This window comes from uncultured Hymenobacter sp. (assembly GCF_964242765.1).
Taxonomy (GTDB): Bacteria; Bacteroidota; Bacteroidia; order Cytophagales; family Hymenobacteraceae; genus Hymenobacter.
In genome coordinates, this window is sequence record NZ_CAXTBM010000046.1 from 1 (window position 1) to 51091 (window position 51091).

At 54.1% G+C, this 51091-nt stretch carries 38 protein-coding genes; 13 read left to right on the forward strand and 25 right to left on the reverse strand.

Annotated features, from left to right (window positions below):
* From ACFE7X_RS17680 to ACFE7X_RS17695, 4 genes are all read right to left on the reverse strand, one after another.
* A partial coding sequence (locus tag ACFE7X_RS17680; protein ID WP_375437014.1) for a DUF4136 domain-containing protein occupies window positions 1-556 on the reverse strand: 556 nt, incomplete at its 3' end.
* A gap of 358 nt (window positions 557-914) precedes the next feature.
* The gene (locus ACFE7X_RS17685) at window positions 915-1373 is read right to left on the reverse strand and encodes a GNAT family N-acetyltransferase (RefSeq protein WP_375437015.1); all 459 of its coding nucleotides are present in this window, start codon (window positions 1371-1373) and stop codon (window positions 915-917) included.
* Between the two features lie 27 nt (window positions 1374-1400).
* Window positions 1401-3281 (reverse strand): ABC transporter ATP-binding protein, encoded by a 1881-nt coding sequence (locus ACFE7X_RS17690; RefSeq protein WP_375437016.1) that lies wholly within the window; start codon window positions 3279-3281, stop codon window positions 1401-1403.
* 283 nt (window positions 3282-3564) lie between these two features.
* Complete coding sequence (locus ACFE7X_RS17695) at window positions 3565-3825, reverse strand: hypothetical protein (RefSeq protein WP_375437017.1); 261 nt, start codon at window positions 3823-3825, stop codon at window positions 3565-3567.
* Window positions 3826-4464: 639 nt separating this feature from the next.
* Here ACFE7X_RS17695 and ACFE7X_RS17700 point away from each other — a divergent pair.
* Window positions 4465-5985, forward strand: coding sequence for a hypothetical protein (locus ACFE7X_RS17700; RefSeq protein ID WP_375437018.1), 1521 nt, complete (start codon window positions 4465-4467; stop codon window positions 5983-5985).
* A gap of 103 nt (window positions 5986-6088) precedes the next feature.
* Here the strand turns inward: ACFE7X_RS17700 and ACFE7X_RS17705 are convergent, their stop codons facing one another.
* Both ACFE7X_RS17705 and cmoA read right to left on the reverse strand, forming a co-directional pair.
* Window positions 6089-6814 carry a methyltransferase family protein gene (locus ACFE7X_RS17705; RefSeq protein WP_375437019.1) on the reverse strand — a complete coding sequence of 242 codons (726 nt, stop codon included), beginning with the start codon at window positions 6812-6814 and terminating at the stop codon, window positions 6089-6091.
* Complete coding sequence (cmoA, locus tag ACFE7X_RS17710) at window positions 6815-7561, reverse strand: carboxy-S-adenosyl-L-methionine synthase CmoA (protein ID WP_375437020.1); 747 nt, start codon at window positions 7559-7561, stop codon at window positions 6815-6817.
* Between the two features lie 1143 nt (window positions 7562-8704).
* Here cmoA and ACFE7X_RS17715 point away from each other — a divergent pair.
* The gene (locus tag ACFE7X_RS17715; RefSeq protein ID WP_375437021.1) at window positions 8705-9799 is read left to right on the forward strand and encodes an acyltransferase family protein; all 1095 of its coding nucleotides are present in this window, start codon (window positions 8705-8707) and stop codon (window positions 9797-9799) included.
* 387 nt (window positions 9800-10186) lie between these two features.
* Here the strand turns inward: ACFE7X_RS17715 and ACFE7X_RS17720 are convergent, their stop codons facing one another.
* Window positions 10187-11857 (reverse strand): catalase, encoded by a 1671-nt coding sequence (locus ACFE7X_RS17720; protein ID WP_375437022.1) that lies wholly within the window; start codon window positions 11855-11857, stop codon window positions 10187-10189.
* Window positions 11858-12042: 185 nt separating this feature from the next.
* Between ACFE7X_RS17720 and ACFE7X_RS17725 the strand changes: the two genes are divergently transcribed.
* The 6 genes from ACFE7X_RS17725 (at window position 12043) to ACFE7X_RS17750 (ending at window position 25330) form a co-directional block, all read left to right on the forward strand.
* A complete protein-coding gene (locus ACFE7X_RS17725; protein WP_375437023.1) occupies window positions 12043-13242 on the forward strand; it encodes an MFS transporter in 1200 nt (399 codons plus the stop codon).
* A gap of 213 nt (window positions 13243-13455) precedes the next feature.
* A complete protein-coding gene (locus tag ACFE7X_RS17730; protein ID WP_375437024.1) occupies window positions 13456-15399 on the forward strand; it encodes a DUF3857 domain-containing protein in 1944 nt (647 codons plus the stop codon).
* Window positions 15400-15606: 207 nt separating this feature from the next.
* Complete coding sequence (locus tag ACFE7X_RS17735) at window positions 15607-17658, forward strand: DUF3857 domain-containing protein (protein ID WP_375437025.1); 2052 nt, start codon at window positions 15607-15609, stop codon at window positions 17656-17658.
* On the forward strand, window positions 17655-19619 hold the full coding sequence (locus ACFE7X_RS17740; RefSeq protein WP_375437026.1) for a DUF3857 domain-containing protein: 1965 nt from the start codon (window positions 17655-17657) through the stop codon (window positions 19617-19619). The genes ACFE7X_RS17735 and ACFE7X_RS17740 overlap by 4 nt, the downstream gene beginning before the upstream one ends.
* 436 nt (window positions 19620-20055) lie before the next feature.
* The gene (locus tag ACFE7X_RS17745) at window positions 20056-21138 is read left to right on the forward strand and encodes an SDR family oxidoreductase (RefSeq protein ID WP_375437027.1); all 1083 of its coding nucleotides are present in this window, start codon (window positions 20056-20058) and stop codon (window positions 21136-21138) included.
* A gap of 619 nt (window positions 21139-21757) precedes the next feature.
* Window positions 21758-25330, forward strand: coding sequence for a reprolysin-like metallopeptidase (locus tag ACFE7X_RS17750; RefSeq protein ID WP_375437028.1), 3573 nt, complete (start codon window positions 21758-21760; stop codon window positions 25328-25330).
* Between the two features lie 401 nt (window positions 25331-25731).
* Here the strand turns inward: ACFE7X_RS17750 and ACFE7X_RS17755 are convergent, their stop codons facing one another.
* The 7 genes from ACFE7X_RS17755 to ACFE7X_RS17785 all read right to left on the reverse strand — a co-directional run bounded on the left by ACFE7X_RS17755 (window position 25732) and on the right by ACFE7X_RS17785 (window position 35568).
* Window positions 25732-27468, reverse strand: coding sequence for a T9SS type A sorting domain-containing protein (locus ACFE7X_RS17755; RefSeq protein ID WP_375437029.1), 1737 nt, complete (start codon window positions 27466-27468; stop codon window positions 25732-25734).
* A gap of 379 nt (window positions 27469-27847) precedes the next feature.
* Window positions 27848-29992 (reverse strand): helix-hairpin-helix domain-containing protein, encoded by a 2145-nt coding sequence (locus tag ACFE7X_RS17760; protein ID WP_375437030.1) that lies wholly within the window; start codon window positions 29990-29992, stop codon window positions 27848-27850.
* Window positions 29992-30840 (reverse strand): hypothetical protein, encoded by an 849-nt coding sequence (locus tag ACFE7X_RS17765; RefSeq protein ID WP_375437031.1) that lies wholly within the window; start codon window positions 30838-30840, stop codon window positions 29992-29994. The genes ACFE7X_RS17760 and ACFE7X_RS17765 overlap by 1 nt, the downstream gene beginning before the upstream one ends.
* Before the next feature lie 184 nt (window positions 30841-31024).
* Entirely contained in the window at window positions 31025-33745 is a 2721-nt protein-coding gene (locus ACFE7X_RS17770) for an FG-GAP-like repeat-containing protein (protein ID WP_375437032.1), read from the reverse strand.
* 200 nt (window positions 33746-33945) lie between these two features.
* Complete coding sequence (locus ACFE7X_RS17775; protein ID WP_375437033.1) at window positions 33946-34416, reverse strand: S46 family peptidase; 471 nt, start codon at window positions 34414-34416, stop codon at window positions 33946-33948.
* The gene (locus ACFE7X_RS17780; protein ID WP_375437034.1) at window positions 34352-35227 is read right to left on the reverse strand and encodes a S46 family peptidase; all 876 of its coding nucleotides are present in this window, start codon (window positions 35225-35227) and stop codon (window positions 34352-34354) included. Before ACFE7X_RS17780 ends, ACFE7X_RS17775 begins: the two co-directional genes overlap by 65 nt.
* Window positions 35224-35568: a S46 family peptidase gene (locus tag ACFE7X_RS17785; RefSeq protein ID WP_375437035.1), complete on the reverse strand. Its 345-nt coding sequence runs from the start codon at window positions 35566-35568 to the stop codon at window positions 35224-35226. The genes ACFE7X_RS17780 and ACFE7X_RS17785 overlap by 4 nt, the downstream gene beginning before the upstream one ends.
* 245 nt (window positions 35569-35813) lie before the next feature.
* On the opposite strand from ACFE7X_RS17785, the gene yidD reads away from it, so the two are divergent.
* Window positions 35814-36035, forward strand: a complete 222-nt coding sequence (gene yidD / locus ACFE7X_RS17790; protein ID WP_375437036.1) for a membrane protein insertion efficiency factor YidD — start codon at window positions 35814-35816, stop codon at window positions 36033-36035.
* 295 nt (window positions 36036-36330) lie between these two features.
* Window positions 36331-37233 carry a hypothetical protein gene (locus ACFE7X_RS17795; RefSeq protein WP_375437037.1) on the forward strand — a complete coding sequence of 301 codons (903 nt, stop codon included), beginning with the start codon at window positions 36331-36333 and terminating at the stop codon, window positions 37231-37233.
* A gap of 109 nt (window positions 37234-37342) precedes the next feature.
* Here the strand turns inward: ACFE7X_RS17795 and lgt are convergent, their stop codons facing one another.
* The 7 genes from lgt to ACFE7X_RS17830 form a co-directional block, all read right to left on the reverse strand.
* A complete protein-coding gene (lgt, locus tag ACFE7X_RS17800) occupies window positions 37343-38347 on the reverse strand; it encodes a prolipoprotein diacylglyceryl transferase (RefSeq protein ID WP_375437038.1) in 1005 nt (334 codons plus the stop codon).
* Between the two features lie 117 nt (window positions 38348-38464).
* Window positions 38465-38770: a hypothetical protein gene (locus ACFE7X_RS17805; RefSeq protein ID WP_375437039.1), complete on the reverse strand. Its 306-nt coding sequence runs from the start codon at window positions 38768-38770 to the stop codon at window positions 38465-38467.
* Entirely contained in the window at window positions 38763-39395 is a 633-nt protein-coding gene (locus tag ACFE7X_RS17810) for an RNA polymerase sigma factor (protein WP_375437040.1), read from the reverse strand. Before ACFE7X_RS17810 ends, ACFE7X_RS17805 begins: the two co-directional genes overlap by 8 nt.
* Before the next feature lie 211 nt (window positions 39396-39606).
* A complete protein-coding gene (gene nadE / locus ACFE7X_RS17815) occupies window positions 39607-41547 on the reverse strand; it encodes an NAD(+) synthase (RefSeq protein WP_375437041.1) in 1941 nt (646 codons plus the stop codon).
* Window positions 41548-41676: 129 nt separating this feature from the next.
* Entirely contained in the window at window positions 41677-42414 is a 738-nt protein-coding gene (gene rnc / locus ACFE7X_RS17820; protein ID WP_375437042.1) for a ribonuclease III, read from the reverse strand.
* A complete protein-coding gene (gene fabF, locus ACFE7X_RS17825; RefSeq protein ID WP_375437043.1) occupies window positions 42414-43664 on the reverse strand; it encodes a beta-ketoacyl-ACP synthase II in 1251 nt (416 codons plus the stop codon). The genes rnc and fabF overlap by 1 nt, the downstream gene beginning before the upstream one ends.
* Before the next feature lie 175 nt (window positions 43665-43839).
* The gene (locus ACFE7X_RS17830) at window positions 43840-44076 is read right to left on the reverse strand and encodes an acyl carrier protein (protein ID WP_019948606.1); all 237 of its coding nucleotides are present in this window, start codon (window positions 44074-44076) and stop codon (window positions 43840-43842) included.
* Between the two features lie 161 nt (window positions 44077-44237).
* On the opposite strand from ACFE7X_RS17830, the gene ACFE7X_RS17835 reads away from it, so the two are divergent.
* Together ACFE7X_RS17835 and pyk are read left to right on the forward strand one after the other, a co-directional pair.
* Window positions 44238-44666: an IPExxxVDY family protein gene (locus ACFE7X_RS17835; protein ID WP_375437044.1), complete on the forward strand. Its 429-nt coding sequence runs from the start codon at window positions 44238-44240 to the stop codon at window positions 44664-44666.
* A gap of 110 nt (window positions 44667-44776) precedes the next feature.
* Window positions 44777-46216, forward strand: coding sequence for a pyruvate kinase (gene pyk, locus ACFE7X_RS17840; RefSeq protein WP_375437045.1), 1440 nt, complete (start codon window positions 44777-44779; stop codon window positions 46214-46216).
* A gap of 98 nt (window positions 46217-46314) precedes the next feature.
* On the opposite strand, the gene ACFE7X_RS17845 is transcribed toward pyk, so the two are convergent.
* Entirely contained in the window at window positions 46315-47835 is a 1521-nt protein-coding gene (locus ACFE7X_RS17845; protein WP_375437046.1) for a T9SS type A sorting domain-containing protein, read from the reverse strand.
* Between the two features lie 132 nt (window positions 47836-47967).
* On the reverse strand, window positions 47968-48225 hold the full coding sequence (gene rpsT / locus ACFE7X_RS17850; protein WP_245122196.1) for a 30S ribosomal protein S20: 258 nt from the start codon (window positions 48223-48225) through the stop codon (window positions 47968-47970).
* A 313-nt stretch (window positions 48226-48538) separates the two neighbouring features.
* On the opposite strand from rpsT, the gene ACFE7X_RS17855 reads away from it, so the two are divergent.
* Window positions 48539-49522: a YheT family hydrolase gene (locus ACFE7X_RS17855; protein WP_375437047.1), complete on the forward strand. Its 984-nt coding sequence runs from the start codon at window positions 48539-48541 to the stop codon at window positions 49520-49522.
* Between the two features lie 2 nt (window positions 49523-49524).
* On the opposite strand, the gene rsmG is transcribed toward ACFE7X_RS17855, so the two are convergent.
* Both rsmG and ACFE7X_RS17865 read right to left on the reverse strand, forming a co-directional pair.
* Window positions 49525-50145, reverse strand: a complete 621-nt coding sequence (gene rsmG / locus ACFE7X_RS17860; protein WP_375437048.1) for a 16S rRNA (guanine(527)-N(7))-methyltransferase RsmG — start codon at window positions 50143-50145, stop codon at window positions 49525-49527.
* 235 nt (window positions 50146-50380) lie between these two features.
* Complete coding sequence (locus ACFE7X_RS17865; protein WP_375437049.1) at window positions 50381-50998, reverse strand: RNA polymerase sigma factor; 618 nt, start codon at window positions 50996-50998, stop codon at window positions 50381-50383.
* Window positions 50999-51091: the final 93 nt, after the last annotated feature.

Sequence of the window (51091 nt, forward strand, 5' to 3'; positions counted from 1 at the left end):
CCCGATACTGGTCGAAAATCGAGCGGACCGAGCGGCGCAGCACCACTTCGCCCTGCACTCCGGTAGGCACGGTTACGCCGGAGGCGTAGCCATTCCAAACGGCACGATTGGTTTTGTTGTCAATCAGGGTGATAAGGAGAGTACCTTCGGCCAGAAGCATCCGCACGGGCTGGTAGCCTGTACGCTGCTCGGCGGGCGTTTCATCGTCCTCTATTTTTTCCTCGTTTACCCACCGCGAAATGTCTTCCTGTGCGTAACCACGGAAGCGCATGTCGCCTTCATAAACCCGAAAATTCACCAACAAATCGGGTCGGCGCTTGCTGGGCCGGTAGCCTTGCACCTTCATACGGGTTCGGATGGCGTCGCGGAGTACCTCACCGAGTTTACTGGTATCAGCGGCCAGCCCTTCGCCGGTCACGAACTCATAGGTGCGGTAGCGACGAAAAGCGCCAGCATAGCTGTAATCGGATTCGACGCGGGCTTCGCGGGCAGCAAAGCAGCCAGACAAGGCCAGGGCTAGGCTTGAGCCCACCAAAAGAGTAGAAAACAATTTCATAACTGAGCAGACATGAGGGGAATCACAGGCTTCAAGTTACGAAACTATTTAAAGGTTAGATGCTGATGGTCAGCCTTAAAACCGCAAATTTTCTTGTGCGTCAGCGATCCTTGCTCTCCCTCCTCATGATCCCACCTCTTTTCTCCATCGTTAGGTCCAATATCGAAAGTGGCATGGTGACACTCGCTGGTTTGAATTTTAAAACAATTCCAGCGCAAAAACAGGCTAGAATTGGGGTTACGCAATTGCCTGCAAGCCGAGTTAGCAGCAGCATGTTAAGGTTCTATTCCATAACATAAACTTTTCAAAAGTCCATCTGCTTCGGCTGCGCTCAGCATGATGGGCTTTAAACTACTACCTATGCAGCAAGCTCTTTTTCCAGGACAATAACTAGCCCACGCGCACTCTGCACGGTGCCAACAATATCGAAGCCAGCACGCAGATTCAGGAGCAACATAGCGCGCCAGTGGTTGTAGGTTTGCGTTCGGATGCGGTTGTACCCCTGTTGCTGACACCAAGCATGCTGCTGACGCAGCAATTCTCGGGCAATGCCTTGGCCCCGAAAGCCTGGGTGCACACCGCCTAACCAACTGTAGTAGTGCGCTGGTTTCCGTTCATAGCCGAGCTTGCAGCCGATAACCTGCCCGTCGGCTAGGGCCAACCACAACTGCAACGGACTGCGCTGCTGCTGATACGCAAGATCGGCTGCTAATTCAACCGAGGAGTTTTCCAAGGCCGCTGCCAGCAGGTCTACCACGATTTTGCATAGTGGATCAGCAGCAAGTAGCTCAGTTCGGAACAGATATTCGATTTCCATAGAATCGAAGATAAAGCTTCTGTCCTTCTACCGGTACCCGGCTGCTTGCAACTGAAAGAGCTCCGCATAGCGCCCTCCACGAGCTAGCAGTTCCTCGTGGCTCCCAATTTCAACGGACTTGCCGTGCTCGATTACCAGAATTCGGTCGGCCATGCGGACGGTGCTGAAGCGGTGCGAGATGAGTACGGCCGTTTTGCCGCGGGTGAGGTCGTTGAAACGTTGAAATACTTCGTATTCGGCGCGGGCGTCGAGGGCGGCGGTGGGTTCGTCGAGGATGAGCAGTTGGGCATCGCGCATGTAGGCACGGCCAAGCGCAATCTTCTGCCATTCGCCGCCACTCAGGTCCACGCCACCATTGAAGCGGCGGCCAATCATTTGGTCGTAGCCGAGGGGCAACTTGGCAATGACGGAGTCGGCGAGGCTTTGGGCGGCAGCTTGCTCGATACGGGGGCGGTTTTCTTTTTCCTCGATGCGGCCTACCGCCAGGTTCTGGCCAGCAGGCAACTGGAACCGCACGAAGTCCTGGAAAATCACTCCGATTTCCTGGCGCAACTCGGCGGGGTCGTACTCGCGCAGGTCGTGACCGTCGAGTAGGATGCGGCCCTCGGTGGGGTCGTAGAGGCGCGAAAGCAATTTCACGAGCGTAGTTTTCCCCGCTCCGTTTTCGCCCACCAGCGCCAGTTTTTCGCCGGCCCTTAAGTGGAAGTTGAGGTCACGCAATGCCCATTTTTCAGCGTTTCGATACTTGAAACCTACATTCTCAAATACAAATCCCTCGCGAATTGGCTGCGGGAAAGGCCGCACAAACTGCGTGGCGTCCGGGCGGATGATGCGCGGCTTGAGGTGAAAGAAGTCGAAGAAATCTTGCAGGTAGAGGGCGCCGTCGGCTACGCTGCTGAAGCGGCTCAAAATGCCTTCCAGCAAGCCGCGCATCCGTCCGAACGAACCCGCCAGAAAGGTAAGCTGACCAATGGAAATCTGCCCGCGTACGGCCTGGCTGATAATATAGACATAGGCCGCGTAATAGCCAGCCGCACCTACCGCCGCGAAAAATGCACCCCAACTAGCCCGCTTGATAACGAGGTCTTTGTTTTTTTGGTAGAATTCGTCGGAGAGTTGCTTGAACCGCTCGATCAGAAACTGCGAAAGGCCGAAAATTTTCACCTCCTTGGCCGTTTCGTCGGAAGCGCCGGTTTGGCGCAGGTAGTCTAATTCGCGCCGCTCGGGGGTCCAGCCGTGCACTAACGAATAGCTGCGCTCGTTGAAGTGCGACTCGCCCAGAAAGGCTGGAATAACGGCAATCAGCAAGAGCAGCAGCAGCCAGGGATTGAAGGCCACCAAGCCAAAAGCCAGGAACACCATGGTGATGGCATCTTGCGCCTGGCTGAGCACCTGAGCCATGAGCACCGTGCGCGAGAGGGTCTGGCGGCGGGCCCGCTCTAGCTTATCGTAGAACGCACTGTCCTCGAACTGGTCGAGGTCTAGCTCGGCGGCGTGTTCCATGAGGCGTACCGAGGTGCGGTTGGCAAATAAGTCGCCGAGCAACGAATCGAGCAGGGCTACGCCACGGCCGAGGGCATCAGAGAGGATGGCAAGGCCAAACTCCAGGGCTACCAAGGTGAGAACGGGCGTCAGAAGCCGCTCGGGGGCGGGCTGGCGGCTGAGCTCAACAACCGTATCGAGAATGAGCTGCCCGACATACAGCATAGCTACCGGCAGCGCCGCCCGAAGCAGGCGCAAACCCACATTGCTTAAGGTCAGGGTGGGACTGGTCTGCCAGATCAGGCGCAAAAATTCCGGCAGGTTCTTAAGGGCCGAAAACCGTTCTCGCACCGTAAGCGCCGGCTTGCCATCAGGACGGGGCGCTTTGGCGGAGACTTTCGTTAAAACAGATGATATCCAAGACATAAGCCCAGCTTACGGCAACCTTCGGACCGGAGTGCAGGAGCCGCCGTTTTGGCAGGGCAACATACAGAACTTAAACAGCATCAATCGTAGCGCCTGACCAACGAGTACATGCACAAATAGTGTAGCTACACCCACCAAAACGCGAGTTAGAATCCAAGAAAGAGCGAAACGAAAGACCTACCCAAGTGGACATTGGAATAGCGTTTATCGCTCAAGGTAACTTCGGCCGCTCTGCTAGCAGAGCAGCAAACAGACTGGCCGAAGTTAGCAAAGGCAATAATTGCTAGCGGCTCATGATCTTGCCTTGGTTGTCCCAGTGGCTGGACTTCACTTGCAGAGTGCCCGGCTCCCGCTTGATGGTGCGTGTAAATCGTTCGCCGACAATTGTGCCGTCGGGGCGGCGCTTCCCAAAAAACAAGGTCATTGGCTCCCCATTCTCGTTGGTAAGGAAGGTGATATCGTAGCCCTTGAAAACATCATCAATACGAGATTTAGGCTCGTAGATTTTACTGAGTTTTTTGTCTAGCTGCTCATGAAGTGGCATGATGATAAGGGAGTTAGAAGGTGGTGTGCTGATTCCGGCTATAGCTCAGGGCAAATACAACCGGTTGCTGTAGTTGAAGTGGTTGAGCTTTACTTTGTAAAGCTTTTTTTGGCCTCTGCTCTACACCGCCGCCTTTTACCAGGAAGGCAAGAAAGTAGCCGATGAAGTGAGTGTTGTTTGGTAGCTAGCTTACGTTCTTTACAGACCTCTGTCGTGGCGAAAAATACGTAATACGCCTTGCGGCTAGTACCTATTTTATGCTTTCACTCCACATAGCGCAGGATTTGGTAGGCGGCTAATCAGTCGTTGCCGAACGCTATGCATTCGGCCTTCGACCAGCCTAGTCCTCTGCCAACGTATGTAGTTGCGTTTAACTTAGGGGCACTGAATTATATGCTGTAGAAGTACAACAGCATATAATTCAGTGAAGTGGATCTGCAAACTGCTACCGGCTAAGTTCTCTCTTAACGTGAAGCATCGGAACCAACCACCGAAGCCAGACCGTTCTGCGAAGCCACCTTCGCAACGGCCAATTTCAACCAACAGGGCTATTTCTATTCTAGATAGACGCACGGCCAGACGTACTGCATTTAGCCGCGTTTATCTACGTCTACTGCTTCTCTCCTATCCGCCTCCGCCATGCTGCACACTTTTCTGTTTCCTCCATTCACCGATCCTGTTCGCCAAGTTCAGTTCGAGGCGGTGCAAGCGGCGCTGGAAACGGAGCCCAATGCGCCTGTTTCGTTGTTGTTGGGCAACTTTGCCGTGGAGGAAGGGGGGGAAGTATATGATGCTGTGCTTGTTCGGCCGCATAGCGTGACCATCCTCTTGTTTGTGGCAGGCGGCGGACTGCTGGATATATCGCCTTCAACTCCAAGCGTTTGGCATTTAGGTGAGCAGGCCCTGCGTATGCCCGGCGGGGCTACCAATCCGTTTGGGCAATTTCGACGCTTGAAAGAAGCGCTAGCCGACTGGCTGGTTTCGCAGCTAGGACCAGGGCACGTAGCGCCTGAGTTGATTACGGGACTCACTTTGTTTGCAGCCCCAGTTACGTTTGGGCCGGGGGTAGAGCAGTACCTGCACACGCAGCCCGGCGCCGATAGTTTTCAGTTGGTACAAGACGTAAACCAACTGGTGCGCCGTCTACGCCAACTGGCCCACCCTGAGATTCAACTAAGCAATGCGGAACTAACCGACTGGGCACAAGACCTAGCCGCGGAACACTCGGATGCTCTGGAAGACACCGCCGATACCCTGGCAGATTCAACGAATGAAGGTTACTGGGAACAGAAAGCTCGACGGTTATGGCGCTGGCTAGGCGCCGAAGATGTGCCTCACGATGCGCCCTATGGGTCGGCGGCCGCGGTGGCCGCAAGCAGCGAAGAGAAACAACATCTCGAACAGTTGCGCCAGCAGGTACGCCTTGAACTCAGCCAGCAGCGCCAGGAAATGGAGGCCCGCGAAGCAGAGCGAGAAGCTAGCATCACCCGGCTACGGGCGCAACTGGCCCAAGCACCTGCTGCCTCCAACTCTGCCGTGCTAGAAGCTCGGCTTGCAGCCGAAACGCGCGAAAAAGTGGCCTTGGAAGAAGCTATCCGCGCTTCCCGCTCCGAAGCAGCCGCGCGCAACCAGGAACTAGATGCGCGCATTCAACAGCTCGGGCAGCTCATCGAGCAATTTCAAGCCCGCCCAGTAGCATCTGCCCCTACCACAGCAACCAACCCAACAGCACACCGCTATGCTACCCGAGTTGCTTCTGCTAACCTGTTCCAGCGGCCCACTTCTCAACTTCGGCTGCCGCGCGTAGCTTTAGTCGGCGCCACTGCGGTTGGGCTCGGGTTCGGCATTTGGGGCCTCACGCAAGTGCCTTGGAGAGACGATAAGCCCAAAGAACCAGTCCGTTATTCCTCGGTGAACGAACCCGAGCAAGACGAGAGAGCAGACGAAGAAAGCGCCACCGATGAGCTGCTCGATTCGTTAAATCAGGAAACACCAATTGTTCGAGACTCCGTTGCCAGTGAACCGGAGACTGATCTTGAGTCCTCTGCTCCTGCCACAGTTGAAACCTCCACTATGGAAACTCATGACACCCTCCTGCTGGACCCCATAATCCCTCCTGCAAGTGCTGACTCCGCTACTGCCCCGGCTGAACAACCGTGATGTGTCTAGCAGTGCACTTTTTCAACTGGGTGCAGTAGTAGCTATGGCTAGTAGGCACAAAAAGGCGGCCTTGCGGGGGCCTTTTTGATAGCAGTATGGAAGTCTACTCTGCGACCCACTTACCTGATTTTTTCAGGTATTTAACCAATAGATAAACGAAAGTTAAAGCCCCCAGAATAACTCCTAGCGAGGTATTTCGCAGTTCACCATCATAATTAGTTAGCTGTGGGTAGCCTATCAACAGAATAAGAGCAATACCCACCAGCCAAACAAACTGTGTATTGTATTCCTTTAAAATCCAACGGCCGGCACTAAAATCGTGGCTGCTAAAAGTGTCACCTAGGCCCGCAGGATTTATCAGCCAACGGTTAACCCGGGAACAATAGGCATCAAATTGCGCACCGAATTTACCGCGCAGGAATTTTTCTTCTGCTAGTACAATAGCCTGATATATAAATAAAAATAACGGAATAAACACCGTCATATAAATAAGCGAATTACACAAAATCCCTACTCCTACCAACATCAAAATATTGCCCACATAAAGCGGATTCCGGCCGTGGTTGAACATGCCTTCTGTCACTAAATCTTCGGCATATACTTTTTTGTCTTTTCCGCCGCGCACAATATAAACCAGGCCAATTGATGCGCCCCGAATAAGCTGGCCCGTTACAGTAACTAGGAGTCCAATAGTTATTGGCCAAACGTAATAATGTTCGCCAAATACCTCCGGCGTAAAGAGAGGTGGTGAAGGAATGAACAATGCCGCATACAGGAAAATAAAAAGCAAGTTCCTGTACTTAAAGAAAAAATTACCGATAGAAATCATCTACTTTTTTATTGCAATGAGGCCTGAGAAATTATACCACTTAAAGAAGACCTCGCAGGAAGCAAAGCCTGCTTCCCTTAGCATATGAATGTTTTCGCTGAGCTTATAGGGGATAAGAACATTCTCTAAAGCCTCTCTCTTTTGAGATATTTCCATTTCGCTGTAATGATTACGGCGCTTATAGTTATAATAATATTTAATATAATCTCGATTAAAAATACTATCCTCCGTTAATATCTTCTCAACCAATACTAGCACACCATTCGGAACCATACCCTCGATAATCGATTTCAACAATTTCTCGCGGTATATGGGTCGAATAAATTGCAAGGTGAGGCACAATACTACCACCGAAGCGTTATGTATTTGTGCACCCTGATGTAAGTCGGCTACTTGCAGATCGTATGGTCTTACCATACCTGCTTCTTTTAATTTAATATCGCACTTCTGCAACATTTCAGCTGCATCGTCAATACCAATAAACTTGATATCAGATGGCACTGAAACATCCATACCGATCATGGTAGTTCCGGTCGAGCAACCAAGGTCGTACACGTTGGTGCCTTCCTGCGCATGGTCGCCAGCAAGTTCGGAAATCATCCTTTGAATTTCTCCGTAATAAGGAACAGAGCGGTTAACCATGTCATCGAAGACACCTGCAACCTTAGCGCTGAATTTAAAATCAGACGCTTGCTTTATTTCTTCCTTGAATACTTCATCTGTATTCTTCTCGGATTTTTCTAGCATGAGTTATTATTTTACTGAAGAAGTTGAAACGATTTTAAGATTATTTGATTTCTGATTGTTATTAATTCACACGGCCCTTTAAAACAAAGAATAATTTTATCAATCGATCTTGCACCCTAGAGCCTGCAAATTTAAGTTAATTTCTGCAATGCCAAACCCGCCAGTTTAATTGAAGCTGAGCTTACCGCCGAAAGCCAAGCTCGGCCAGCGCACTAGGTTAACTCCAAACGAAGAATTGGTGAGATACAGATAACTAGCTTTCCTTGGTACAGATACCGTACTGCACCCCGGTTTTGCTCTTGAACAACTTTGCAGTGGGCCAGCATCAATTTAACGGCCCTAGTATGCGTCTGAGCGGTGCGAGTAACACAATTTGAAGCTGTAGAGTACCTACCGGAAAGCCCTATATAGACGCCTGCTACTCGACAGGAAGTCGCGCCTATACCTGACAACTGTGCCTTCAATCAAATGCCAGCAACGGATGTAAGTATATCCTTTCGCCGAATCAACCGTCTCGACATGCCGCTGTAGGTTCACAACTTATATCATTACCCTTGCGGCTTAGTTGCCGCCTTCTGCTTTGTGGCTATGTCTTAACCTAAGCCGGTTCTACTTGCCCTAGATTCAGTCATGCCCACTTAAATCTGGACTACACTGGATTGGAAGAGCTGCATGAGCCCCAAAGTAAACGCCTAAGTAAAATTATGCTTCCACTTGCTGTAGATGCTGACTAGAAAGTTTGAAATACGAAGAAGATCTGTTCGCTAATCAATACCACAGCCTCCTATCGAACCTCGTGTGCTAGTAGCTCATAATACTAATCAACCATGGACATAAGAATACATAGCTGCACATATACACTAGTCATGCAGAAGCAAGAGGAATTGAGAATCTTGAATTTTATCAATAATCAAACTTAGCAAATACTAAATCAATTAACGGAATAGTTTAATTTTTTGCTTGTTCAGGCAGCTTTATTTATAGGTCCTACGCTGTTGTGAACCTAAGGCTCAGACCCATTAAATAATTTCTTTATATTTTTGCACCTGTCAAAGTGCAGTAATGTAATTGGTTTAGCTCCGCACTACTAGTGAAAAGCTTGCTATAGTTTGAGTTAGAGCATTGCCATTAATTGGGGAAGACATGGATAAATCAACATCCCGTTTGATTAGCGCAAATTCGAGTTTATTTCTCGATACTTTAAGGCTATCTGCTGCTTTAGTTGTAGCTATTTTTCACGCCTACATTATGTGGTTTCCTGAAAAGGACAGCACTACTACCCCGTTATTTAATATATCACACGCAGCAGTTGTTATATTTTTTGTTCTCTCAGGATATGTTATTGCTTACACCACTACTATTAATAATCGTGGCAGCTTACAATATGCTCAGGCCAGATTAAGCCGTCTTTATTCGGTGGTTATACCTGCCTTGCTAATTACCGCACTAACCGAGCTTATAGTAAGCTATACAAACTCAGACTTACATGCCATGTATTCTAGAGGCGCCTCATTGCCTCGGTATTTATTGTCAGGTAGCTTTCTAAACGAAATATGGTTCTTTTCTGCGGCACCGCCTATGAACTCGCCGCTTTGGTCGCTTAGCTATGAGTTTTGGTATTATATAATTTTTGGCTTGTGGTTTTTCCGCAGTACGGGCTGGAAGTCAACAGCATTTTTATTGCTTGCTTGTCTGGTTGCTGGGCCCAAAATACTTTTAATGATGCCCATTTGGTTGGTCGGATTTGCCGCTTATCGGTTGCCCAAGCCCAACATTAGCACCAAAACATCATGGCTTTTGGTTTTTGTAGCGTTGAGCGTAACTATTGCAACGGTAGTGTATGTACCCATTTTTCCTCGTCCCATAGGTACACCGCCTCTGTTCTTTGCCAATCAGTTTATCACTGACTGGGTGAACGGTTTGTTTTTTGCCATCGCGCTTTGGTTTTTGCCTTTAAGCAAGCATATAGTTCCCTCTGGAAACTGGGTGACTTCGTTTCGCAAGGTTGCAGACCTTACATTCCCCATTTATGTTCTTCATAATCCTTTGCTAATATTATCGAGAGTTGTTCTGGGCTATGAAAAAAACAACCTTGTGCATATGTGGCAGAATCTTGCTGTAGTATTAATAGCGTCGGCTATTATTGGCGTATTTTTAGAAAAGCAACGTCCGCTTTGGTCTAAATCATTTGGAATGTTATTGGGTTTAAAAGACAAACTCAGAAGAGCGTACGCGTAATATTTTCTTCTAAAATAGTAATAACAAAAAACTAGTAATTTCATTATAACAGCAGGATAATATCACTCTTTTATATTACCAGCGAACAGCTTTCTTAAGCAGTTACTTTTTTACTGTCTTACAACGCTAAGAAAAGTATTGCGGGCTGGCGTAGTTAATTCTATCTGTGCATGATCGTATTTGCAGAACATAATTATTCACCTCAATATCAGTCATGTGTTTTCTTATGTGCCTAGCCTCATAGACATAATTTAAGCTCAACGGCTTTTATTCAAGTTGAAAGTAAGCACCACAAAAAACAGCCTTCCTCATACCGTTGCAGGTACTTGAGGAAGGCTGTTTTTATGGAGGTAGTACAGCACTGTTAAGTGCTGACTACTTAGTTACTTAGTATGGCTTAGCGTCGTGTGCCATTTCTTCGGCTTGTGCTACGGCTTCGCTTCCTTGGCTTTCGTTGTACTGGTTGCCACCTTCAGCCGATTCGCCACTGCGGGCAGCTTGGAGACCTTCAGCCAAACGACGGCCCCAATCTGGGTCACAGTTGGTGCACAGCTCTACCATTTTGTCGCTCACCTTGCGGTTAGCAGAGGCCAGAGCTCCTACCATGTTATTGATTAAGTCATCACGCTCCCAATCTTCGTGCAAGCGGTAACGCTCACCGGCCTGCTTGAAGTTGTTGGTGCGGTCGAGTGTCTGGCGAACCAAGCGGCCGGTGTACTCCGGCGTATGGTCGGGCGCGGTGCGAGGCGCCTCCTTGAGGCCATTGAGGCTGCTGGGCTCGTAGTTGATGTGGTTGTTCTGGCCGGGCGCTGAATCCACGTGGTAGGCCATCTGGCCGTCGCGCTGGTTGGTAGCTACGTGCTTTTTGGGCGCGTTGATGGGCAGCTGCAAGTAGTTGGTGCCCACCCGGTAACGCTGCGTATCCGAGTACGAGAACGTACGGCCCTGCAACATTTTGTCGTCGGAGAAGTCGAGGCCATCTACCAACACGCCCGTACCAAACGCCGACTGCTCCACTTCAGCGAAGTAGTTTTCGGGGTTGCGGTTGAGCGTCATCTTGCCAATGGGCAAGAAAGGGAACTGATCCTGGGGCCAGATCTTGGTATCGTCGAGCGGGTCGAAATCCAACTCGGGGTGCTCATCATCGCTCATGATCTGCACGCACAGCTCCCACTGCGGGAAATCACCTTTCTCGATGTGCTCGAACAGGTCCTGCGTGGCATGGTTGAAGTTCTTGGCCTGAATAGCTTCAGCTTCCGAGGCAGTCAGGTTTTTGATGCCTTGCAACGGCTCCCAGTGGTATTTCACCAGCACGGCTTCGCCCGCTTGGTTCACCCACTTATAGGTGTTCACCCCCGAACCTTGCATCTGGCGGTAATTAGCCGGAATACCCCACGGCGAAAACAGGAAGGAAACCATATGCATGGCCTCCGGCGTGTTAGCAATGAAGTCGAAAATTCGCTCTCCCGTCTGGCGGTTGTGTACCGGATCAGGCTTTTGCGAGTGGATAAGGTCGGGGAATTTCATGGCGTCCCGAATGAAGAACACCTTTAGGTTGTTGCCCACCAAGTCCCAGTTGCCATCTTCGGTGTAGAATTTCACCGCGAAGCCCCGTGGGTCACGCAGCGTTTCGGGCGAGTGACCACCGTGCCCTACCGTCGAGAAGCGCACAAACACGGGCGTTTGTTTACCGGCCGTGTTGAACAGCTTAGCACGCGTGTATTTCTCGATTGACTCGTCGCCTACTTTGCCGTACGCTTCAAATACTCCGTGCGCCCCAGCACCCCGAGCGTGCACAACCCGCTCTGGCACCCGCTCCCGGTCGAAGTGGCTTATTTTTTCCAGAAACTGGTAGTTTTCCAGCGTAGCCGGCCCCCGGCTACCCACCGTGCGCAGGTTCTGGTTGTTGGTCAGCGGATGGCCTTGGCGCGTGGTTAGAGTTTGTGCATTCTCACCGTCGGCCGTGCGCTGGTCGTGGGAAGTGCCAGCGCCGGTGACAGCTGTGCCCGTACCCGACAGGGCATCAGCGGCACCATTCTGATTCTGGTCCTGATCCATTTGAGTAAGTTGTTTTAAGTGTTTAGAACGACAGTCCTAGTAACCAGTAGAAACTCTTTACTAGGGCTATAGTTTTGCGATTTTCGCTATAATATTTGGGTATTCACAGAGAAAACGCGGGTTTTTGTTCCAACCAACAGTCGCCATAAAGCCAACGCAGTGACTACCTGCTACCTTTGTGGCTCATGCCTGCCACCATCACTGCCCCTCGTACGTACACTATCGGCTTCTGGCTGATGTGCTTGTCCTCGTTCTTGTTTTTTGCCAGCTTCAACATGCTGCTGCCCGAGCTGCCGGCCTATCTGACGGGGCTCGGTGGGGGCGAGTACAAGGGCTTCATCATTGCGTTATTCACGCTCACCGCCTGTATTTCGCGTCCGTTTAGCGGCAAGCTAGCCGACACGGTCGGGCGCATTCCGGTCATGGTCTTTGGCTCGCTGGTTTGCTTTGTTTGCGGCTTCTTCTATCCCTGGGCCTCCACCGTCGCGGGCTTTCTGCTGCTGCGGCTGCTGCATGGCTTTAGCACTGGCTTCAAACCTACGGCTACCGCCGCCTTCATCGGCGACATTATTCCGTTGGCGAAGCGCGGCGAGGCCATGGGCTTGCTGGGCGTGGCGGGCTCATTGGGTATGGCGGCTGGACCGGCCTTGGGCAGCCGACTCACGGCGGCGACTTCGCTTAATACGCTTTTCTACTTTTCGTCGGGGTTAGCGTTGCTGAGCTTGCTGGTGCAGGGCACCCTCACCGAGACGCTGCCTTTGGCCCAGCGTCAGCGTTTCAGTTGGAAGCTTCTGCGCCTTAAGTGGGACGAAATACTGGAGCCCCGAGTGTTTCAACCGGCCATTGTTACGCTGCTCTGCCTGTTTCCGTACGGCGCCATTCTGACGGTGGTTCCCGACCAAAGCACGGCCCTGGGCTTGAAAGCGGCCGACAAAGGCTTGTTTTACATGTGCTTCACCTTGGCCTCGTTGGTGATACGGCTGCTGGCCGGCCGCGCCTCCGACAAGTATGGCCGCCTGCCCATCCTGCGAATTTCCACTATCATGCTAGCCGGGGCGCTCGGGGTACTTACGCTGGCCACCCACTCTATCCCGCTTTTCTTGGGTGGTGCCGTGCTGTTTGGTTTGTCCACTGGCCTCAATTCTCCCGCGCTCTACGCTTGGACCATCGACCTGAGCCACCCCGAGCGGCGCGGCCGGGGGGTAGCCACCATGTACATTGCGCTTGAGGCAGGCATTGGCTTCGGCGCTTTGCTGGCTGGCTGGATATTCTCCAACCAAATCGAGCATCTGCCTTATGTGCATGGCTTAAGTTTGATTCTTACGATAGCCGCCGTTCTATACCTGCTGTTCGGGGTGAAAGAGCAATTAATTATAGAGGAATAAACCAGTGATAAGTAGAATATATACAATATTTGGTAGAATGTCCGTTTTATTGCACCTTTAGACTGCCTAACCTATTATTTGTCTCTTATTGGGCGAAAAAATTATACTATTCGCCTGTCTTATTTCATGCATCTATCTGTTACTCGCTGCTTGCGAGCTTTAACGGCCTGCCTAGTATTGGCTAGCCCCCTAACGGCACAGAGAATTACCAACATGCCGATTCAGTTCGGCAAAGTAGTACCCGCCGACTTTGCCAATCCAGCTGCTGCTACCGATACAGCGACAGCCGAAGCCGAGTACCTGTGTGACTTCGGCAACAGCAAGATCGTCGGCGCACGCGACCATTTTCAGGTGGTGTTCGAGCGGACGGCGCGGCTGCGCATCAACCGCAAGTCAGGCTATGAGTGGGCTACGGTGCAGGTACCGCTCTACACCAAAGATGGCAGCGCCGAACGCCTAAGCAACCTAAAAAGCTTCACCTACAACTTACAGGATGGCCGCGTTTCGCAGGTGAAGCTCAACCCCGAGCCGCTGTTCAAGGAAAAGCTCGATAAAAACCACCTTCAGGTATCCTTTACCATGCCCGACGTGCGGGAGAATTCTATTATAGAGTTCACCTACACCATCACTTCCGATTTCGTGTTCAACCTCCAGGACTGGCAGTTCGAGCACAGCATTCCGGTACGCTGGAGCGAATACCGAGCTATTATCCCGCAGTTCTACAACTATAAATCCGTTACTAGGGGCTACTTACCCTTTGCGGTGCAGGAAAACACGACGGTACCTTACAGCACCAACTACAATATGTCGGCGGAGGCCGGCTTGGGGCCTAGCCAGGACACCCGCATTTCGGGGCAGGCGATGCAGCTCCGGTGGGTGATGAAGAATGTGCCCGCGTTTCGGGCGGAGCCCTTTATGACCACCCCCCACGACTATGTACGCAGTGTACATTTCGAGCTGGCCGGCAGCGACTTCACCGGCAAAGACTACCATGACTTGAGCGGCAAGTGGGAAACCCTTTGGAAGACGCTGCGCGAAGAAGAAGACTTTGGAAAGGCGCTGACAGCAGCGGCGCCACTGGCTGCCAAAGCCAAGGCATTGCAACTAAAATACAGTGACCCTGCTGCCCGGGCGGCGGCCGTACTGGCCCTAGTGCAACGCAGCGTGCACTACAATGGGCAGCCGCGCATGTTCGTGTCGCAGCCTTTGCGGCGGACGTTGGAGAAGCATCTTGGCAACGCCGCCGATGTAAACTTGCTGCTCGTGCAGACTCTGCGCCAAGCCGGTTTACAAGCTACCCCTCTCCTACTAAGCACCCGCGAACACGGGCAGGTACAAACTACTTTGCCGGTTATCACGCAGTTCAACTACGTGGCCGCTCACCTTGCGCTGCCCAACCAACCCGACGTGCTACTCGATGCCACCGAGCCTCAGCTGCCGCTCGGCTTCTTGCCCGAGCGTTGCCTCAACGGTCAGGGTTGCTTGGCTGATGCGGCGGGACGGTGGCTGCCTCTGAAACCGGCCGCGAATCATGTGCAATACCGTACCGCCAAACTGCGGCTCACTCCGCAGGGCTTATTAGAAGGCACTGTTAAGCTCGAATACGGAGGCTACGCCGGCTTGGAAGCCCGCCGCCAGATACGGGAAAGCTCGACGGGTGAATACCTGGGACGCATCAGCCACCGCTGGAACGATTGGCAACCCGCCGGCGTGAAGTTGGTGGCCCTCGACTCGGTACGCAAGCCTTTGGCAGTGGAGTTGAACCTCAGCTTCCCGACCGACAACCCGGATGCGGCAACGTTCTATTTGCCGCTGCTTAAAGCAGTGGACGTAACGCCTCACCCCTTCCAATCCGAGAACCGCCTCTATCCCGTGAACCTGGGTATGCCGCATGAATACACCGGTTTAGTGACGCTGACTTTACCAGCAAATTTTATGGTGCAGGAACTGCCTGCTAACCTGATGCTGGCGCTACCTAATGGGGGCGGACGGTTTAGTTATCAGGCCAGCCAAATTACCCCCGCAACTATCCAAATTACCACCCGGCTTCAACTCCTGAAGTGTGATTATAGCCCCGCCGAATACGCTGCCCTTCGCGAGATTCACCAGCGTGCCGCTTCTAAATACGCCGAAATGCTGGTGGTACGCAGGAAGTAAGCTGAATGCAGTAAGCAACTAAATTTATATTAATAATTAGTTTGTTATAATTTAACTTTTTATTGACGAGCTTATCTTATAAATTGCAAACAGGTAATATTCCTTAGCCGTTCTTTTATCTCCGCCAACTCCTTCTAAAATATATTCTTCCTTCCTGCTTTTAGCAGGAACTATCATCGCCTTTGCTCTCCCTCTATTATCTATTGTATGAAAAAAATTGCATTCTGCCGGATTGCGTTGCTAACTGCGCTTGGTAGTGCAGCCACGCTGTCGGCAATGGGCCAAGCTGACCCCATCAAATTCGGCAAACCCAATCCTGAGGACTTCACTCCTAAAAGCTTTGTGGCCGACAGTGCTGCCGAGGCCGTAGTGCTATGCGACTATGGCCGCTCCCGCTTTGAATACGCCGAGGGTGACTTTCGGGTGGTATTCGACCGAGTTACGCGCATCAAAATTCTAAGCAAAGCGGGGTATGATTGGGCCACGGTAGAGGTGCCACTTTACCATCAGAGCAGCCGCGAGGAAAAGCTCACGAACGTACGCGGCTTCACCTACAACATGGTTAACCAGGAAGTAGTGAAAGAGAAATTCGACGCTACCATCTTCCGCGAGGAAGCCAGCGCCAACGTAACGATGCGCAAGTTTACATTGCCCAATGTGCGTGAAGGCTCGGTTATTGAATACTCTTACACAGTTGTCTCCGACTTCACCTTCAATTTCCAGGACTGGCAATTTCAACACTCTATTCCGGTACGTTGGAGCGAATACCGAGCCTCCATTCCGACCTACTTCGACTATAAGATGATGATGCAAGGCTATGTGGCGCCCACCATAGCCGAACACTCGGAAAGCTCCATGCAAGTAACTCTGCACGAAAGCGGAAGCTTTACGGGAGGCGGCTTCAACACACAGCGCGTTTCGGGCAGTAGTAGTACAGTAAACGTTCCGCTGAAAACGCACCGCTGGGTAACGCAAGACGTACCCGCCTTCCGGGAAGAACCCTTCATGACCACTTCCCGAAATTACTTGTCGCGCATCGATTTCGAGTTGGCCGGGGTACGCTGGGAGGGCCAGCCGTATCATGCCGTAGCCGACAGCTGGGAGAAAATCAACGACGACCTGCTAACTAGCGAGAACTTTGGGATGCAGCTCAAGCGGGGCAGCTTCCTGAAAGAGCAACTTACGCCGCTACTGGCCCAGGAGAAAGACCCAGCCGCTCGCGTGAAGGCTATTCATGCCTTGGTGCGCAAAGCCGTGAAATACGACGGCCACGACTGGCTCTATAGCACCAGCACCATTCGCAAGGCGTATGACCAGCACCGTGGCACAGCCGCCGACGTGAACCTGCTGCTGATTGCCGCGTTGCGCGAAGCCGGTTTTCAAGCCAATCCAGTACTGCTGAGTACCCGTGACCACGGCATGGTGAATCAGGAATTTATGCCGCTGCTTTCGCGCTTCAACTATGTGGTGGCACACGTGGCGCTGCCTGAAGGCAAAGAAATGATGGTGGATGCCACCGAGGAGTTGATTCCCTGCGGTATGCTGCCTACGCGCTGCCTCAACGGTTCGGGACGTCTTATTATGCCGAAAGCATCTGAATCGCGCTGGATCAGCTTGGCTCCCCAGCATCGCCTCACCGAATATCAACAGATTCAACTCACGCTCGATGACAAGGGCGGCTACACGGGCAAGGTACATTCCGAACACAGCGGCTACGCTGGTTTGCGGCAGCGCACCCAACTTAATGCGAAAGGCGAGAAGAAGTTTGTGGAAGAATTGCTGCACGGCCGGGAAGGCTGGAACCTGAACAAGTACCAGTTCAGCCAGCGCGAAGCCCTCGATAAGCCTTTAACCTTCGACTACGAACTAACGGCAGCGGGAACCGATGCGCCCGCCACTATGCTTTACCTCAAGCCCATGCAGCACTTCGGCAATGCCCGTAACCCATTCGTGCACGAGGACCGCAAGTTCCCCGTGGACTTTGGCTATGCCCTGGACGAGACACTGATCATCACCCTCACGCTGCCCGCCGGCTACGAAGTGGAAGAGTTGCCGAAAGCGGCCGCCATTGCCCTACCCGACAACGGCGGACGGTTCGTGTTTCAGGCGCAGCCTAAGGGAGCTACCATCCAGTTGATGAGCCGGCTTAATCTAAGCCGGCCCGTGTACTCGGCCGAAGAATACGCAGGTCTGCGTGAGTTTTACCGGCTGGTAGTGGCTAAGCAGACCGAGCAAATCGTGTTGAAGAAGAAATCATGAGTAGTCTTCTCTATTGCTTGAAATCGGGGCGCCGCAGTGGCCTGCTGCTAGGTGCGAGCCTATTGGCGAGTACCGTACTAGCCGGCCCGGTCCCTAAATATCCGGTGGCAGATATACCTGCTGCCTTACGCGAGAATGCGCACGCGGTAGTCCGCCTGTCTGAGGAAACATTGCTAGTGAAGTCGGCGGGGCGAACCATTGATACCGAGCGGCGCGCTGTTACTGTCTTCGATGAAGCTGGTTCCGATTATGGCCGCATTTTGGTTGCTTATGATCAACTCAATTCGGTGAATTACCTGCGTGGCTTCGTGTACGATGCCGATGGCCGCCTATTGCGCACGCTTAAAGCGTCGGATATCAGGGATGTATCCTTGTCTGATGGTTCTAGTTTGGCCAGTGATGGGCGGGGGCGAACCGCCGATTTGCGTCAGCCCCAATACCCCTACACGGTGGAATTCGAGTACGAAACCAATTCCACCAATACCCTCTTCTATTCCACCTGGCGGCCCCAGTCCACCGAGCAGGTGGCCGTGGAGCAAGCAATGTTTCGGGTACTGACGCCCACCGAATTGCCCTTACGCTACCTAGAGCGTGATTTACCGCCGGGCACGGCGGTAACGCGCAGCACGCAGGCTGGGGGCTTGCAGACCTACGAGTGGCGGGTACAGAATTTGGCCGCCGTGGAAGACGAGCCTGACGGGCCACCCGTGTCCGAGACGACGCCGGTGGTGTTTACGGCCCCGAGCCAGTTCGAAGTGCAAGGTCACTTAGGTACACTCACGTCGTGGCAAACACTGGGCCTTTGGAGTTATCAGCTGAATATGGGGCGCGACGAGCTGCCGGCCGCCGTGCAAGCCAAAATAGCCGCGCTGGTGCAAGGCGAAACCAACGAGCGGGCGCGCATCAAGCAAGTGTATGAGTGGTTGCAGGCCAATACCCGTTACGTGTCGGTGCAGTTGGGTCTTGGTGGCTGGCAGACGTTTCCGGCTTCCAGCGTGGCCGCCAACGGCTACGGCGACTGCAAGGCCCTTACCAACTACTGCCAAGCCTTGTTGAAAGCAGCAGGCGTTACGGCATATTGCGCGCTGGTGCGGGCCAACGAGGAAGATATCCGCACCGAGTTTCCGAGCCAACAGTTCAACCACGTAGTGCTGTGCGTGCCGCTACAGAAAGCCGCCAAGCGCGACACAGTGTGGTTGGAATGCACCAGCCAAACCAACGCGTTTGGCTATATGAGCAGCTTCACCGGCAACCGCCACGCCTTGCTTATCACGCCACAGGGCGGCCAGTTGGTACGCACCCCCCGCTACGGCGCCCCCGACAACCGGCGCGAGCGGCTCGCCGACGTGTACTTGGATGAGAAAGGCAGCGCCACCGCCAGCATCCGCACCCGCCGCACTGGCTTGGAACAAGACAACTATGCTGTGCTGGCTAACGCCTTGAATGTAACCGACCAAAAGAAAGTGCTGGCCGAAAACTTGCCGCTGGCCAATTTCACGATCAACAAGCTGACGTACGCAGCCGACAAGCGGGGGCCCATACCAGCCCTTACCGAGACGTTGGGGTTGGCACTACCAGGCTGGGCAAACGTGTCGGGCAAGCGGGCTTTCCTGACGCCCAACTTGCTGAGCCGCTGGAATGCGCTGCCACCTAGTGCTGGTGAGCGGCGGACCGCTATCTGGCTCGAAAACTCATTTAGCTACGCCGATACGGTGCGCATTCATGTACCCGCCGGCTTCAAGCCCGAAAGCTTGCCGGCCCCCATACAACTCAGCACCGCTTTCGGCACGTACTCCAGCCAGGTACAGGCCCTTCCTGATGGTACTTTGCTGTATGTGCGCCGGCTGCTGGTGCCTCGCACCCGGTTTGCCCGCTCGGAATATCCCGCGTATCAGGACTTCCGCCGCCGCATCAGCACGGCCGATAAAGCGCAAGTGGTGCTTGTGAAGACCGACGCGTAAAACAGTGAATCATTAGCATGGAAAGCCCTTTGGAATTGATTCCGAGGGGCTTTTCTTATGCCTATTGGCGGCATAACTTCGGCAAGGTTGTCTCACCGAAGTGAGGTTGAAGGCTTGGTTATTGTCGTCAGGGAGGGCAGTGCGAAAATCGGCTGGCGGCGGTAGCAACGCAACACTTGGCTGCACCGACCTTGGGTTGGCGTTGGCGTTTGAGTATTGCTCAAGTAGCCTGACGGAGGCTGTAGCGCGAAGCTCTACAGCCTTCGACCCGGTAGATACAACTTTCGGGCATCTCGGCGTTGCCAAGGGCGCGGCGCTGCCTCGTGCTCGCAAGTCAGTTCGTGACGAGGATATGTATGCTTAATGACAAGGTCTTTTTGTATCAAAGCCTAGCATTCGTCGTACTCCCCTACTGAACTCATCCTACCTACAACCTATGAAAATCAACCTAAAAAAGCTTTCCGAACAAGTTGTTGTTATTACCGGTGCCTCGTCGGGTATTGGCTTAGTTACGGCGCGCATGGCGGCCAAGAAAGGTGCTAAGTTGGTGTTAGCTGCTCGTAGCGAGGAAGCGCTGCAACAGCTAACCAGCGAGATAATGGAAGACGGTGGCCAAGCAACTTATGTGGTAGCCGACGTGAGCAGCCAAGAGGAAGTGCAGCGCATTGCACAAGTGGCCCAGGAGCAATTCGGTGGTTTCGACACTTGGATCAACAACGCTGGGGTTTCCATTTATGGCAAGCTTGAAGAAGTGCCGATTGAAGACATGCGCAAGCTGTTTGAGACCAACGTTTGGGGGTTGATTTACGGGTCGTTGGAGGCCGCCAAACATCTCAAGCAGCGCGGCGGGGCCATTATTAATATCGGCAGCATTCTGTCGGAAACCACGGCCATTTTGCAAAGTATTTACAGCGCCAGCAAGCACGCCGTGAAAGGTTTCACCGACGGTTTGCGCATGGAACTGGAACTCGACGAAGCGCCCATTTCGGTTACGCTCATCAAGCCGGCCGCCATTGATACACCTTACCCGCTGCATGCCAAGAACTTTATGGAGCGGGAAGCCAAGCACGCGCCCCCTGCCTACGCTCCTGAAACCGTGGCACGCGCCATTTTGCACGCCGCCGAAACTCCAACGCCCGAAGTGACGGTAGGCGGTGGGGGCAAGATGATGGAAACTATGAATCACTGGGCACCGCGCCTGCTCGACAAGTTCATGGAAAACGTGTTCGTGAAGCAGGAGCAAGCTGAATATCCTGCCGGTCCGCTCGAAAACAACGGACTCGACCGTCCCACCGGCAAGCTGGAAGCGCGGGGCAACTACGACGGGCACACCCGCGAAACTAGCCTCTATACCACAGCCGCCTTGTATCCGGTCGTAACTGCCGCCGTAGCGGTGGGCGCTGGCGTGGTACTAGCCGCGTGGCTAGGCAAGTCGTCGGGAAAGAAGTCTAACGGCAAAGCGGCCCGTCACACGTACCGGGGCGTTCTGCCTCCCGAGTCAATTCAACCAACGTATTAACTACGGCCAGCAATAGGTAGCCAGCACACTTCCTTTAGGAACAGCGCCCGACTTATCTGTAAGTTGGGCGCTGTTGTTAGAGCTATTCGGAATCAGCTTGCAAGCACAGGCAAGCTGATTCAATAAATGCAGCAACCAAAAATTTGTGGCTTTCGCGCATCCTTGTTCACGTAATGGTTATCTATTGCTGGTTGGTTTGCTACTTCCGTGCTAGCGCCTAGGTTTTGCTGAGCGCATGAATAGTTTGTTTAAGTATTTAGTCCTGCTGTGCTGCCCGAAATATCTTATATGTTAAGCTCATACTATTCGTGATTACCAGAATAGTAAGATGCTTCGACCAGTGCAGCAGAACCGATCAAAAAAGGTGAAATGTTGGGAAAATAGCAGTTATCCACACTCTAGCCGATTTGTACTGTACATTGATGGTAGTGGCGGCTAGAGTCTCGTGATCTGATAATGTTCTGCAAACCCTTTGAATTTGTCTCGCAAGCAGAAACTACAACTCCTGTTTATAGTGCCTAATACCCATTCCACTCCGCAGTATGGCAGTTAAAAAACATTAACTTAGACCCATACAATAGGACTGCTTTTCTTCACTTCTCCACCTTTTCTACTTTCTATGCTATCACCCTTTACTTTCTCGCGGCGCGCTTGGCGGAAAGCTCTTTTAGGAGGCTTACTACTCGCGGCTAGCACCCCCTTCGCGGCGACTGCGCAACGGGTGCTATGGGCTGATGCCACTGAGCCGTTGCCGACTGCTTCCAGAGCTACTACTCAAGCGCTGAGGCAATACCGCGCCGTGAATGTGCAGCTACCCGCTCTGCGGGCGGCCCTGGCCGAAGCTCCTACCGAAGCTAGACTGCGCAATTCCACTACGGTTATCTCTTTGCCGCTACCCAATGGCACCTCCGAGCGCTACCGGATGGCGCAAGTGCCCGTGATGGACCCGCGACTGGCGGCGCGCTATCCCATGATTAAAACCTACGTGGGGCAAAGCCTCGATGACGCCACGGCCAGTGTCCGGCTGGATGTGTCGCCGGCTGGCTTTCACGCCCTGATTCAGGGGGCGAGCCGCACCGTTTATATCGATCCGGCTGCGAATGGCAACGCGGTGCAGCACCTCGTCTTCAACAAGAGCAGCATGAGCCAAGCAGCTCAAAGCTGGGGTTGCGCCACCACCGAATCGGCGCCGGTGCTGCCAGCTCCGACGGCAGGCCGCGTACCCAACGGCGCTACGCTGCGGACTTACCGCTTGGCTATGGCCTGCACCGGCGAATACGCAGCCACCAAGGGCGGCACCACGGTGGGCGCGCTGGCGGCCATCGTTGCGTCGGTGAACCGTGTGAGTGGCGTGTATGAAAAAGAACTGGCTATCCGCCTCGTGTTGGTTCCGCAAACCGACACCCTCATTTTCTTGGATCCTGTCACAGATCGGTACAGCAACCTGAGCAATAGTGCGACGCTGCTCAGAAACCAAGTGGTGGTGGATAGTCTTATTGGTGCGGCCAATTACGATATCGGTCACATCTTCAATACCGCCGATGGTGGTATAGCAGGCCTGGGAGTGGTATGCCGCGCTGGTTTGAAAGCCCGTGGTTCCACTGGTTTGCCTAACCCAAGTGGCGATGCTTTCGACATCGACTATGTGGCGCACGAAATTGGACACCAATTCGGCGGCGCGCACACGTTTAATGGCAGCACCGGCAGCTGCGCTGGTGGCAACCGCACGGCCACTTCGGCTTACGAGCCCGGTAGTGGCACTACGATCATGGCGTATGCGGGCATTTGCTCTCCTCAGAATGTCCAGCCGAACAGCGACCCGTATTTCCATAGCCGGAGCTACGACCAGATTATTACGTACGTAGGTGGGCTCGGCAACTGTAGCGTGAATACGGCTACTGGCAATACGGCACCGGTTGTAAATGCCGGCACCAATTACAGCATTCCGATAGGAACTCCCTTTACCCTCACGGGTTCGGCTACTGATGCCGATACTGACCCCCTCACTTACTCTTGGGAACAGTTCAACCTGGGCCCTCAAGGAGCTCCTACGGCCCCAGTTGGCGATGCGCCTATCTTCCGGGTTTTCACGCCCACTACCAGTTCGTCCCGCACGTTTCCGCAGCTGTCCAACCTGCTGGCTAACACCACGGCTCTCGGGGAAATTCTACCTTCTTATTCGCGCCGGTTGGTGTTTCGCCTCGTGGCTCGCGACAACCGCGCCACGGGCGGAGGTGTTGACTACGACTCGATGAACGTGGTGGTAGCGGGAGCGGCTGGGCCTTTCTTAGTGACCGTGCCCAACACGGCCGCGGCCTCGTGGCAGGCCGGTGCACCGCAGCAAGTAGCCTGGGACGTAGCCAACACAACCGCCGCGCCCATCAATGCGGCCAACGTAGACATTCTGCTTTCCACCGATGGCGGCCTGACTTTCCCTACGGTGTTGTTGGCTAACACGCCCAACGACGGATTCGAGAACGTGGCGGTGCCGGCCTCCGTGGCTACCACTACCACGGCCCGCATTAAGGTGCAGGCCTCGGGCAATATCTTCTTTGATCTTTCCAACCAGAACTTCACGATTCGTAACAGCGGCACGCCGACTTTTTTCCTGAGCCCGGCGGCCAATCAGATTTCCTCTATTTGTCCTGGCACCTCCCTCACAGTGCCGGTTACGGTGGGAGCCATTCAAGGCTTCACGGGCACGGTTGCCTTATCGGCTAGCAGCCTGCCAGCGGGCGTTACCGTGAGCTACGATAACAGTAGCGCCACGGTGGGCACTACGGTGCAGGCTACCATTACCTCCACCAGTGCTACCCCGGCCGGGTTGTATTCCATCTCGCTTACGGGTAGCAGCGGGGCGGAAACCCAAGCGCAGCAGTTTTCGTTTCGGGTGCTGCCCGCCGCCACTGCCGCCGCCGTACCGGTTAGCCCAACGGCGGGAAATCGGGTAGGCCCGCGGCCGCGCTTCTCTTGGAGCGCGGTGCCAGAAGCTGCCGCCTATGAATTGCAGATTGCCGCCGACGCCAATTTTACTACGGTGCTCCTTACGCAGGGAGGTATCACGACAACCAGCTTTACGGCTTCTACCGTTAATCTGACAGCGGGCACCACGTACTATTGGCGCGTGCGCGCCGTCAGCTCTTGCGGTCCGGCGCCGTATTCGGTTACTAGTGCTTTCGAAATAGGGGCCTTAACCTGTACCACCACGGCGGCGACGCAGGTACCCGTAACTATTGCGGAGTCTGCGGCCAACACTATCACGTCGGTGCTGAACGTGCAAACTGTGGAGCGAGTGGGTGACATTCGGATTCGCAACTTAGCCATCACCCACCCCAATGCGGGCGAACTAACAATTTCGCTCACCAACCCTGCCGGCCGCACAGTGGTGCTACTGGCCAACGCATGCCCTGGCACCGCCGATATCAACGTGAATCTGAGCGATGCTGCCGCGGCGGCCGTAGCCTGCCCCCTTACGGGCGGCGCTACGTATCGGCCGGCCAACTCGTTTGCTGAATTGCTGAATGACCCGGCTAATGGCAACTGGACGCTGACGGTAACCGACAACGCGCCCGGCAACGGCGGTGAGCTTACCGGCTGGAGCCTGGAACTCTGCACTCTGGGCGAAGTACCAGCCGTTCCAACGGCGCTAACGGCACTTCTCAACGGGGTAACCAACAATGTAGCCAACGTAAACTTGGTGTGGCTGGACAACGCCAACAACGAAACGGGCTACCAAATCGAGCGGACGGGCGCCAACAACACGACGTATCAACTTTTGACCTCCGTGCCCGCTAACACCACGTTCACTACCACCCAAATTGAAGGTGCCAACGGTATATACTGCTACCGCATTCGGGCTGTCAATGCAACGGGGTTTTCGGCTTATTCCAACGAGAGCTGCGTGACCGTAGCGGTGCTTGGCAACAAGAACGCAGCGCTGCTTCGTGGCGTGCAGGTATTCCCGAACCCAAGTGCAGGCTTGTTCCAGGTGAATATTGATAACGCGCAGCGCGGTACCATCACACTGCGCGTCACCGACGCTTTGGGCCGCACCGTCGACCGGACTGTGCTCAACAAAGCCGGCGCTCCGTTGCAGCACTCACTCGACCTAAGCAAGCTTAGCACGGGGGTGTACCAGCTCCACTTGGATATGCCAGAAGGCACAGCCGTAATGAAGCTGATGAAGCAGTAACAAATTGAGTTAGTGACTACTTGAAAAGGTGGCTCCTGTGTAGGAGCCACCTTTTTCTTTGTGGCAAGCTTGAATTTCACATCGTACTTGGCGCCAAATTTCAACCCCGCTGGAGCGGACATCCACAACTGGAAAGTCGTTTTCAATCATCAGGTTGCCGATTTACCTTACCCTCAACTCCTTATTCATTTTCAACTAATACAAGGTAATTCGCCCTTTATAACCTGTTTGAAAGGTGGTCAGGAATTGGAAATAGACGGAAAGTCTGCTTGGGCTGCCCTGCTTGTTACAGCACCCGCATGCTGAAGCACCACCCGTTTAATAGCCACTGAAAACAGCAAAGGCAGCACCCGCTTGGATGCTGCCTTTGCTGTTGAAGGAGCGTACTTCTTGAGTAGGCGCTATTCAAGTACCACTCTCTGAACGACCGTTTGCTTGCCCGCTTGCAAGCGTAGCATATAGATGCCCTTGGCTAACGTAGCCGTGTTGAACGACTGCTGAGCCACGCCACTACGAACTGCGAGCGTATGCTCTGCTACCACTTGGCCTAACGTGTTGAGCAGCGTAGCCTGGGCTGTGCCCAAGGTGCTAGCACCACTTACACGCACCGTTAGCTGGCCGGTGCCAGTAGGGTTAGGAAATACCTGTACCTCGCCTTCAACGAATTGCCGTTGCGCACTCAACACCATACTATTGAGGCTGATAGTAAATGGGCCTTGCACATCGAGAGTGGCATACGGCGACACGGCAATGTAGTACGTGGTGTTCGGTGTAAGGCCGGTTACGTTCAAAGAGCCAGCCGGTGAGTTGTTGGTGTCGCCGCCTTTGCAAGCCACTTGCCGGAAGCCTGCGGAGCACGAGGTAGCCGAAAACACCCGAACAGAACCCGCCGCGGCACCCGTGGTAGCAATACCCACGCTGGAACTGCCCGCACCCGTGGCGTTGGTAGTGAAACGGAACCATACATCCTTGGGATTAACAGCCACTCCGCAGCCCATGGGCGGCGGAGTAGTGTAGCCGGGAGCCACACTGCCGGTGGTAGTGGTAGCGCCCACGTTGGTGGCATTAACCGGAGTTGCAGCACTAGACGGCGCGGGCAGCGGCGTAGCCGCGCAAGGGTCGTCGTTGGTGGGGGCTGCTACGGCGCTGGTTGTGAACGTGCTGGTGAGCACATTGCCTACCACCCCGCTAGCACAAACGGGCTGAACCGTAAGGGAATAGACGGTACTGGGCATGAGGCCCGTGACAATGAAAGGCGAGCTAGTGGGGGCGGGCGTAACGGTGGTAGCGGTGCCACCCATGGGGGTATAAGTAACTGCGTAGCTGTTGTTGCCTAGCCCACCCGAAAAGCTGACCGTTGCGGAAGTGTTGCTGACAGAGCCAACCACAACGTTGCGGGGAGTGCCACAAATAACTGCTGGCGGCACAAATCGGTATATCTGCCCGGAAGCTGGCACGGTAGCAATGTTGCGCGGATCGGCGGTGGTACTAGCGGTGGGGGCAGCCGAGGCATTGTTGAGAGCCAGGTAGCTACCGGCTCCGGCGCCAGTTCCTCCTAGCCCAATGGAAGCAGAAGGTACACTCAACGCCCCGCCTTCGGGCCGATAAATGAATTCGATGTTGTTGGAGCCCTCGTAGAGCTTCACCTGAAACGATACACCAGGGTTGGTGGCATCATAATCCCAAAGAAAATTGCGCCATTCAAACGTAAAAATTCTATTCGGAGCCGTGCCCGTAGTGGCGTACGAAGCCGTGCCACCCTGGCCGCTCAGATCGTCCCAAAGGGGGGCAATCAGGGGGCGTAACCCGGAGGCGGTAGTTAAGTTGTTGGATTGGCCGGCTTCCAGGTTGGCCGTATTGAAGGTCAGGAAACCATTAGACGACGCTTGTAGCTGGGTGAAGACGGTGGCGTCGTAAGTGAAAGAAAAACCAATTGGTATTGCCGGCGACAAAGCATCGTCTTCTTGCAGCACAGGCATGGGAGTGGCGTTGGTCAGGGGCGTGAACGTACCAGCCACGGGGGCGAAGGTGTAGGTGTTTACCTGGGCTGAAGCGGAACTAACGATTAAGGCAGCTCCGACTACTACCGCCAGGAAATGCCGAAAGGTCGTAACGTCGGCTCGTATGCGTGCTTTCATTTAATAGGGAGGAGAAGTGAATAGACTGGCGTTACAATGCTTTGCTATTGCATACCAACCCGTAATAGGCCAATATAATCTATAAATTCTTCTCGGAAACGGAATGAGGTTAGCCTCTCAGGTTGCTGCTAGGCCAAAAAGAATTTACGATATCTACCACTGAAATCTTAAAGTGTAGACTACTAGCGTCCTGCTTCCTAGTTCCTGTTGATCAAGCAACTGTAATGGCGCCTTGTGCTCCTTGTCGTGTTTTGTGAATTAGTTGGTGGGGCTGCAAGGCGTGCTCTGCCATGCACGACGATACAACCAAGCACAACACGCCAGCCCGTGCAAGCGAAAGGCACGAACTGGCGGGTCTGCAAACAGGTGAAGTAGGTGCTTAGAAACGATACCGGGCTTGCGCCTTGAACTCGGTACGACGCGGGCCTTCAGTTTCCTCTAGCCCCGAGCCCACTGTGCGCTGATGCCGATAAGAAGTTTCGGCAAGGCGCAGCCAAAGCGTAAGGCTCCGGGTGCAACTAATTTCAGCTAAGCCATAGATGCGGGTGCCTTGCCCGGAAAGCGCGGGTACCGAGAAGGCATAGAGCACGTCTTGCTCGAAAACGTACTGCCGGGTATCGTAGTCGTCGGTATCGAAAAGGGCATAGCGCGCGGTTAGGCGCAGGCGGCGGCCAAGCCCTACGCTAACATCCTGCGCCAACACATAGCCGCTGCGCCAAGGTCCCTGGTCTTCCCGGTAGCGAGTGCCTTGCACACGGGTGCGCAACCCAAGCGTAGTAGCGGGACTGGCATCGTAGTAAAGCAGCAAACTGCGGCGCACGGTAGGTACCAGCAGCGGCAAAGGCCGGTCACCGGCGGCGTCATACTCTTTGTCACGGGTGCGTACCTGGGCGTAGAGCAAGCTGGTTTTAGTGGGCGCATACGCTACGCGCACCAGCCAGTCGTGCCCACGTGAGGGAGCCCCCACTTGGTACTTCAACCACGGAAACCAGAATCGGTCGTAATAAGCCGACACCTCCCACCGGGCCACCGGCCGTAGCTTCAGCCCCAGATATAAGCCCGACTCGTTGATGTTGCGGGTGTTTTCGCTGAGTGCACCACCGTAGAGGGTGTGAAAGTCGCGGGTGTAGTGCCGCATCAGCGCCGACACGTCGAAGGTGGGTGCAATACTAGCCAGCACCCCATTAACGGTCCCCAAACCGCCGGAACTGCTGCGGGCCGTTTCGCCGAAGAGCAGCACGTTGCCGCGCACGTAGCTGTAATGGGCGCTCAATGCCAAGTTGTGTTGGCCCCGAAACTCGTACTGGTTGTAGAGTTCGGGACGGCGCTGGATGGCTTTATCGAAATGAGTATCGACGGCGGTGAGGCCGGCGGCAAAGTTGCTGCTGCGGCTGTTGTAGCTGAGGTTGCCGCCCGCCACCGTCTCGCGTAAGGCTTGCCGGTTGGCTAGTTCGCTGGGCGTGCGGTGGAAGCCCGTGAGTTGAAAGCCCGAGGAAAACTCATCGAACTCTGCCAGCGAATCGGCGGCAAGCTGCACGTTGGCATCCACCCGCTTGCGCGAAACGAAAGCCGTAGCCCGCACCGTTGGGGCTAAACTATAGGTAGCCGCTACTCCCCGAAAAAAGGTACTCTCCAATACCGACGAATATGGCCGCACCCCCACCGAGCTGCGCCGGAGCGTGGTAATCGTTTCGGCTCCCTTCCCGACCTGCAACCCCGACGACAGTAGCAGGCCCTGCCCGAATTGCAATTGGTAGTCGCCCACGGCCAGCGTTTTCAACCGCCCCCGCTCCTGCAACACCAAGTGCCCCGACAGAAAATCGGCCCCGTAGCGACGAGCACTCGGGTTCCATACTAGTTGCTCGCCCGCATCCTTCTCGGCAGTGAAACCGAAGCTGAAATCTTTGGTATGACTGACGCGGTAGCGCACCAATAACTTGTCGGGCGACCCCAGGTAGCGCGTAGGTTTGTGCCCGAGGCTGTCGAGCGGCGCCGCAGCATAGCCTGTACGGTCTTGCAGCACTCGTTCGTAGCGCACAAACAGTGCATTGTTATCTTCTTTGAATACGCGTTGCCAGAGAGGACCCCGAAGTGCGTTGCTTGCTCCCACAGTTTGCGCCGTCACGAAGGGCGCCACGCGGTAGATAGTTCGCACGTCGAAGCCGGGCACTATTTGCAGTTCATACAGCGTAAGGAGTGCCCCGCGCTGCTGCCGGTAGTCGAGCAGGTTGGTAATCTGGCTTTCGGAAAGCAGCAACAACCCCCGAAGCTCTTCCCGGGTGGCGGTGTTAAGGTTGAGAGGCGTCTGGTAGTATTGCAGCAACGTTTCGTAGAGGTCCTCATGCGGCACTTGGTCGCTCTGAATTTCGGCAAACAACTCCTGCGTCAGCCGATCTAAGTCGGCGGGTGGGCGTGCGTATTCCTGCGCCTGACCAACGAGCGTTGCCAGTAGTAGTACGGCCAGTGCTCCTAGGCAACGCTTGGGCCATGAAGACCACTTACGGTTGAACAGCGCGTACTGCATCACTTCTTCTCGAAGACAAAGCCCACGCCTACATGTTGGCTTAACCCCAAGGCGGCGTGCCAAGCCGCGGCATAATCAATCTGGAGCGCGCCGGCGTGGAATCCAAGGCCGCCCGTAGCTTCCTCGGTTAGGGTTCGGAAGCCAGCGCGCAGCGCCAGCTTTTCGATGATGCGGTATTCGAGACCGGCCTTGAAGTCGGCGTCCTGCTCCACGTCTTTCTCGGTTTCGATGTTGAGTTGCACCTTGTCTGTAGGCCGATACGAAAAGCCGGCTTTAAGCACGGTGGGCACCCGCTCCTGCTGATAGTCGGCTAGTTTAGCCTGGTTGAGGTTGTAGAGATAGGCGCCAAATACCAGGCGCTTCGGCACTAATTCCGCTTGTCCTCCCAACGACAGTGCCAGTGCCCGCTTGCTGCCCAAACCCTCGATGCTGAGCTGCAACATATCCACTCGGGCCCCAATGCTTACCAAGCCCCCGCGGTAACCGTAGCCGGCGCCCACGCGTTGTTCGCTGTAGAGCTTGCCGCCAAAACGCTGCACCTCCACACCCACCACGCCATTTTTGGCCTTGTTGTTTTCCACCTCACCCAGCGGCATGGCCGCCGCCACAGCCACCGTGTTTAGCGCACCTAGCAGGTAACGGTTTTCGGCATATACGCCTACCGTTGGCCCGCTTAGCTGTCCCAGGCCCGCTACATTGTTGCCCACCGCCCATACGTCGCTCAGTGTCACCGAAGCATTGCCAAGTCCTGCTGCTCGCGCACCGCGCGTCCCCGGGCCGTTGCCTTGGCCGTAGGCGGTAATTACCAATAGAAATAAAATAACTACAATAAGATAGAGTTGTCTCATAAGCAAGCAGATAGAACCGTCAATGATAGTAGATTTAGAATTCTAGACACATAAATTCTTTCATATTATTCTCTGCCTAATTCGTTGGGCCAACAACTAATTGCTTGATTTCATTTTACAGACAACGTCCCGACCTTACCAAGACCGGGACGTTGTGCAGGCTTTCAATCTGTAACTAATCAGGCTACTCCACCGCCATTCGTTGCGTGGTAGTGCCCGTTGCAGTGCGTACGCGCACTAGGTACATGCCAGTAGCGGCGGCTGGGAATTGTAGTAACTGAGGTTGCTGCAAGGAGGCCAATCGGCGCTGCCACACCACGCGGCCCGTCACGTCGATTACCGTCACGTCGGCGGGGCCGGCAGTTTCACTTTTCAACCAAAAATGCCCACCCGGTGCCGGATTCGGGTACAGTTCCATTGACTTCACTACTGTTGGCTGATAAGCACTTGTGCCTAACACCTGAGGCACCGTGATACGAAAGCTGCGCGTGACACTCCCGTTCTGGCTCTGGCCGTTGTTTACCGTTACGCTGATGGTGGCAGTGCCGCCGCGTGTAGTGCTGATGGTGTAAGGTAAGCTACCAGTAGCATCAGGGCTAGTATAGTTCATTGGCCCTACGGCTACCAGCGTGGGGTCGGAACTAGTGGCCGTCACAGTCAGGGGTAATACTTGGTTAGGATCACCGTCACCGATTCCAGCTAAAGAAACCGGAGTTTGGATGGCAAGAGCACGGTTGGCGGTTACATCGGCAATGGGATCGAGAAGTGGGGCAACGCTAGGTTGATTAGGATTCACGCCACCCGGATTATAATAAATACGGAAGGTTCTGCTAGTTGTATTGTTGGTGCTTTGGCCATCACTTACCGTAATAGTTACCGTAGCAATCAAGCCTGGCGTCGAAAACGGAGCTGTTCCGACACTAAACGGCGGTTGATACACAGCACTAACTGACGGACTAGTATACGTAAAGACACCACTGTTCAAGCCGCCAACTGAAGCTGTAACAGTGAAAATGGCGCTCAGACTTAAAATATCATTCTCATTGACCGCTCCCGAATTAATGCCTGACAAAGGAATAGTAATCGGTGAGGTAGGTTGCGTCAACACTAGATCAGGAATAGCATCCAAGGTCGGCGGGTCGTTCACCGCGCCGACCGTCACTTGAAACGTGCGGCTGAAGGTGCCATTCTGAGCTTGCCCATCGGACGCTGTAACCGTGATAGTACAGGTGCCAAACGCATTAGGAGCGGGCCGCAGGCGCAATGTGCCGGTGCTGGTGGGGCTGAAATAGCTAATAGTTGGGTTGGGTACCAAGCTAGGATCGGAGCTGACGGCAGTGAGCGTCACCGCTTGGCCGGCATCGCCACCATTGCTGATGCCGCTGAGCGCAATATTCTGCTGTGCATCGTCTTCCGTTAGTGTTAGGTCAGATAAGGCGTTGAGCGTAGGCGCATTGTTGGTATTGGCACCAGCTCCTGTGTAGCGGAAAATAGTCAGGTTGCCGCTTGCCAAGTTGAATACGGCTAGATCTGAGCGGCCATCATTGTTGAAATCACCGGTTACCAAATTGCTGCCAACCGGACCGTAACTACTAGGTTGGCTGAAACCGCCGCTGGATAGTCCGCGCAAGACATAGAAATTATTGAAATCAACTACAAGAATATCCGTTAGGCCGTCACCATCAACATCAGCTACTGGTTGTAGACTGTTTGATGTATTAGTGGAAGCCAGGGTGAAGGAAAAACCAGTGGCAGTTCGAAGTGCTGCTATTATACCATCAGTGCCATTTAACCGACCATTCAACAATAAATCGGGTCGGCCATCATAGTTCACATCCGTAGCTTGGGGCACACCAAACAAGACGCTGCCATTGTTGCCTATGCTAGTTGATTCCGGCGCGGCGTAGCCGGTGTTGGTTGCATTACGGGCTATGTAAATTATACTCTTAGGAAAATCATCGCCTATAACTGCCACGTCCAGCCGGCTATCCTGGTTGAAATCGGCTACTACCTGACCGTAAAGCTGTCCGCTCAGCAACACTGAAGGGGCATTGAATCCGCTGCCATTGTTGCGTAGCTCCACTAATTGCTCCCCAAAAGCAAGTGCTCCATTTGTGATGACAGCAACTAAATCTGGTAAGCCGTCAGCATTCATATCCTGCACGTCCACTGATCCTCCTGTGGCGGCACCGGTTGTGAAACGTTCTCCGCTCAGATTTAAGGCGGTAGCAGATGCAAAACCATTGCCGTTGCCTAGGTTACGGAGTAGTAGCAACTGGCCAGAGGCACCGACCAGCAAATCAGCCGCCCCATTAGCATCCACGTCAGCTGCTTTCACATAACCTGGCCTGGTACCGGCAGCTAGTGTAATTGCCGGATCATAACCTCCTTGCCCATCACTTAGAACCAGTAGCAAGGCACCATCCGCAACCACAGCAAAATCGGCGTAGTTATCTGCATTAAAATCGGCAGCCGCTATTCCTGACTGTCCCGTACGCGACATTCCTACCGGGTAATTAATAACCTGGTAAGAATTGGCATTTAAGGCTGCTCCGGTGAAGCGAAGAGTGAAAACTGGTGTTGCCGAGCTTAAAGAAGATCCTACTTGCCGATTGGTCAAATCGGTCACCGTTACGGGTGTTATGGACGAAGCGCCTACCGGCACTTGCACGGTGAGTTGGGTGGTAGTAGCGGCCGTTACGGCGGCCCGAGCCGTTCCGAAGTACACGGCATTTTGAGTGACACTTGTGGCAAACCCCGTCCCACTAATAACTACGGTAGCGCCCGCCGCGGCGTTAGTTGGCGCTAGGCTGGTGATAATAGGTTGCGCTACGGCATTAGCCGCTAGCAAACCGGCAACTAATATTCCTGCTAATCGAGCGGTTAATCGTACAGATTTATTCATGTTGTTAGGTAGTGATAAGTAGCAAGTAACGTCACTTCGGTGCCTTTGCTGGCATTTGGGTTGCTGCTGAGCTATCAGAAGAGCAATTGTAACTATCCGTGGTTGCACGATTATATGAATAGAAGCCTATTTACACAAAAAGGTCTCACTGCTATGTGGCAGTAAGACCTTTTTTAAAGAATATAACTTCAGAACTCAACTTACATACCGGCGGCGGCGCTTTCCTTGCCTTTCTTCTTTTTGACTTTGGTTTTCTGACCGTCTTCGGTCTTCACTTTCATCTTTTCCACGTCGCTGAGAGCATCAACTGAAGCGGTAGCAGCAGGCCCCACGCCGGGGTTGGGACCGTTGTTGACAATTGTCATTTCGTCTACAATGTGCTTGGCGCCGCCCAGCTTCTCGATGCACCAGAGCACGTAGCGAATGTCGGCGTTGATGCAGCGCTTTAGCTCCGGGTCGTAGGCCAGGTCGCCGGTCATGGCTTCCCAGTTGCCGTCGAAGGCCAGGCCGATTAGCTCGCCGCGGCCATTGATGACGGGCGAACCAGAATTGCCGCCGGTGATGTCGTTGTCGGTGATGAAGGCGACAGGCAGGCTGCCATCCTTGTCAGCGAAGCAAGCGGCCGTAGTCTTTCTGCTTGAGTAACTCCAGTTCCTTTTTAGGTACCACAAACTTCTCGTTGGTAGGGTCTTCCTTTTCCAGAATGCCTTGAGCCGTGGTTTTGTAGTCGTAGCGTACGGCGTCGCGGCCTTTGTAGGGGCGCACGGTGCCGTAGCTGAGCCGGATGGTGGAGTTGGCATCGGGCGAATACACTTTCTGGCTGTTCTTCTCGCGCAAGGCCGCGATGTACAAACGGTTGGCGCGGGTGAGGCCCGCTTGCAGGGTCTGCATTTTGGGCAGGATGTTCTGCGTGTAATTCAAGTACACGGAGTTGAAGGTTTTGAAACCAGGGTCAGCCTCTAGTTTCGCCAGGGTAGGATTGGCCAAGAAGGCATTAACCTTAACTTCCGACGTGAGAAAGGAATTGGTGAACACGTAGTCGGCGTACTTCGGCCAAGAACTGTTATACTGCTTCTGCACGGTCTGGAACACGTCGGGCAGTTGCGCTTGGGGTACGTCTTTGCCGTACAAGCTCATCAGAGCGGCAAACATCTTCTTATCCGTTGAGGCGCTATAGTCCTTGAAGTACTCGGCTACCGGCTCCTTCAAGGCTTCAACCGCCTTCTGAATAGCTGCCTTATCGGCAGGAGTGGTTTTAAGCGTTGTGTAGAGCGGCATCATGCGCGAAGCCAGCGTCATGATTTCTGTCCCGAAAGCGGCTTCGTTTACATAGTTGGCGCTTGAGTTGTACTCGCGCAACCCGGCGTAAGCCTGGCTGATGGAGTTGAGGGCCTCGCCATACTGTTGGGCACGAGTGGGGTCTTGGGCAATCCACTTCATCAGTTCGTTTTCCTCGGCTTTCTTGGAATCTACCGTTTTCAAGCTTTAGTAGCAGCGAAAAAGCCGTTTTGCAGGATGTTGTTTTGCGGAGTGCTGTGGGTTTGCAGGGCATCATAGCCGCAGTGGTGGTTGGTTAGCAGCAGGCCTTGGCTGCTTACAAACTCGCCGGTGCAAAAGCCACCCAGCTGCACCACAGCATCTTTCAGGCTAGCATTGTTGACATCGTATATTTCTTCGGCCGTGAGCTTAAGGCCTTTTTTCTGCATGTCGGCTTGGTTGAGTTGCTTCACGAAGAGCGGCAGCCACATGCCTTCGTCGGCGCGGGCCGTGAGGGGCAGCAGCAGCGTTAGGAGCAGGACTTTCGTCCAGTTGGTTTTACGCATGAGTGAAAGGGAATAAGTAAATAAAACAGCCGGTGAGGTTGATTAGCGAATTTACGAAAAGAGTGGAGCCCTATTGTTCGGAAAGAAGGTGACGTAGGTTCCTGACAAGCGGCACTAAAAGCTGGCGCTAGGTTTTGTAGCCGTAACGCGCAGGCGTTTGCTACCCTCGGTTGCGGATAGGTCTCCAGGTTTTCTCTGGCTTGCCTGCCGCAATTTTTTCGTGCCCTTTGTAGTTCTTTGTTGCTATGTCGTACTTAGTTCGTCAAGTGCTGTTAGGGCTGTTGTGGGTGTACCGCTACTTGATTTCGCCGCTTACCCCGGCTAGCTGCCGCTACACGCCTACTTGCTCTGCTTATGCCGTTCAGGCCATTCAAAAATATGGGCCGTGGCGCGGCGGCCAGCTAGCCGTACGCCGTATGAGCCGCTGTCATCCCTGGGGTGGCCACGGCTACGACCCAGTTCCTTAGCGGTAGAGTGGCACAACACTGAGGCAACTACACGAAGGAATCAGACAACGCGGCTTTTATTGATTGAGCTTAACCTTCCGAATCAACAAGCTCTCGCCATGTGGTAGTTGGCAAGGGCCTGCGGGGTCAATGCATTTGTTTTACACAGGAACAGCCTTCCTTGTTCCACCTCTGCGCAGTAGCAATCCACTGTTGAACTAGCCATTTACTTTCTGTTTTACGTAGTAGGCTGCACTGTTATTGTTGGAGCGTTAGTTTCAGCAATATTTCCACTTTTGTTTTCCACATTTACTTGATGTCCAGGATATCTCTGCTTGCCCTAAGCCTCGTTACTTTACTAGGTTCGGCTTGTTCTCAAGCCCAAAGTGACACTGCCAACGAGTCGGGCGAGTCGCCCAAATCCGAAAAGAAGAAAGGCAAGAAGAACAAGAAAGGCGACAAAGAAATAGCGACGGGCCTGCAAGCAGTGGGCGAGTTGCAAGGCGGCGTACCCGAAAGCTCGGGGCTTGCGCACGGCATCCGGCCGGGCACGTTCTTCACCCACGGCGACGCGGGCACAACGCCGGTACTTTACCTCATCAACGAGAAAGGCGAGTTGCTCGGTCAGCGTGAGCTACCGGTACCAAACGTCGATTGGGAAAGCCTCGCCGATGATGGCAAAGGCACTATTTATGTCACTGATACGGGCAACAACAACAACTCGCGCCAAGACCTGGCCATCTACCGCGTCAATCCTGATCAACCCGATAAAATCGGTAAAATTAGCTTTCGCTACGCCGACCAAAAAGCTTTCCCCCCGGCCAAAGAGGAACGTAACTTCGACTGCGAGGCTTCGCTTTGGCACGCTGGTAAGATCTATTTGTTCACAAAAGACCGCGCCCAGCGAAGCACCAGCAAAGTTTACACCTTATCCGATCAGCCGGGCTCCCAAACGGCGCAGTTGCTTGCTAAACTCCCCGTTGCCGGCGAAGTAACCGGTGCCGACTTAAGCCCCGATGGCCGTCATTTGGCCTTGGTGGGCCAGCAGGAACTATATCTTTACGATGGCGACAACTTGGAAAGCGCGCTAAAAGCTACGCCCAAAACCGTTTCTCTCAAGGGCTCAGGCCAAACCGAGGGTATTCTGTTTCTCGACAATGGCACCCTGCTTATCAGCACCGAACAGGGCTCGCTCTACCGCTACCAGTTGCAGCCCTAAAGCCGGGTACCACAAAGAAAAGCCACCTCTTGCTCAGCAAGGGGTGGCTTTTCTTTGTGGCCTAGATCATCTTTCATAGACCTCTCCAAGGGAGGCAAAGGCTAAAATACTAGGCTTTGATGGCCTTTTTGTTGTTGGCTTCTTCTTCGTTTAAATCCCGAGGAGCATAGCCGTACGGATTTTTAGGGTCTTTGCCGGCGCGCCACAATACCCACAAGCCTACTAGAATCAGCGGCAAGCTCAGAATCTGGCCCATGTTCAGCGGTAGCTTATCCTCGAAAACTTCCTGGTTTTCCTTCAAGAATTCGCCCAGGAATCGTTGGGTGAACAACAATACCACGAAGAGCCCAAACAGTAACCCGCGCGGCGTTCGGTCCTTGGTTCGGTTCCACATGCCATATAGCAGCACGAGCAAGAAGATACAAAACGCCGATTCGTAAATCTGCGTAGGGTGGCGCGGCACGGCCATCGGCGAGTCGGGGGCAATGGGGGTACCTTCGGGCAGCAGCCGGTAGGTTTGGCTGCCATCGGTACGCACAACAGGCTGCGCCGCTATTTGTATCGCTCCTGGCGGTAAGGGCCGCGTAACCGGCTGTAGATGGTCGGCGTCGCGCACAAAAACAAAGGCCCAAGGTTTATCTGTTGGCTCGCCTACAATCTCGGAATTCATTAGGTTACCCAAACGAATCATGGCTCCGCCCAACGCTACCACAATCACAATGCGGTCGAGCACCCAGAGGTAGTCGAACTTGTTGTTGCGGGCAAAGAGCCAGCAGGCCAGCAAGATCCCCAGCGTGGCGCCGTGGCTAGCCAGTCCGCCTTCCCAGATTTTAAATATCTCCAGGAAGTGCTCGGAGGTCAGATAATAATCTGGGTCATAAAACAGTACGTGCCCCAGCCGCGCACCCAGAATGGTGCCGGCCAGCATGTAAATAGTAATGACATCCACCCAACGCGGCGACGTCCGCTCCGACTTATAGATGTGCGAGAGAATGAACGTGCCGAACACAAAGCCCGACATGAACAGCAACCCGTACCAGCGCAGCGTCAGCGGCCCTAGTTTGGCCAGAATGGGGTCGGTATTCCAGGTAATGTAGGCGAGGAAGGAAAGCATGGTTACGAAAAGATGGAAGGGACTCAAAGGTACTCAGACATTCGGCTTACGACTTCGCAAACTGCTCGCCACTCAAGCACTGGGCAGGCAGGGGCAGTTTGTACTGGCAGTAACCAATCAGCGACCAGGTAAAGATGCTTGTCGGCCGCTAGGATAGAGTTGATGATGGCTGGCAGGCTCAACTGAGCGCAGCACGGCACCATCGCCGCTAAGTAGCAGTACTATACCCAGCATGATGGCATAGCCGGGCCAGCGCAGCCGGGTGCGCTGCAATTGGCGCTCTACTGATACCTCGCCGACGAGCCGGGCGCGTACCCGACTGTAAAAGAACGGGCGGGGTTGAGCATTTTGCTGGGTACGCCACTGGCGCAGCAGGTTTTCCCATTCTTCATCGGCAGTGGGACGAGTGGCAGAATCAGGCATGGCGCAGAGGAAGAATAAGATGGTTGCGAAGAGTTTTGCGGGCGCGAAACAACAGGGATTCTACGGCAGGCACAGTGGTTTTGAGAACAGCTGCTATTTCCTCGTAGCTCAGTTCCTGCTCGTGGCGCAGTGTAAAAGCCACCTGCTGCTGGTCGGGTAATCGGGCAATGTGCGCCAGTAAAAGCGCCAACTGCTGCTGCCCTTCCATTTGCGCCTGCGGGTGCGCATGGTCCGTCGACTCGTGCAACACCTGGTTGTCAAAGCCCAGCAGACTGGTGAAATAGGCAAAGCGCTTTTGGGCTCGAGCCCGCTGCCGGTGTTTCAGGGCCCGCGAAGTAGCCAACCGATAGAGCCAAGTGCTCAGCGCGGCCTCACCCCGAAACCGGCCAATTGTTTGATAGACTTCCACAAAGACTTCCTGCGCCACGTCTTCTGCTTCTTCCGGCGAGCGTAGCAGAGCCAGTACCGTGCGGTAAATACGGTTCTGGTATCGTTCCACTAGCGTACGAAACGCTACCTCACTGCCCTGCTGTAATTGCGCTATCAACTCGGCATCAGCGGAAAGAGCCGAGCATTGCGCAGGAGGCAGAACGCCGTGAGCGGCAGGTAGCGGAAGGGTGTACACCAGTGAAGAGAGAACTGAAGACTAGAAATGACACCTACTTAGGGCCCGGCTTTTTCCGTGACTACTGAGGCTACATCTACTTAGGCCAAGTTAGCGCATAAAACTTGCGCCCACCCTTCACATTTTTTATAAGAGCATGACTTACAAAGCAATATTTCACAAACCCAACAATATGCTTCTTGCTGAAGCTCAGCCATAATCCGCCAGACACCTACAAGGCATTCAACTCTTCGGTGTAGCCGCCGCTCAGGATAGGGAAACGCAGCCAGGAACGAGGGTCCACGTTGTAATCGTCGAGGTGAAAGCTGGGGGCGTACCGCTCGCGCTTCCACTGATTGCGGCTCCAGAGACTGTAGAAACGCTTCACGTAGGTTTTCAATTGCTCGGGGTCCGTGGCCGGCTCTTCTTGCACCAGCGTAGCCAGCACCTGTTGCGGACTGAGCCGATTATAAAAAGCCAGCCGCTCAATGCGGTTGAGTAGCACGTAGGGCATCAGGTCCCGCTCGTCGGTTTGCTTTTCTTCGAGAGGACGCAGTTCGGCGGTAGGTTGCAGGTTGTTGACGTGGCTCAAGGCTGCGTAGCCTAGTTCCGTTTGGGCCCACACCAGCCACTTTTTCACAAAATCTTTGTCGACGCCGCCAATAGGCGAAATGCTGCCGGCCGTGTCGCCGTCCATGGTGCAATAGCCTACAGAAGCTTCCGAGCGGTTGGAGGTGGTGATGAGTAAGCAGTTCTGCACGTTAGCCAGCAGCCAGATAGCTGGGGCCCGCACCCGCGCCTGAATGTTTTGCAGGGCTAGGTCATCGGTTTTCCAACTCAGCTCCCGGTTTAGCGCATGCTCGATCTTGCCCACGTACCCCGTCACCTCCTGGTCGATTTCCCAGTTGTGAAACACTGCCCCAATAGAGTCCGCCAGTTCCTTTGCCGAGTTGAACGTATCGTCGGAAGAATTGACGGTGCCTTGGTAAGCGCAGGTGAGCAGACGACGAGTGAGTTGTTGATTTATTTTTTTCTGCTGCTGGTCGGGGTCGGTCAACGAAGCATCTTTCGGACCGGGCATGTCCTGGTCGGGCGCTGGTGCCACCGGACCGGCTATATCTTCGATTTCCTCGGTGGTAAAGCAGCCGCTGCGCCGCATGAATTCGGCCGTACCAAGTTCCGTAGTGCCCAGTCGCACCATTTCGGCCACCGACACGGCGCACAAGCAGGAGTCGGCCCCGCCGCTCAAGCTCAGCACGAAGCCCCGGCTACGCGCCTTGCGCATGTAGTCGAACAGCGCCAAACTTAGCGCTTGGTTCAGTTCTCGGTATTCGTCAGGAGCAGGCAGCGGGTCTATGGCTTCAAGCGAAACTGGCTCGAGCGGCGCTGCGAAATCAACGTCCACGCATTCCATGTCCACTTCCTTGAAGCTCATGAGCTGATTGCGCAGTAGCAGATGCCCGTTGCGCGCTACCAGAATCTCACCGTCGTAAGTGATGCGACCCGCTTCGTTGCCAAGCAGGTTGGCGTAGAGGTAGGTGCAATTGAAGTTGCGCGAGGCGCGCAGTACCAGTTGGTAGCGCAAGTCGGTCTTGCTCATGGCAAAATGCGAGGCCGACGGATTCACAATTAGATCCACTCGCCCTTGCAGCCGGCAGGCAGGCCGCACATTGTCGGGTCGCCACGCATCCTCACAGATTTCAAACCCAAACTTCACGCCTTGGTGCTCGAAAATCATGTCGCCCAAGGTCCACTCCTCCCCTTCCCAGGTTACGGTAGTAGTTTCACCAGCCGGCCACGGATAGAAAAAACGCGGTTCGTAGTGCACGCCGTCGTTGGCGAGGAATTGCTTGGCGGCAAAGCCCAGAATCTGCCCGTCGCGCAAGACAGCGGCCGTGTTATAGGTGCGGTGCTGTAGGCGCACCGGCAAGCCCACTACCACGCAGATACCTTCGGTCCAGGGCCGCACCTGCTGTAAGTGGACTAGTGCCTGCTCCGGCAGCCAGTCACTCAAAAACAGGTCCTCGCAGCCGTAGCCCGTCAGGCACAGCTCCGGCAGACAGAGCAGTTCCACCCCGGCGGCTTTGGCCTGCTCGATAGCCTCGCGGATCACCCGCAGATTATGGGTCCAGTCAAATGGTATCTGGTTGAGGGCAGCGCCAGCAATTCGCATAAGTCAAGGAGAAAGTTGATTCTACAAAACAACTCTATTTCCCGGCTTTGGGTTGCCATCTGCCTCTGCGCCCTCTATGGGTTAAGGTGTTATTCTGCTTTTAACCCGCAAAAGGACACCTCGTGTTTTTTACACGCCCAGCACCTCCAAGGCTCGTTCAGCGGCCAGCTGTTCTGCCTGTTTCTTGCTCAGGCCCATGCCCGTAGCTATTGCTTCTTCATCCAGTAGCACAGTGGCCGAAAACTCCATTACGCCCCCTGGCCGGGGTTCTCCGTTCAATTCGTAACGGAGTATTTTGCCGTTGCGCTGCGCCCATTCGATGAGCTTACTCTTGAAGTTGGTGGTGGTTTGCGTCATGGACTTGACGTCCACGTACGGCTTCACGATGCGCCCTAGCACAAACTTACGGGCCGCTTTGTAGCCCTGGTCGAGGTACACAGCACCTACCAACGCCTCGAGGGCGTTGCCATTTACAGAACGAGAGCGAGCGGCCCGGCCCTGGCCCGGATCAAGTTGAACGAGCTTATCAAGACCCAATTTCAGAGCCAGAGAGTTAAGGCTCTCCCGGTTCACAATGCGGCTGCGCATCTCTGTCAGGAAGCCTTCTTGCTCGTACGGAAACTTGCGAAACAGGTACTCGGCTACCACGGTGCCGAGCACCGCGTCGCCGAGAAACTCCAGTCGCTCGTTGCTTTGCTGCCGTCCCTGCTCGCCCTGCTGCCGCACCACCGACGAGTGGGTGAATGCCAAACGATAAAGCCGCACGTTGGAAGGCGTGCGGCCCGTTACCGTAGCAATAGCTTGCAGGAAGGCTTGGTCCTGGCCCAGCATTCGCCGAAAAAAGCCGAATAAGGGCAGGCGCGCCATTATGCCTGAAACTTGCGAAACACCACTGACGTGTTGTGCCCGCCGAAACCAAACGTATTGCTAATGGCCACATTCACCTCACGGGTCTGCGCCTCGTTGAATGTGAAGTTCAACCGCGCATCCAGTTCCGGGTCGTCGGTGAAATGGTTGATAGTGGGCGGTATAATACCGTGCTGAATAGCCAGAATACTAGCTACCGCCTCAATTCCGCCTGCGCCGCCCAGCAAGTGGCCTGTCATGCTCTTGGTGGAGCTGATGTTGAGGTTATAGGCGTGTTCTCCGAATACCTTCTGGATGGCCTTCACCTCGGCGCCGTCGCCGAGTGGCGTGCTCGTGCCGTGGGTGTTGATGTAATCCACTTCCTCGGGCTGGATACCAGCATCGCGCAACGCATTCTGCATGACCAGCACCACTCCTTCACCCGTAGGGTCAGGAGCCGTGATGTGGTACGCATCCGAAGAAAGGCCGCCCCCGATGATTTCAGCGTAGATTTTCGCGCCGCGGGCTTGGGCATGCTCGTAGTCTTCGATTACCAGCGCCCCCGAACCTTCGCCGAGCACGAAGCCGTCCCGCTCCTTGTCGTAAGGCCGCGAAGCCGAAGGCGCATCGTCATTCCGCTCGCTCATGGCCTTAAGGGCGTTGAAACCGCCCACGCCGGCCTCGGTGATAGCCGCTTCCGAACCGCCAGTTACCACCACATCGGCCATACCAAGGCGGATATAGTTGTAAGCAGCCACGATGGCGTCCGAGGAAGAAGCACAGGCCGAAGTAGTCACGAAGTTGGGGCCACGGAAGCCGTTCTTAATCGAAATATTACCCGACGAGCTGTCGGCAATCATTTTCGGAATGAAGAACGGGTTGTAGCGTGGGGTTCCGTCGCCCTTGGCAAAGCTGAAGCACTCGTTCTGGAACGTTTGCAACCCCCCAATGCCGGAACCCCAAATAACCCCTACCCGGTCTTTGTTTACACCTGTCGCCAAACCAGCATCGAGGATGGCCTCGTCGCTGGCAATGACGGCAAACTGCGTAAACAGATCCATTTTCCGACCTTCTTTGCGGTCGAAGTAATTATCAGGATTGTACTCCTTCACTTCGCAGGCGAAGCGAGTTTTGAACTTGCTGGCGTCGAAGCGGGTGATGGGCGCGGCACCACTCATGCCTTGGCGCAGGCCGTCCCAATATGTTGGGACGGTGCTACCAAGTGGCGTGATGGCACCCAACCCCGTAACGACAACTCTCCGAGAAGCCATAGGAATAGGCAGAGATTACGAAAAAGTGGAAAAGCAAAACGGCCGGCGGCAGGCCGACCGAATGCGCGAAAGCCGCTAGAAAACGAGTAGTTGGCAGTAAGTAGCGAGCAGTGAGATGTACCTAAAAAGGCTGGAAGGTCTCCTTACTGTATACCAATTACTTAATACTATCCACTTATTTGGCGTGTTCCTCGAGGTAGCTGATAGCCTGACCCACGGTACCGATGTTTTCGGCTTGGTCGTCGGGAATGGACACGTTGAATTCTTTTTCAAACTCCATAATCAGCTCTACTGTGTCGAGCGAGTCGGCACCTAGGTCGTTGGTGAAGCTTGCCTCGGGAGTAACCTCAGATGCTTCTACGCCTAGTTTATCGATGATGATGGCTTTTACTTTTTCTGCAATTTCAGACATTTCCGTGGGGGTTTAGAGAAAACTCGCCACAAATAACACCATCTTCCCTAACATTTTCAAACATCGACTCCCTAATCTTGTCGGTACAAGATTCTGACCTGAGCAGTTCATTTCGAGGGCTAGGTGTGTAATTTTGCTTGCTCCGGCTTCCGTACCTGCCCATGAAAACGCTCACCCTGGACGTAGAATACGAGTGCAACTTCGACTTGTTTGGGGTCGTTTCGTCGAGCCGTGAACATACCCTAGCGTGGCAACTCAACCAGTTGCTACGCCTGCGCTTGGTGAAACAGCAAGACCTGATTTACGACTTGTTCAGTCAAGGTCGGCTTGTTATCAGCAACTACTTGCACGCCACCGAACACTTCACGCTGCGGCTATTACGCAACCGTTCCCAGGACCCGTCGGCCCTGAAAAAGCCGTTCTTAGCGCCCGATATCAAGGAATACGATTACTTGATTCAAGTTAGTAACGGCACCGGCATGCTGGCGCCCGAAACCCTAGTAACGGAACTTGCCACCCTGCCCGTGGTGCAGTACGTATGTCAATTCGACCCCAATAGCCTGAAGTTTAAAGAAAATCTGCTCTTTTGAGGATTGTAGCGCCAAGCTCCAGCTTGGCGAACGGTCAGCTCACCGAGCTGATCTTCCACTTCACTCACCGTTCAACAACTCACCAAGCTGGAGCTTGGCGCTACTTGCCCATGGAAACACGTGTTCAGTTCAATAAAACCAAAATTGTGGCCACCGTCGGTCCGGCCTCCAACACCTACGAACGGCTGGCCATGCTCATCCGTGAAGGAGTGGATGTATTTCGGCTCAATTTTTCGCACGGCTCCCACGAAGACCACCTTTCGGTAATCAACACGGTACGGCGCCTGAATAAGGATTTGCGCACCAATGTGGGCTTGCTGCAAGACTTGCAAGGCCCCAAAATTCGGTTGGGCGATGTTGAAGGCGGCGGCGTTGAAATTACGCGCGGCGACAAAATCAAGCTGGTATGCGGCGAGAAGGAAATCAGCACGGCTACCCGCCTGAGCACTATCTACATGGGTTTGGCCCGCGACGTGAAGGCCGGCGACATGATTTTGCTTGATGACGGCAAGATTGAGTTGAAAGTGCTAGCTACCGACCGCGAAACTGAAGTGGACGTGGAAGTGGTGTACGGCGGCCTAGTGAAGCCTCGCAAAGGCATCAACCTCCCCGACTCCGATGTATCAGCTCCTTCCATGACCGAGAAAGACATCGAAGACTTGAAATTTGGGCTGGAACACGACGTGGACTGGATTGCGCTGTCGTTTGCCCGCCGTGCCGAAGACATCCGCTTTATCAAGAGCTTGATTGCGGAAGGCGGAAAATCAACCCGCGTAATTGCTAAAATCGAGACGCCCGAAGGCCTCAAGAACCTCGACGAAATCATTGCCATTACCGATGCCGTGATGGTAGCCCGCGGCGACCTCGGCGTGGAGGTGAAGATGGAAGAGGTGCCGATGGCGCAAAAGATGATAGTGGAGAAGTGCAACAAAGCGGGCAAGCCGGTTATTGTGGCCACCCAGATGATGGAAAGCATGATTTCGGCCCCCCGCCCGACTCGGGCCGAAACCTCCGACGTGGCCAATGCTGTAATGGACGGCGCTGATGCGCTGATGCTCTCCGCCGAAACTGCCGTAGGCCAGTATCCGGCCGAAGTAATCCGCTCGATGGTAGGCACCGTTGCCAGCGTGGAGAGCCGCATGTCGAGCCTGTACAACCACTGGTTCCCCATCGACCCAACCGCGCCCAGCTTTATGGTGGACAGCTTGCTGTCAGCGGCTTGCCACTTGGCCAAGAACACGGGCGCCAAGGCCATTACGGCCATGACGCACCGCGGCTATACGGCCTTCCAGATTGCGAAGTACCGCCCCAAAGCCAACATCTTCGTGTTCACCGACAACCGCCCCCTACTTACTACCCTTAGCTTGGTGTGGGGCGTGCGTGGTTTCTACTACGACCGGATGGTAAGCACCGACAATACGGTGCTGGACATTAAATACGTGCTGACTACCATGGGTCACCTCCAGAAAGGTGACGTGTTCATCAATACTGCCTCTATGCCTATCAACGAGAAAGGCAAAGCCAATATGGTAAAGGTAAGCGTAGCGTAAAGCCGAGGCTTACACTTCACCCCCCAGGAGCACAAGCTGTTTAAAAAAGGCCCGCCTGATAAGTCAGACGGGCCTTTCCATTTTCAGAATTGAGACTATCATTCTCCGTGTTGCAGCCGCAGATGCTGGGGTGCTGCGCCAAGAGCCTGCACTTTCACCAAATACATGCCGGCAGTTAAACCTAGCAGTGGCAACTCTATGGTTGTTTGGCCAACCTGTAGCTGCTGGCTCTGAACTACACAACCCAGCGCATCAAGGAGTTGCACATCAACCCTGGTGCGAGCCGGAACCGGCAGCGTGAGCGTAACGGTGGCCGTAGCCGGGTTTGGATACAACTGCACTGCTGCTGCCCGTTGCGCAGTCTTGGTTGGCAGCAGCAGTGCAAAGTTGGCGCGGTTGCCGCAGGTTTGCACGGTGCCGTTCACAGTCCGCCGGACATACACGAGGTTGTACTCGTACTGCGCAATAACGCCTACGTTCACTCCCAGCAATTGCTGCCACCCTAGCGCATCTATCCCGGGAGAGTACATGTAAGATGAGCTGCTACCAGATCGGTAAAGCCTTTCCTGACGCAGGAACGCCGACCCGCCGCATGTATTTCCAGCTCGATTTGCTACCACGGCGTGCCCCATTAGCAAGGTATTTTGCGGCGTTGTCTCCGCCCGGTATTCGTAAGCCAACAAGTCGGCACCGAGGGGCAGCGCAACCGAATTCACGCCGCTGCTACGAATCCAGCGGCCGGTACGCCGAGAGGCAGCCGTCCGAATTGTGGCGATGGGCGTGATGAAGCTCCCTGTACCGGGACAACTAGGAGCGTTGCTGTACGTGGTTTGGCTTTGCTGCTGAACCGTGTATACAACGCTGTCTGCCGTGACCCGCCGGCTGAGCACGCGCTGCAACAGCCAGCCCGTGTAACACGGAAATGTGCTGAATGCGGTTGGTTCTTGGTAGTAGCCTACCTCGTCGCCGGGCTGTAGATCTAGCAGCGTCAAAGGGTTATAGTAGCTCAAGCCGGCGGGAGCAGGACGGCGGGCTAGCGTAAGCATACGCGGCCGCCCACTACAGAATCGCAGATCAGCCGGCGCTGACACCAAACCGAAATTCTTGCTTAGTACCACTTGCACGTTAGCAGGTGCGTTGCCGAGTTGAAACGTAGCCACCGAATCCAGCATACCATCCACCATGGCAGTGCCACGCGCCACTAGCGTAGTGCGGTAACCTACATCAGTACAAGCACTCGTCCAGGTATCTCCAATCCGCGCAAACGGCTTTAGCACCAGTGCCAGATCCAACGTGAGAATTGGCGTGGGGCCACCATCCCAAAACAGCGTGTAGGTTCGTTGCGCCGCGTTATAGCGCATCAGCTTGCCAAACTGATTGTTCCGCGATTTTTGCCAAGCAATACCATTCGTACGCCGCATAGTGCGGTTGAAATAGTACACTGAATCGGCACCTTGCGTACCAGCTGAGTCCAGCCGTAAGGTCAGAATGGTGTCGGTGGAAGCGCCGCGAAAGGCGTGCACATCGCCATTAGGACGGAAGGGACGCCAGCTTTGCGCTTGAGATGGTAGCCAGTTTAAGCCAACACATATAAATAGCAAACGGTACAGATATTTCATAGAATAGACAATCAGGAATAAGAGGATGATAAGATAGAAAATAAACAATAGTATCCGAGCAAACGCGAAAAGGCCCCGCACTTGCGCGCGGGGCCTTTCCTGTATGAAAGAGCAGAAAGTAGCTTTTGCCGCTTAGGCAGCCAGCGACTTCACGAACTTAGCCAGCTTCGACTTGTTGTTGGCGGCTTTGTTCTTGTGGATGATGTTCTTTTTGGCCAGACGGTCCAGCATCGACGATACTTTGCTCAGCAGCTCTTGTGCGGCCGTAGCGTCGGTGGTTGCACGCAGCTTCTTGATGGCGGTGCGGGTAGATTTTGCCTGGTAACGGTTCAGCACGCGCTTAGCTTCGTTGGAACGGATGCGCTTAAGGGCCGACTTATGATTTGCCATGAGTTAAAAAGGTCTTCTGCTCGAGTTCAGTTCAATTGGGTTGGCAAAGGTAAGGTTTTGGTTGGAAATAGCAAACACTTGCTTGAAGCTAGCGGCTTTAGTTAAGCTGACAACTGAATTCAAAACATAGTTTCGATTGCTCGTTGCTGCTAAGTTGAATTGTAGCCAACCGGTAACTTTTCGGTTTTTTCAACAGTTCTAAGTTCATATCTAAAACACATTTTACTGCCTTGAAACTGTATGCATGCATACAGTTTTTGTTTATATTTCACTACTTAACAAGCCTTCCCTGCTCTGCTAACTTACCTTCCCTATGCCTCTTATTGCACACTCTCGCTATCAGCCGCCATTCTATCTTTTCAATGGCCATCTACAAACTATTGTTCCTAGTCTGCTGCGTACCGTGCCGGAAGTGCACTACGAGCGGGAACGGGTGGAAACCGAAGATGGTGACTTTCTGGACCTGGATTGGTCGCGCATCAGCGACCGAACTATTGATACGCTGTGCATCGTGTCGCACGGGTTGGAGGGTGATGCAGGGCGGCCGTACGTACGCGGTATGGTGCGCGCCCTCAATAAGGCCGGGTTCGATGCCTTAGCCTGGAACTACCGCAGCTGTAGCGGAGAAATGAACCGCTTGCTCCGCTCCTACCATCTTGGCGATACCGACGACCTGGATTTTGTGGTGCGCTATGCGCTGGGCTCGACTCGTTACCGCCGCGTGTACCTCACCGGCTTCTCGGCCGGCGGCAACGTGACCTTGAAATATCTGGGCGAAAAGCCCGAACGGGTACCCCAGGAAATACAGCGTGCCGCTGTTTTCTCGGTTCCCACCGATTTAAAGTCCAGCTCGCTACAAATTGGGCGCCTAGAAAACCGAATCTACCTTAACCGCTTCCTTAAGTCGTTGCGGAAGAAGATGCGCGAGAAAGCTGTGCTCCTACCCGACCAAGTGGATATCAACGGCCTCGACGAGCTTATCGACTTTCCGCAGTTCGACGCCCGGTTTACGGCCCCCATGCACGGCTTCAAGTCGGCGGAAGATTACTACGAGCACGCTAGCTCCGGCCGCTACCTCAGCAACATCCGCATTCCTACTCTGCTCGTCAACGCCCAGAACGACCCGTTTCTGCCTCCCTCCTGCTTTCCTCGTGACTTAGCCGCACGCAGCGAGTTTGTGTTCCTGGAAACCCCGCAGGAAGGCGGCCACGTTGGGTTTGGCGAAGGTTCGCCTGATGGTGAATATTATTCGGAGCGCCGCGCCGTGGAGTTTCTGACGGCTAAAGTGCCAGCGTGACCCTACTGGCTTACAGGCACAAACACGACCTTTTTGGTTTCGAAAAATTCTTCTTCGTAGAAATCATTCAGGTCATAGACCTTGGCGACAAGGCCGGATTCTTGTATTTCCTCTGTCAAGTCGCCACCTTTCAAGTAGTACAACCCATTGGTAGCATTGCCGCCAGCCTTGTAGCGGAAAGCAACCCAGGTGTGGAAGGTGGCGAGGCGAGCAACGGCACGACTCACAATGTAGTCGTATTTGGTGCGCAGCTGCTCGGCGCGGATCTGCTCGGCGGTTACGTTGGTTAAACCCAAGTCACGGGCCATTTCCTGCACGGCATGAATTTTCTTACCAATGCTATCTACGAGGTGAAACTTCACTTCCGGGAAAAGAATAGCTAGTGGCAGGCCCGGTAGTCCGCCACCGGTACCCACATCCAGCACCGACGCTCCGGCCGGAAACTCCACCACTTTGGCAATGCCCAGGGAATGCAGAAAATGACGCTCCGCCAAGTTGCCGACATCGGTGCGGGCCACAAGATTGAGGCGCTCGTTCCAGCTGCGAAACTCGGTATCGAGTTGCTGAAACAACTGACGCTGGTGGTCGGTAAGGTGCGGGAAGTAGCGGGTGATAATATCCATCGTGCCGGCAAAGATAGTGGCCTTGACTAGGTGCTCACTGAGAGGGTATCCGAATAGAGGGTTGTTATTCCAACGCAGGGGAATCTGGTTTGGCTTGATCAACATATTTCACCCAGATTCCTTCTGCGTCGGAAGGACAAGGTTTTTACCTGATTGGATAGGCTCTTTGCCAAGGCTGCTTGAGTTGGCAATTCTGTTGCGCATAAAAAAGCCCCGCTTGATGGCGGGGCTTTCACTATATGATTTCTTTCTTGTTCTTCACCATGTCATAGAGCAACTCGCGGGCGCGGTGCAGTTGGGCCTTCACGGTGCCGAGGGGGGCTTTTAGCTCCTGAGCTATTTCCTCGTAACTCAGCTCATCGAAGTAACGGAGCGTGACGAGACGCTGGTACTTATCGGGCAGCCGCGAGACGACGTGCTGCATAATTTCAATTTTTTGATTTTTGATGGTCGACTCCTGCGGGTTCAGGTTCTGGTCGCGGAAGTCGATGGTAATTTCGTCGCCGTTGTCGATTTTGATGGCCGAGTCAATCGACATCGTCTTGATTTTATTCTTGCGAATAAAGTCGATGCAGTTGTTGGTAGCAATGCGAAACAGCCACGTGCTAAAGGCAAACTCCGGGTTGAATTTGTGCAGGTTGCGGAACGCTTTAGCGAAGGCTTCAATAGTAAGATCTTCGGCGTCATCGGGGTTGCGCACCATTTTCAGCACCACATGATAAACCGGCTTCTTGTAAATCTGCATTAATTCAGCATACGCTTTTTCATCACCGTTTTCGACGGCGGCCCGAATTAATTTGAAGTCGTGCTTGGCTTTAGCTGAAAATTGTTTTTCCGGATTATTTACTTCCATCGTAGGTTACGGTAGAGGAACAGCGAGATTCCCAGAGCGAAATAATAAAAAAAGTAGACAAGGTCTAATACTGGCAATAGAGCACCTGGCAGC

Coding starts and splice junctions, on each gene's coding strand:
- ACFE7X_RS17685 (WP_375437015.1), bottom strand. CDS start 1,373: ATGGAAATCGAATATCTGTTCCGAACTGAGCTACTTGCTGCTGATCCA.
- ACFE7X_RS17690 (WP_375437016.1), bottom strand. CDS start 3,281: ATGTCTTGGATATCATCTGTTTTAACGAAAGTCTCCGCCAAAGCGCCC.
- ACFE7X_RS17695 (WP_375437017.1), bottom strand. CDS start 3,825: ATGCCACTTCATGAGCAGCTAGACAAAAAACTCAGTAAAATCTACGAG.
- ACFE7X_RS17700 (WP_375437018.1), top strand. CDS start 4,465: ATGCTGCACACTTTTCTGTTTCCTCCATTCACCGATCCTGTTCGCCAA.
- ACFE7X_RS17705 (WP_375437019.1), bottom strand. CDS start 6,814: ATGATTTCTATCGGTAATTTTTTCTTTAAGTACAGGAACTTGCTTTTT.
- cmoA (WP_375437020.1), bottom strand. CDS start 7,561: ATGCTAGAAAAATCCGAGAAGAATACAGATGAAGTATTCAAGGAAGAA.
- ACFE7X_RS17715 (WP_375437021.1), top strand. CDS start 8,705: ATGGATAAATCAACATCCCGTTTGATTAGCGCAAATTCGAGTTTATTT.
- ACFE7X_RS17720 (WP_375437022.1), bottom strand. CDS start 11,857: ATGGATCAGGACCAGAATCAGAATGGTGCCGCTGATGCCCTGTCGGGT.
- ACFE7X_RS17725 (WP_375437023.1), top strand. CDS start 12,043: ATGCCTGCCACCATCACTGCCCCTCGTACGTACACTATCGGCTTCTGG.
- ACFE7X_RS17730 (WP_375437024.1), top strand. CDS start 13,456: ATGCCGATTCAGTTCGGCAAAGTAGTACCCGCCGACTTTGCCAATCCA.
- ACFE7X_RS17735 (WP_375437025.1), top strand. CDS start 15,607: ATGAAAAAAATTGCATTCTGCCGGATTGCGTTGCTAACTGCGCTTGGT.
- ACFE7X_RS17740 (WP_375437026.1), top strand. CDS start 17,655: ATGAGTAGTCTTCTCTATTGCTTGAAATCGGGGCGCCGCAGTGGCCTG.
- ACFE7X_RS17745 (WP_375437027.1), top strand. CDS start 20,056: ATGAAAATCAACCTAAAAAAGCTTTCCGAACAAGTTGTTGTTATTACC.
- ACFE7X_RS17750 (WP_375437028.1), top strand. CDS start 21,758: ATGCTATCACCCTTTACTTTCTCGCGGCGCGCTTGGCGGAAAGCTCTT.
- ACFE7X_RS17755 (WP_375437029.1), bottom strand. CDS start 27,468: ATGAAAGCACGCATACGAGCCGACGTTACGACCTTTCGGCATTTCCTG.
- ACFE7X_RS17760 (WP_375437030.1), bottom strand. CDS start 29,992: ATGCAGTACGCGCTGTTCAACCGTAAGTGGTCTTCATGGCCCAAGCGT.
- ACFE7X_RS17765 (WP_375437031.1), bottom strand. CDS start 30,840: ATGAGACAACTCTATCTTATTGTAGTTATTTTATTTCTATTGGTAATT.
- ACFE7X_RS17770 (WP_375437032.1), bottom strand. CDS start 33,745: ATGAATAAATCTGTACGATTAACCGCTCGATTAGCAGGAATATTAGTT.
- ACFE7X_RS17785 (WP_375437035.1), bottom strand. CDS start 35,568: ATGCGTAAAACCAACTGGACGAAAGTCCTGCTCCTAACGCTGCTGCTG.
- yidD (WP_375437036.1), top strand. CDS start 35,814: ATGTCGTACTTAGTTCGTCAAGTGCTGTTAGGGCTGTTGTGGGTGTAC.
- ACFE7X_RS17795 (WP_375437037.1), top strand. CDS start 36,331: ATGTCCAGGATATCTCTGCTTGCCCTAAGCCTCGTTACTTTACTAGGT.
- lgt (WP_375437038.1), bottom strand. CDS start 38,347: ATGCTTTCCTTCCTCGCCTACATTACCTGGAATACCGACCCCATTCTG.
- ACFE7X_RS17805 (WP_375437039.1), bottom strand. CDS start 38,770: ATGCCTGATTCTGCCACTCGTCCCACTGCCGATGAAGAATGGGAAAAC.
- nadE (WP_375437041.1), bottom strand. CDS start 41,547: ATGCGAATTGCTGGCGCTGCCCTCAACCAGATACCATTTGACTGGACC.
- rnc (WP_375437042.1), bottom strand. CDS start 42,414: ATGGCGCGCCTGCCCTTATTCGGCTTTTTTCGGCGAATGCTGGGCCAG.
- fabF (WP_375437043.1), bottom strand. CDS start 43,664: ATGGCTTCTCGGAGAGTTGTCGTTACGGGGTTGGGTGCCATCACGCCA.
- ACFE7X_RS17830 (WP_019948606.1), bottom strand. CDS start 44,076: ATGTCTGAAATTGCAGAAAAAGTAAAAGCCATCATCATCGATAAACTA.
- ACFE7X_RS17835 (WP_375437044.1), top strand. CDS start 44,238: ATGAAAACGCTCACCCTGGACGTAGAATACGAGTGCAACTTCGACTTG.
- pyk (WP_375437045.1), top strand. CDS start 44,777: ATGGAAACACGTGTTCAGTTCAATAAAACCAAAATTGTGGCCACCGTC.
- ACFE7X_RS17845 (WP_375437046.1), bottom strand. CDS start 47,835: ATGAAATATCTGTACCGTTTGCTATTTATATGTGTTGGCTTAAACTGG.
- rpsT (WP_245122196.1), bottom strand. CDS start 48,225: ATGGCAAATCATAAGTCGGCCCTTAAGCGCATCCGTTCCAACGAAGCT.
- ACFE7X_RS17855 (WP_375437047.1), top strand. CDS start 48,539: ATGCCTCTTATTGCACACTCTCGCTATCAGCCGCCATTCTATCTTTTC.
- rsmG (WP_375437048.1), bottom strand. CDS start 50,145: ATGGATATTATCACCCGCTACTTCCCGCACCTTACCGACCACCAGCGT.
- ACFE7X_RS17865 (WP_375437049.1), bottom strand. CDS start 50,998: ATGGAAGTAAATAATCCGGAAAAACAATTTTCAGCTAAAGCCAAGCAC.